This is a genomic window from Ralstonia flatus (assembly GCF_958439105.1).
GTDB classification, from domain to species: domain Bacteria; phylum Pseudomonadota; class Gammaproteobacteria; order Burkholderiales; family Burkholderiaceae; genus Ralstonia; species Ralstonia flatus.
Map to the genome: position 1 here is coordinate 227,368 of NZ_CAUDLI010000008.1, position 54,182 is coordinate 281,549.

Below are 54,182 nucleotides of genomic sequence, written 5' to 3' on the forward strand. Positions count from 1 at the left end.
GCCATGCCGAGGGTGGCAGCAATCGTGGTGAGTAGCGTTGCCAAGCGCGTCATAAAACCTCCGTGTGATATCGCAGTGGTGAGCGCCATCGATCAGACGTTCGATCGTCGCAGCAGTGTATCGACACAGGCTTGCGGGCGCCTCATCCCGGGATGTTGCCGCCGCGCAAAGGGCTTCACGACGGCCGCAGAAAACACTTGCCGCCATCAACAACACTTTGTTACTCTGCGCCCCGTCATAGCTACGGAGTCAATCTCCATGGACAGTTGTTCTAGTCGATCTTCGATCGCACATTGAACGGCTAGACAGTCTCGGCGCACCGTTTTCGCGCCTTCCCGCTGCCTAGTCGTGTTACACGGCGGGTGGTGGCTCTTGCGCAGGTTCTCTGCGTAAGCCCCTTCCTGAATTTGATTGTTGTTGTCCGGTACGGCCACGTAGCCGCGCATGTTCGTGCGTGTCGCTAGGGGAGGTCCGTGTCCGGTCGTGCCTACGTTCGTCACAGAAGCGAACGAGGGGGGCCTCATGCTGTTTGTTTTCATCATCAAATCCGTGCGGATGGCAGTTCGCACACTCGTCTCGCTGCTGCGTGCCGGCGCATGCCGCCGTCCGCACATCCTTGCTGCCATGGCGTTGCTATGGATGTCTGCTCAGGCTGCCGACGCTGCAGAAGCGCCAACATCGGCGCCGGCCGAATCGACCCCGCTTATCGCTGGGGGCGAGCTCGGCGATCGCTTTGGCTTTCATGGTCAATCGACGTGGGTCTGGCAGGCTAAACCTGCGTTCAAGTCGCCGTACAGCGGTGACAACAGTCTGACGGCAGACCGGGCGACCAGTTACTCCTTCAGTACCACGCTTGATCTGGGCATGCGGCTCTGGAAGGGTGCGGAGGTCCACTTCAACCCCGAAGTCGTGATGGGCAAGGCATTCTCCGATTTGCACGGGCTGGGCGGCCCCACCAACGGGGAACTGGCCAAGGTCACGGGCACCGATCCGACGCTATACCGCGCTCGGGTGTTCCTGCGCCAGACGTGGGGCCTGGGTGGCGACACGGAAAAGGTCGATGCCGACTTCAACCAGTTCGCCGACGTGGTCGACAAGCGCCGCGTGGTACTGACCGTAGGCAACTTGCCCGTGCTCGACGTGTTCGATGCGGTGGAGTATGCGCACGATCCGCGCACGCAGTTCCTGAACTGGTCGTTCATGACGCATCCGTCGTTCGACTATGCGGCGGATGCTCGCGGCTACAGCTGGGGGCTTGCGCTGGAGTACATCGATAGCGAGCTCGGCTGGGCCGTGCGCGCGGGCCGCTTCCTCCAGCCGGTGGAGTCCAACGGCTTGCCGCTCGACACGCGTTTTCTCAAGCATTACGGCGACATGCTCGAACTGGAAAAGAGCTACACGCTATTCGGTCAGGAGGGCAAAGTGCGCCTGCTCGGATGGCGAAACTTTGCCCGTATGGGCCGCTTTGGCGATGCCATTGCGCTTGGCCAAGCCGCCGCAGGCCAGCCCGATTTGAGTCTGGTCCGGCGTGAGCACGCCAAGGTCGGCGTGGGTTTGTCGTTCGAGCAAAAGGTGGGCGAAAACGTAGGCCTCTTCACCCGATTGAATTGGTCGGACGATAAGACGGAGACCTATGCTTTTACCGAGGCGGGGCGCAACGTGTCGTTTGGTGGCCTGCTAAAGGGTACGTCATGGGGGCGTCCGGACGATGTGCTGGGAGCGGCCTTTTCGCTCAACATGCTGGGCCCGGATCATCGCGCCTATCTGGCCGCAGGCGGCAACGGCGCATTCCTGGGCGATGGCGCTTTGAATTACGGCCATGAACGCATACTCGAAGTGTTTTACAGCTTTCAACCAGTCAAGGGCATCATGCTCAGCCCTGATTTTCAGTTGATCCAGAACCCTGGCTACAACCGGGACCGCGGGCCCGCCAAGTTCTTCGGCGTACGCGTCCACGCCGAGTTCTAACCGTAGGAGGACCCATATGGACAGTCCGAGTCGACCTTACCCGACGTCTTCATCCCACTAGGCGAGTCCGCCGCACGGTTGTTCCCTGCTGCTGACTTGCCTCCCTGGCAAGGCAGCGGTGTCTGCATCGCTCCTTGATCGTTTCGATTCTGCCGCCGCGTGTGTGCAACGCGTGCGGCCATTGCTGCGTGCCACGCGGATGCGCACGCGGCGAGGAGTGTTTCATGCGCAAATTCAATGTTCCCGCCCGCCGTTTTTCGGCGATCGCACTGCCGTTCAGCTCGGTATTCGTGCAGCCGCGCGCTGCTGCACCGGAGCGCGCCGACGCCGTGCCCGTGACCTCCAACCGCCGGGCCGGTGACGGCGGTCAGCCGCTTTCCAACCATGGCTACGCCGCAGCGGCTGTGCGCCTGTCGCGCACGTACTGGTAATCCGACAACACCCCACCCAACGGAGGTCGACATGACCCAATTCGCTTCGGGCATCGACGCACCACCTCGTCATGCCGCGCTCGACGACGCCCATGTGGGCGACATTCGCGGCGCGCTCGGCACCATCGCGCATCACGATACGGGCGCCCGTCACAACTGGCGTGCGCGTCTGCGGACGCTGCTCGCCATCCTCGGGCCCGGGCTGATCGTGATGGTCGGCGACAACGACGCAGGCGCCTTCGGCACCTACACGCAAGCCGGGCAGAATTACGGCACCACGCTGCTGTGGACGCTGCTGTTGCTCATCCCCGTGCTGTACGTCAACCAGGAGATGGTGCTGCGCCTGGGCGCCGTCACGCGCGTTGGCCATGCGCGATTGATCTTCGCGCGCTTCGGCAGGTTCTGGGGCAGCTTCTCCGTCATCGACCTGTTCCTGGTGAACGCGCTGACGCTCGTGACGGAGTTCATCGGCATCAGCCTCGCGCTGGAATACCTCGGGATCCCGCGGCACTGGGGCGTGTGCGCCGCCGCAGCGCTGGTCATGCTGGCGGCATCCACCGGCGACTTCCGCCGCTTCGAGCGCTTTGCGCTGGTGCTCGTGGCCGGCAGTCTCACGCTGATCCCCGTGTTTTTGATGGTGCATCCGCCGATGGGGCAGGTGGCGCGCGACTTCTTCGTGCCGGCGCTGCCCGCAGGCGCGCCGCTGGCCGAGGTGATGCTGCTGATCATTGCCATCGTGGGGACGACGGTGGCGCCGTGGCAGTTGTTCTTCCAGCAAAGCTACGTGATCGACAAGCGCATCACGGCGCGCTTCATCCGCTACGAGCGTGCGGACCTTTGGCTCGGCATCGTCCTCGTGATTGCGGGCGCGGTGGCGATGATCGCCTTCAGCGCCCAGGCGTTTCACGGCACGCCGGAGTTCGGCAACTACACCGACGCGCTTGGCACGGCGCAGGGCCTTGAGCGCCACTCGGGCCGCTGGGCCGGTGTGCTGTTTGCGATTGCGCTGCTGGATGCCAGCATCATCGGCGCCTGTGCGGTGTCGCTGTCGACTGCGTATGCGATTGGCGATGTATTCGCTGTGCGGCATTCGCTGCATCGCAAGCCGACGGAGGCCAAAGGCTTCTACGCGGTCTACTTCGGCCTGACGTTGTTGGCCGCGGGGCTGGTGCTGACGCCCGGCGTGCCGCTCGGTCTGTTGACCAATGCGGTGCAATCGTTGGCCGGCGTGCTGCTGCCAAGTGCGACAGTGTTCCTGCTGCTGTTGTGCAATGACAAGGCGGTGCTCGGCCCGTGGACGAACGGCCGCGCGATGAACATTTTCACGGGCGGTGTAGTGGCTGTGCTTGTGATGTTGTCCGTCATCCTCACGGCCGCCGTGCTCTTCCCGGGCATCGGCGAATTCGAGATCGGCGCCATCCTGCTCGGCGGGTCGCTGATCGCGGTGGTGATGTCGCTGGTGCTATGGCGCATCGACCGGCGCACGCATCGGCCGCACCATCCGCAGCGTGTGAGCGTGCTGGATCGCGATCACTGGACGATGCCGCCGCTCGATCATCTGACGCCCGCCCGCTGGACACCGCTCAAACGCACCTGGATGTTTGTGCTGCGCGGTTATCTCGTGGTGGCGGCCGGGCTTGTGCTGGTGAGGATTGTCGGGCTGCTGGCCCAATGACGCTGTAAGGGAAAGTGGAAGCGGGCCACCTCGGTGACTCGTCTCCATCCCACGCTAGCGCGCACATTTGGGGGCAACGTCGGCTGCGCGCCACTGTGGCTGATTGTCGCAGTGCAACAACAGGCACTTTCGATTTGCTTACCCGCAAAGGCACGTAAACCCTAGCCCTACGGCTCGGGCGTCACTTGTCAATCGACGTCGCTTTCTATTTGCCTGAGCAGATAGCGCGATCCGAAGCGCCGTCTGGCGGTAAGATCGCGCCCGCATTCCACTTCCAACCGCGCTCCCCCAACGGGCGCATGACGTAGTGCCTGCTCCGACCTTTCACGCCCCCGATCTGTCGTCCGCCGCTTTGTGCGACGCGGCGGAGTTCGACCTCGCCCATGCCCGGCATGAGCGAAGTCCGCCTCGCCAACTGAGGGCGTTGGGTTCAGCTTCTCCCTGACCGGCGCCTGATGTGATCGAAGATCCGCTGCCGCACCTCAGCTGTACTCGGGGCGCCGGTAGTTCGGTCTTCCCTCATTTCCCGCGTTTATCCCCTTGTGGCCGCTGTCTGGGCTGCTGGGCTCCCGTGATGTCCGGAAGCATCGCCGGCGCAATTGTGCAAGACATGAAGAACACACTCGTTCCACATATGAAGCGGCTCCTCGCCGCAAGCCTCCCGCTCCTGCTGGCGGGCTGCAACCTGACGGTCCTGGACCCGAAGGGGATGATTGCGGCTGAAGAAAAGACGCTGATCCTGGTGGCGACCGGCCTGATGCTGCTGGTGGTCATTCCCGTGATCGTGCTGACGCTGGTGTTTGCGTGGAAGTACCGCGCGTCCAACACCAAGGCCCGCTACGAGCCGGACTGGTCGCACTCCAACGCCATCGAAGCCGTGGTGTGGCTGATCCCGTGCCTGATCATCATCGTGCTGGGCGTGATCACCTACAAGTCCACGCACGCGCTCGATCCGTACAAGCCGATCGAATCGGATGTGAAGCCCATCACGGTCGAGGCCGTCTCGCTCGATTGGAAGTGGCTGTTCATCTATCCGGAACTGAAGATCGCGACGGTCAACCAGCTCGCATTCCCGGCCAACACTCCGATCAACTTCAAGATCACGTCCGACACGGTGATGAACGCGTTCTTCATCCCGCAGCTCGGCAGCCAGGTGTACGCCATGGCCGGCATGCAGACCAAGCTGCACCTGATCGCCAACGAGACCGGCGTGTTTGACGGCATGTCGTCGAACTACAGCGGCTCGGGCTTCACGGGCATGAAGTTCAAGGCCACGGCCATGACGAACGAAGAGTTCGACGCCTGGGTCAAGCAGGTCCGCGCCTCGTCGCAGAACCTGACCAAGGAAGGCTACGCCGAGCTGTCCAAGCCGAGCGAGAAGGTGCCGCCGGCGGCGTATGCATCGGTCGACCCGTCGCTGTATCACAGCATCCTGCACAAATACATGGGTGACTCGGACAAGGTCCTGACGCTCGATGAGGCGCTCGAAGGCGCCAACTGCACGACGGCCACGGCTGAGGCGGCAACGCGTCCGCTGCCGGTGCAGTCCGCCCTGCCTGCGCCCAAGAGCGCGGCCAAGAATTCCTAGGAGTTGACGATGTTTGGCAAGTTGAGTCTGGAGGCCATTCCGCTGCACGAGCCCATCGTGGTCGTGACGGTGTCGGCCATTCTGCTGGGTGGCGCGGGCCTGTTCGGCCTGATCACCTATCTCAAGAAGTGGACCTACCTCTGGAATGAGTGGATCACCTCGGTCGATCACAAGAAGATCGGCGTGATGTACTGCATTCTGGCCATCGTGATGCTGCTGCGCGGCTTTGCCGACGCCATCATGATGCGCTCGCAACTGGCGGTTGCCTCGGGCGGCGGTGCCGGCTATCTGCCGCCTGAGCACTACGACCAGATCTTTACCGCGCACGGCGTGATCATGATTTTCTTCATGGCCATGCCGCTGATGACGGGCCTGATCAACCTGATCGTGCCGCTGCAGATTGGTGCGCGCGACGTGGCATTCCCGTTCCTGAACACGCTGTCGTTCTGGCTGGCGGCTGCAGGTGTGGTGCTGATCAACGTGTCGCTGGGCGTGGGCGAATTCGCTCGCACCGGCTGGCTGGCGTACCCGCCGCTGTCGGAGCTGGCCTACAGCCCGGGCGTGGGGGTCGATTACTACATCTGGGCTTTGCAGATATCGGGCCTCGGGACATTGCTGACCGGCGTGAACTTCGTCGCGACCATCTTCAAGATGCGCGCGCCGGGCATGACGCTGATGCGCATGCCGATCTTCACCTGGACTGCCCTGTGCGCCAACATCCTGATCGTGGCTGCGTTCCCGGTGCTGACCGTGGCGCTGGCGCTGCTGGGTGCTGATCGCTACCTGGACATGCACTTCTTCACGAACGATGGCGGTGGTAACGCCATGCTGTACGTGAACCTGATCTGGATCTGGGGCCACCCCGAGGTGTACATCCTGATCCTGCCGGCGTTCGGCATGTTCTCGGAAATCGTCTCGACGTTCTCGCGCAAGAAGCTGTTCGGCTACACGTCGATGGTGTGGGCGACCGCCGGTATTACCGTGCTGTCGTTCCTGGTGTGGCTGCACCACTTCTTCACCATGGGCTCGGGTGCGAACGTCAACGCGTTCTTCGGTATCGCGACGATGATCATCTCGATCCCGACGGGCGTGAAGATCTTCAACTGGCTGTTCACGATGTACCGCGGCCGCGTCGAGCTGAACTCGATGATGCTGTGGACGATCGGCTTCATGATCACCTTCGTGATCGGCGGGATGACCGGCGTGCTGCTGGCTGTGCCGGGCGCCGACTTCCTGCTGCACAACAGCCTGTTCCTGATCGCTCACTTCCACAACACCATCATCGGTGGCGTGGTGTTCGGTTACCTGGCTGGTATCACCTACTGGTTCCCGAAGGCCTTCGGCTTCAAGCTGGACGAGAAGTGGGGCAAGCGCGCCTTCTGGTGCTGGTTCGTGGGCTTCTACACCGCCTTCATGCCACTGTACGTGCTCGGCTTCATGGGCATGACGCGTCGTCTGAACCATACCGACAACCCGGCATGGCAGCCGTGGCTGATCGTCGCCGTGATCGGCGCCGCGATCATCGCCTGCGGTATCGCTTCGCAGCTCATCCAGATCTTCGTGAGCATCCGGAACCGTCATGCGCTGGCCGATCTGACTGGTGATCCGTGGGGCGGCCGTACGCTGGAGTGGGCGACGTCTTCGCCGCCGGCGCACTACAACTTCGCCCGCGTGCCGGTCATCCGTGACATCGACGCCTTTGCCGACATGAAGGCGCGCGGCGAGGTGCTGACGCAGGTTGCACCGAGCTACGAGAAGATCCACATGCCGAAGAACACCGGCGCCGGCTTCTTCATCGGCATGTTCTCGATCGTGATGGGCTTCGCGCTGATCTGGCACATCTGGTGGATGGCCGTGCTCGGCCTGGTCGGCATGATCGGCAGCTTCATCCTCCGCAGCAACAACGACGACATCGATTACTACGTGCCCGCTCACGAGGTTCACGAGACCGAGTCGGCCTACTTCCAACGTATCGGTTCGCAGGCTTAAACCATGGCTTCCAATGTTCTAGACGGTCACGCCGCGCACGGTCACGCGCACGGCCACGACCACGACCACGCGCATGACCATGCGCACCACCACGATGCCGCAGACACCAAGGTCTTCGGCTTCTGGGTGTACCTGATGAGCGACTTGATCATCTTCGCGTCGCTGTTTGCCACGTTCTGCGTCCTGCGCGGTGCGACGGCCGGCGGCCCGACGGGCAAGGAGCTTTTTGATCTGTCGTACGTGGCGATCGAAACCGGCATTCTGCTGGTGTCGTCCATCACCTACGGCATGGTGATGATCAGCCTGCAGAACGGCCGCAAAGATCAAGTGATGCTGTGGCTCGGCATCACCCTGCTGCTGGGCGCCGCGTTCGTCGGCATGGAAATCAACGAATTCCATCACCTGATCGCAGAAGGTGCGGGCCCGAGCCGCAGCGCATTCCTGTCGTCGTTCTTCCTGCTGGTCGGCACGCATGGCCTGCACGTGGCGAGCGGCATGCTGTGGATCATCGTCCTGATGTGGCAGATCAGCCGCAAAGGCCTGACCCCGACGCAATCGACCCGCCTGTCGTGCCTGAGCCTGTTCTGGCACTTCTTGGACGTGGTGTGGATCGGCGTATTTACCGTCGTGTATCTGCTGGGAGCGATGTAAATGGAACAGACCAACGCAACGACCGCCATCGCCCACGACGATGTGCACGGTCATTCGGCTGGCGGCGCCGGTCATGCCACCGTCAAGGGCTACCTGATCGGCTTCGTGCTGGCGGTGATCCTCACGGCCATCCCGTTCAAGATGGTGATGGACGGCGGCTACTCGCACCAGACGGTGCTGGTGACGGTGATGGCCCTGGCGGTTGTCCAGATCGTCGTGCACCTGATCTATTTCCTGCACCTGGACGGCTCGTCCGCCCAGCGCTGGAACGTGATGGCTTTCCTGTTCACGCTGCTGATCCTGGCGATTGTCGTTGTCGGCTCGCTGTGGGTCATGCATAACATGAACGCCAACATGATGACGATGTAACGAGGCCCAGCCTCCGCAGCATCGGAAGGGCGCCCCATGCGGGCGCCTTTTTTATTGCGCGAAGCGGATGGTGTGCGCAGCGCAATGCGCGGCGGCAAAGGCCAGCAATTGCGCGCCTTCCTCCTCCAATGCCCTCATGTCCGGTTTGGCCGGCTTGGCAAAAGGTGACAGCGTGAGCGTGGCTTGCTCGCGCGCCATCTCCAGCTTCCAGGTGCCGGCGACAAAGCCGTCAATCAGCAGCGTCGGCGGCAGGATGCCGTTCTTCGTGTAGATCGCCTTGCGATGGCTATCGTCGAGAATGCGGGCACGGTCTGCATGTGCCAGCAGCGCGCAGTCGAGTTCCGGGAGAAAACGTACCGGCGCTGGCGTGTCGGCATCGGGCCGCGGGGCGCGCGGCAGGTCGAACAGCTCGACGCCGTGCTCGTCGACGAAGGTCTTCAGTTGGGGGCGTAATGTCTCGAACGCCGCCGACAACCGGGTGAGCCCCGACCACGCCTGCATATCGGCCACCGAGGCCGGGCCGTAGCCGGCGAGGTAGCGCAGCACCAAGGCCTCGGCCGTGGCGGCGGGTTCGACGGCCTCGCCCAGCCAGCCGGCGGCGGTGGTCAGCGTCGCTTGCCCAGAGCCACGCCACAGGCCGCGTGGCGGTACCTGCACGAGCGGTTCCAGCAACGGGATGGCACGCGCGAGCGCGGTCGCATCATGCCTGGGCCACAGCGGTTGCAGGCGTTCACCTAACTGCACGGCGGTCAGCGGGCCATCCGCCAACGCGGCCCGGCCCGCCGCGCGCAATGCTGCGGGGTCGATATCGGCGATGCTCTTGCCCGCGTTGCTGAAGGCCATGCGCTGCATCTGCGGCTCCAGCAGCGGGCGCAGCGCCTGGCAGTCGCGTGCGCTGGCCAGATGCAGCGTGCAGCGGATCATCGTGCCGCGCACGGCTTGGCGGCTGGTCAACAGCTTGTCGAGCGCCTCGGTGCGAAACCCCTCGAGCCGTGACCACAAACCGTAGTGCGGCGCCTGGGGAATTTGCGATTGCATCGCCACCAGCCGCTCGATCGCCGCCAACGGTGTCATGCGACGGCGACGCAGAAGCAACTGGCGGTCGAGTAGCGCGCGGTTCAGCGCGCGGCGGGTCAGCAACGGGGCGAGGGGCGATGAGCGAGGCATGCCGTTATCTTGAGCCGGATCGCGCCGATTGTGCCGCAAACGCCGCGCCGCCTATCCGCGATTCGCGCCCGGTGCGGGCTGTCCCTTTGCTACACTCCGCGGGTTCCCAATTTCATGCGTTTCCCCCCGCTTCTACGCCATGTCACAGTACGTTTTCACCATGAACCGCGTGGGCAAGATCGTTCCGCCCAAGCGCCAGATCCTCAAGGACATCTCGCTGTCGTTTTTCCCGGGCGCCAAGATCGGTGTGCTCGGCCTGAACGGCTCGGGCAAGTCGACCGTGCTGAAGATCATGGCCGGCCTCGACAAGGACATTGAAGGCGAAGCCACGCCGATGCCCAACCTGAACATCGGTTACCTGCCGCAGGAGCCGCAGCTCGATCCCGCCAAGACCGTGCGTGAAGAGGTCGAGAGCGGCCTGGGCGAAGTGATGGATGCGCAAAAGCAGCTCGAAGCCATCTATGCGGCATACGCCGAGGAAGGTGCCGACTTCGACAAGCTCGCCGAAGAACAGGCGCGCCTGGAAGCCATCATCGCCGCCGGCTCCGGTGACAACGTCGAACTGCAGCTGGAAATTGCCGCCGACGCACTGCGCCTGCCGCCGTGGGACGCCAAGATCGAGCACCTCTCGGGCGGTGAAAAGCGCCGCGTTGCGCTGTGCAAGCTGCTGCTCTCTCGCCCCGACATGCTGCTGCTGGACGAGCCGACCAACCACCTCGATGCGGAATCGGTGGACTGGCTCGAACAGTTCCTTACGCGCTTCCCGGGCACCGTGGTGGCCGTGACCCACGACCGTTACTTCCTCGACAACGCCGCGGAGTGGATTCTCGAACTCGACCGCGGCCATGGCATCCCCTGGAAGGGCAATTACAGCTCCTGGCTCGATCAGAAAGAGACGCGCCTGAAGCAGGAAGAGTCGAGCGAATCGGCGCGCCAGAAGGCGCTGAAGAAAGAACTGGAATGGGTGCGCCAGAACCCGAAGGGCCGCCAGGCCAAGTCCAAGGCGCGTCTGGCCCGCTTTGACGAGCTGAACAGCCAGGAATATCAAAAGCGCAACGAAACGCAGGAAATCTTCATCCCGGCCGGCGAGCGTCTGGGCAATGAAGTGATCGAGTTTCAGAACGTCAGCAAGAGCTATGGCGACCGCTTGCTGATCGACAACCTGAGCTTCACGATTCCGCCGGGCGCGATCGTCGGCATCATTGGCCCGAACGGCGCCGGCAAGTCGACGCTGTTCCGCATGATCACGGGCAAGGAGCAGCCGGATTCGGGCACCATCAAGATCGGCCCGACGGTCAAGCTGGCATACGTTGACCAAAGCCGCGATGCGCTTTCCGCAGACAAGACCGTCTTCGAAGAGATCTCGAACGGCTCGGACATCCTCACGGTGGGCCGCTATGAAACGCCGTCGCGGGCCTACATCGGCCGCTTCAACTTCAAGGGTGGCGATCAGCAGAAGCACGTCGGCACGCTGTCGGGCGGTGAGCGCGGGCGCCTGCATCTGGCCAAGACGCTCATCTCGGGCGGCAACGTGCTGCTGCTCGATGAGCCGTCGAACGACCTCGACGTCGAAACGCTGCGTGCGCTGGAAGATGCGCTGCTCGAGTTTGCCGGCTGCGTGATGGTGATCTCGCACGATCGCTGGTTCCTCGACCGCATCGCCACGCACATCATCGCGTTCGAAGGCGATTCGCACGTCGAATTCTTCCCGGGCAACTACCAGGAATACGAAGCCGACAAGAAGAAGCGTCTGGGCGAAGAAGGCGCCAAGCCCAAGCGCATCCGCTACAAGCCCGTTACGCGTTAAGCAGGCGCATCGGGCACAGGCGCGTCGAGGTTGGTGTCAAACTCGACGCGCTTGTGCGAGCCGTCATAGAACGGCTTGTTCAACGCGTGCCCGCAGCGGCACAGCCATGCCCTGGCCTTCTTTTACGGCCAACTCGCGCCCGCTCTGGGTGGCGATCCGGAAGCTTCCCTTGAGGTGATACGGCCCGTCGTTGCGGACCGTGACGACAACGTCCTCGGCCCCGATGCGTCCTCAGAAGAGGATGCCCTGCATGCGATACGCGAAGTGGGCGGGTTTGGCGTCGCGCATCAAGGCCATGAACTGATCCATGTCCATATGCACCACGTTTTCGTGGTCGCCGGCTTCGAAGTAGACGTCGCCGTGGGCCATCAGGCTGCTGTCGATGTAGGTCGGCATGCCGTACGCCATGCCCACGGGCGGCACGGCGCCGGCATCGCAGTCCCGGAAGACTTCGCGCAACTCCGACTCATCGGCCAGCGTGAGATCCAGGCGGCCCGATTCCTTTTGCAACTCCGCCAGATGCAGGTGATATGTCGATGGCAACACGGCCGCGACATAGCCGAGCTTGTCTTCGAGCAACAGCGTCTTGGCGAGACGGTCGCCGGGGACGTGCGCTGCCCGGGCCGTTTCGGTGCTGGTATGGGTATGCGGATGACGAATCACCTCGTAGAGGCAACCTTTGCTGCGCAGGCAGCCGTCGAGTGTGCTGGAGATCGACATGGCGTCCTCCCATGTGCTGTGCGGCCGGCAGCGGGATTGCAAGGGCCGCAACGTCAGCATAGGTCGCTTTGCAGATTGCGCAGGCATTCGAGCGCGCAAAAGCAACGGGCCGCTCAGTGAGCGGCCCGTGTGCCAATCAGCATCTAATCGCGCCAGGCGTTAGCGGTCCCAGCCGCGGTGCCAGCCGTGATCGTGGCGCCATTCGCGCTCACGCCACTCATGACGGCGCCATTCACGCTCACGCCAGTCGTCACGGTCGCGGTAATAGCCACCATAAACAACCGGGGCAGGTGCATAGACCGGGGCCGGGCGATACACCACCGGCGGCGGTGCATAAACCGGTGCCGGGGCCACATACACTGGCGCGGCAGGTACGCCGATCGCCACGCCGACGTCCACATGCGCCAGCGCCGCCGTCGAGGCGCACAGCGCGGCGCCACCCAAAACGAATGCGAGCAGTGTGCGTTTCATGATGCTTCTCCTTACGGTTGCGAGGCCGGGGCTGCGGTGCCGTCGACTTCGTGTATCAAGTTCGTGATGCCATTCTATGAACCGCTGGGCGCTTCAGGTGATACGCAAATCCTACGGATGTAACGGGAAGTAAAACGCCCCACCGGCAAGACGCTGGTGGGGCGCGGTATTTCCGTCAGGCGGCGTTGTTCAGCTTTCTGCAGCCGCCCACGCCGCACGCTGTTCCGGGGACGACCACACCGCCAGGTGCAGCGCCGACAGCGAGAACGGATCCGACAGCAACACCAGCTTCTGCTTGCCCGTGAGCTTGTCCGGGCCGACTTCCAGCACATGACGCACATGGGCTTCGCGCACTGCCACGAGGCGCTTATCTTGGGGAAAGCGCGTCGTACCAATGGCGCACATCAGCGCGTTGGTGACGGGATCGACGACGGCTTGGCGGAAGTCCGGCATCGGCGGGGCATTGCGCAGATGCTTGCGCGTAGCGCGCAGTTCGCGCGGCGGGCGTACTTCCTCGGGGATCATGAACAGGCGCAGCCGCCGCATGCGGCGGCCCAGGCTCACGCGGCTGGAGAACACCGACAGCGGGATCGACACGATCAGCGCCCCCACAACCGGCGACAGCCACCACAGGAAGCTCGGGTTCAGCCAATACACGATCGCAGCCCAGACGATGCCGATGACGGTGTGCAGGCCGTGGCGTCGGACGGCGTCGCCCCAGTGCGTCTGTGCGTCTTCGCGCGGGGGCGATTTCCAGTGCACCTTCCAGCCGAGGAACGCCGCCGTCACAAAGCGCGTGTGGAACAGCATGCGTACCGGCGCGGCCAGCACCGAGAATGCCGCTTCAATGGCCATCGACAACGCCAGGTGGACCGCCCCGCCAAAGCGCTTCGGCCCCTGAGCCCACAGCACAAGCACGCTGAGGATCTTCGGCAGGAACAGCACGGTGGCCGTGGCGGAAAACAGCGCGGCGGCCTTTTCCGGATGCCACTCCGGCCAGATCGGGAAGAGCTGGCGGGGCTGCGTGAAGTATTCCGGGGCGATCAGTGTGTGCTTGGCCAGCAGGGCCGTCGACAAGAGCAGGAACAGGAACCACAGCGGCGCCGAGAGATATGCCATCACCCCGGTGATGAAGACCGCGCGGTGCACACGGTGGAAGCCCGGCGCGCCGAACAGGCGGAAGTTCATCAGGTTGCCGTGGCACCAGCGGCGGTCGCGGCCCAGCTCGTCGAGCAAGTTGGGCGGCATCTCTTCGTAGCTGCCGTCGAGGTCGTAGGCGATCCACACGGCCCAGCCGGCGCGGCGCATCAGCGCGGCTTCGACAAAATCGTGCGACATGATCTCGCCGGAAAGCGAGCCCTTGCCGGGAATCGGCGCCAGCGCGCAGTGCTTGATGAACGGGTCCAGCCGGATGATGGCGTTGTGGCCCCAGTAGTGCGATTCGCCGAGCTGCCAGTAGTGCAGGCCGGCGGTGAACAGCGGCCCGTACACACGCGTGGCGAACTGCTGGATACGCGCATACAGCGTGTCGCGGCCGGCCGCGCGCGGGGCGGTCTGGATGATGCCCGCGCTGGGCGCACCTTCCATCAACTGCACGAGGCGCGTCAGGCAATCGCCGCTCATCACGCTGTCGGCGTCGAGCACGATCATGTAGCGGTACCGGCCACCCCAGCGTCGGCAGAAATCGTCGATGTTGCCGCTCTTGCGCTTCACGCGGTGGCGGCGCCAGCGGTAGAAGATGCGGCCGAAACCGTCGAGCGCGCGGCAGATGTGCAGCCAGGCGTCGGCTTCGGCCGTGCGGATGTCCGGATCGCCGGAGTCCGACAGCACGAAGAAGTCGAAGTGCTCCAGATGCCCCGTGCGCTGCAACGATTCGTAGGTCGCGCGCAGCCCCGCGAAGACGCGCTGCACATCTTCGTTGCAGATCGGCATGACGATGGCCGTGCGCGCATCGTCCGGAATCGTGGCGTCGGGCGTGGCGCGGCGTGAGATGACGAAGCGGTCGCCGTGGAAGGCCAGCAGCAGGAAGCCCGTAATGGCCGTCCAGAAGCCCGCCGACACCCAGCAGAACAGCACCGCAAACAGCACGATGATGATGGCTTCGAGCCAGTCTGCGCCGTGGTACGGCAGCACCGTGCTCATTGCCCAGGTGGCGGCGACGGTCTGCGCGATCATCAGCGCCAGCAGCGTCAGCCGGCGGCGTGCGCCGACGAAGCGCCAGATGCCTTTCGGGTCCGGCGAGTCGGGCGCTTCATACGGCACCGGCTTCTTGCCGCCGTGCATCCAGCGGTCGACGGCGTTGCGTGCGCGCCAGATCGGGCCGAGTACCCACGGCCACGGCACCATCGAGCGGCGCGCGGGGGTCGGGCCGGTATCCAGGTGGATGCGGCCCTGGCTGTCGTGCTCAACGGGTGGAGCAGGTTGGGCGGAGGGCTCGGTCGATGCGGCATCGGCGCGCGTGGCGCCATAGGCGGCATCCAGGCGCGAGCCTACGGAGGCGTAGGCCGGTGCGTCGGCGTCGAGCGAGGTCGTCTGGGCCGGATCGAGCCGGGCCAGCGCGCGATGCAGCTTGGCAAGCGCCGCTGCATCGTCGTCATCGGTTGCGATGCCGGCGTTGCGCAGCAGCGCGGCACGCGCGTCGGCAGCCAGCGGCAGCGCCTCAAGGTAATGGTCGGCCACAGACTGCGCTGTGGCAGGGCTGGTGGAGGGGGCAGTGCCGGCAGCACCGCCAGTCTGGGCTGTCGTCACGTTCAGCCCGGAGGTAACAGGTAGCTCCACGTCTCGGAGAGTCCGGTGCCGCCGCTGCGCAGGTAGCCGCGCAGTTCAACGGGTTTATCGTCGTCGACCCGCTTGAGGCGCACGGTCACGCGCCAGCCGCCGGTCGCGGTGTTGGGTTGGCCGAAGATCGACTCGATCTTACCGTTGGCATCTGCCGAAAAAACCGGCTCAACCGGAGCGTTCGGCGCGAGCTTGGCCAGCGCCGGGCCTTCAAAGTCGACCACGAAGGCGATCGTATCGTCGGGCTTGCGCTCGTCGGGGCGCTTGGTCGTCCAGCCGTGCGAGCGGCGCGTCTGCGCGACCCATGCCAGCGCCGGCTTCTTGTCGGCGTCCTTCTGCCACAGCAGGCGGTATTCCAGATTGAACGGCTGCTGCGGCTTGGGCGGGTTCTCGGGCACCCAGTAGGCGACCACGTTGTCGTTGGTCTCGTCGGGCGTCGGAATTTGCACAAGCTCCACGCGGCCGGCGCCCCATTTGCCGACGGGCTCGACCCACGCGCTCGGGCGCAGCTCGTAGCGGTCGCCGATTTCCTGGTAGCTGGAGAACGCGCGGTCACGCTGCATCAGGCCGAAGCCGCCGGGGTTGGTCGTCCCGAACGAGCTGACCAGCAGGCGCTTGGGGTTCGTCAGCGGACGCCAGATCCATTCGCCCGTGCCGGAAAGCACCGACAGGCCGTCGGAGTCGTGCACCTCGGGGCGGAAATCCAGCGCAGGCGCCGGTTGGTTCTCGCCAAAGAAGAACATGCTGGTGAGCGGCGCGATGGCCAGCTTGCTCACGTTCTCGCGCATGTACAGCTGCGCCTTGACTTCGACTGCCGTGTCGCTGCCCGGCTTGATGACGAAGCGGTAGGCGCCCGTCGCGCGGCGCGAATTGAGCAGCGCGTAGATCGTCAAGTCCTTGGCGTTGGCGGCGGGGCGTTCGATCCAGAAATCGGTGAAGCGGGGGAATTCCTCGCCCGAATTGAGCGCGGTGTCGATGGCCAGCCCGCGCGCGGAGAGGCCGTAGACCTGCCCCTTGCCGATGCCGCGGAAGTAGGACGCGCCCAGGAACACGATGACCTCGTCCTTGTACTTGGGCGTGTTCATCGGATAGTGCACGCGGAAACCGGCAAAGCCGAGCTTCTGCAACTGCTTCGGGTCGAGCTTGACCGGGCCGTAGTCGAACAGGCGGGGGTCGAAACGGATTTCGCGCACACCGGCGGGCGACACCTCGTTGATCTTCACGGGCTGGTCGTAGTACGAACCCTCGTGGAAGAAGCCGAGTTCGAACGGCAGCTTGTCGCGGCGCCAGTACGCCTGGTCGGACTTGAAGCGGATTTCGCGGTACTGGTCGTAGCGCAGCTCGCGCAATTCGCGCGGCAGCGTGTCGGCGGGCGCCTGATACGGCTTTGCGGCCAGTTGCTTGGCGCGCGCGGCCACATCGTTGAAGCCAAAGGCCAGCGCGGCATGCGCCGAAGCCAACGCCAACAGGCCGACGGCCAGTCGCGCACAGCCGGCTAGCGAACGGGTGCGTGCCGCACGAGCGGCCCCCGGCGTGCGGGAGGAAACAGCGGAGGGAATGTTCAAAATGAGATCGCGTCTATGCGGCGGGCCGAGGAACGTGACGCTTCGGTCCTGCCGGTCATTCGTCTGTGCCGCCGAGATTTTACCCGCCGGACCTTTACGAGATCAAAACCGGCAACATTTTGATAATGTTTCCGGCCCGCATCCGGCAGGTATCCGTGTCAAATGGCGTGTAACCAGGCGGTTTCGAGCGCCTCAGCCATTCGGTTGAGGGGAACGCAGGCCGCCTGCCGGCAGTCAGACCCGCTTTCCCGTGCGCCGGGATCCCCGCGTGGCACACTTCCGGCTCTTTTCTCAATGCTCACTGGAGTTCGCATGACCTGCTGGACGCGACGCGCCACTGCAACTGCTGCGCTTGCCATCTCGACCGCGTTGCTCGCGCCCGTGGCGTTTGCCGCACCCGCAGCCAAGGCGGCCCCCAAGGCCGCAGCACCCGCCAAGGCGGTGCGCGACCCTGGCGGCGTGGCGGTGCTGCTCGATGCCTTTCCGCTCGGCAAGCCGCTGCGCAAGCTGCCGTCATGCGAAGACGTACGCGCCAATGGCGGCAAGGACGTCGCCGAATACTGCTCCGACGCTCTGGAATCGCATGGCCGCACCCGATCGCTCGGGATACCGCAGGCATGGCGCCCGGAGCTGATGGATGGCCCGCAGGCCGTGGTGCTGATCGACCAGGACGGCAACATCGCCGGCATGTTCGTGCCCACGCGCGGCGTGGAGACCGAGCAGCGCGTCTTCCAGGCCCTGTCCGACCGATACGGCAAGCCCGCGCAGGAAGGCAAGGCGCCGCTCAAGCTGAAGTCCGGCAAGACGGTCGATTCGCTGCGCGCGCGCTGGGCGGCCCATCAGACGGTCATCACGATGTATGCGATTCCGGAAGAGCCGCAGAACGGCACCGTGGAATTCCTCTGGGCGCCGCGCGCGGGGGCCGTCATGGACCAAATGCGTGCCGAAGTCGATCCGAACGCATCCAAACCGGCTGCGACATCCGGTGTGTCGGCTTCGGCTCCCGCCGCGGCAGCGCAGCCACCCGCCGGCAAACCAACGCCTAAGCAGTGAACTTACGGACACGCGTTCGTAGTGTTCGGTTACACGGCTTACACCCGCATGACGCCGGCGTCGCCCGCACCGGCTTATAACGTCCACATGGCCTCACTCGCGGGGCCGAAGGACGCTAATCATGAAAATCGTGGCTCTGGCCTTGTTGGCCGCGACGCTTGGGGGTTGTGCCGTGTATCCGGCACCAGTGGCTGTGGCGCCTGCGCCGGTCTATGCGGCACCGGCTTATCCCGCCTACTACGGCGGCTATTGGGGTGGACCGTCGGTGTACTTCAATTACCACCACCGTTGATTGGCGGTCGGCTGATCGGCGCTTAGTCCGCTGAACGCAAGCCCGGCCAGCCGGGCGCCAACGTCTGCGGCAGGCCCAGCAGGTCCAATACGCGCCCGATGGTGTGGTCGACCAGGTCGTCGATCGTCTTGGGGCGCTGGTAAAAGCCCGGCACGGGCGGGAACACGATTCCGCCCATCTCCGTGACCGCCGTCATGTTGCGCAGATGCGCCAGATTCAACGGCGTTTCGCGCACCATCAGGATGAGGCGGCGGCGCTCCTTGAGCGTGACATCGGCCGCGCGGGCAATGAGGTTGTCCGACAGGCCGTGCGCGACGGCCGCCAGCGTCTTCATCGAGCAAGGTGCCACCACCATCGCTTCGGCAGCAAAGGAACCGCTTGCGATGGTGGCGCCGATATCGCGCACGTTATGCACGACGTGCGCCAGCGCTTCCACTTCTTCGCGCGCCATGTGCAGCTCGTGCTGCACGTTCATCAGCCCTGCGGGCGACATCAGCAGGTGCGATTCCACGCCCGCTGATTCACGCAGGCCCTGCAGAACCTGCAGCAGCCGCACCCCGTAAATCGCGCCCGAAGCGCCCGTGATCGCCACGATGATGCGGCGCACGGGTGGCGTTTGGGCGGTGGCGTTCGGGGTCTGGGTCACGCTGAAACGAGAACGCAGCTCAGGCAGCCAGCAGCGGTTGCAGTTCGCCGCTCTGGTACATCTCCATCATGATGTCCGAGCCGCCGATGAACTCGCCCTTGATATACAGCTGCGGAATGGTCGGCCAGTTGGCGTAGTCCTTGATGCCCTGGCGGATTTCGTCGTCTTCCAGCACGTTGACGGTGTGCGGACGGTCCACGCCGCAGGCCTTCAGGATCTGGATGGCGCGGCCCGAAAAGCCGCACATCGGGAATTGCGCGGTGCCCTTCATGAAGAGGACGACGGGGTGGCCTTTGACGATCTGGTCGATCTTTTCGTGCGTGGTGCTCATGGGGAGACTCGATTGGGTGAGGGGCGGCAGCTGGGTTGCGGAGCTGCCATCCACATTGGAAAACCCGTCTATTTTAGCGAGGAACGCGCCCCGGCGTTTTGCCCCAGCCATTGCCCGCCGCTGCAGCGGTCGTGGCCGGCCAGATCCTGTGCGGTAAAGACGTTGGCGAAGCCGGCGCCGTTCAGTAGCGCACGCACCGGCTCGCCCTGGTCGTAGCCGTGCTCGAGCAGCAGCCAGCCCTCGGCGTTCAGCCGCGCAGGCGCTCCGGCGACGATGCTGCGCAGGTGGCGCAGGCCGTCATCGTGGTCGGTGAGGGCGCTGGCGGGTTCGAAACGCAGGTCGCCCTGATCGAGATGCGCGTCAGTGGCAGCGATATACGGCGGATTGCTGGCGATCAGGTCGAAGGCGGGAGGCGCATCGGCATCGGCCAGCGCGCCATACCAGTCACCCAGCGCAGTCCGGACGTTGCTGGCGCCGAGCGCCTTGGCGTTGTCGATCGCCACGGCCAGTGCATCGGCGGAGGCATCGGTGGCCCATACGCGCGCGTCGCACCGCGCCAGCGCAATCGTGATGGCGATGATGCCGCTGCCCGTGCCCATGTCCAGCACCGCCGGCGCATCGCGTTCTTCCAGGCGGTCCAGCGCTTGTTCGACCAGCAATTCGGTGTCGGGGCGGGGGATCAGCACGGCGGGCGTCACCTTGAAGGCGCGCCCAAAGAATTCACGTTCACCCAGCAGATACGCCATCGGCTCGCCGGCCAGGCGCCGCGCCGCAAGTTCGCTGATGCGCGCACGCGCGGCCACGTCGATGGCGCAGGTGTCTTGCGTGATGAGTTGCACGCGCGACAGGCCCGTCACGTGCGAGACCAGCATGCGTGCTTCCAGTGCGGGCAGGCCGGCACGGGCCAGCGCTGTCAGCGCATCGGCCACGCGAGCAAGGGTTTCGGGCGGAATGACGGGGGAAGACGACACGGCAACAGACCAGCAGCGAAGATCGGGCGCACAAAATAACACGGGCCCGGCCGATGTGGCGCGGGCCCGCGAGCGGGTCGGTGACGTGGAGCCGTGCTTACTGCTTGGTCGCGTCCTTGACCTTGTTGGCGGCTTCCTTGGTGGCGTCAGCCGTCTTGTCTGCCGCAACCTTCGCCGCGTCGGCCGTCTTGTCGGCCGCGGTCTTGGCGGCCTCCTTGGCCTGCGCCAGCGCGCCCGAAGCGGAGACCTGCGCGTCAGAAGCCGCTTGCGACAGTTCCACCTTGGCGGCGTCCGCGGCCTTGGTCACGGCGGTGCCGGCGTTGTCGAGCGCCTGTTTGGCGGCGTCCTTCGATTGTTCCATCGCGCTCTTGGCGGCCTGGTCGGTGGCGTCGTCTTTCTTGCCGCAGGCGGCCAGGCCGAGTGCGAGGGTGGTAGCGACGGTAATGGCCAGCAGTTGGGTACGCATTGCGATTCTCCTAATCGTGATGTTGCCGCGCTTGTTGGTGAGTGCGCCGGATGCGACCGGCGATGCACTCGGCGTGATCGAGATCGATTATAGGAACGCGAGGCCGGCCTGCCATCGCGCAAAGCTGTATCAAACGCAAGTGAATGTTACGGAGAGGGCGCTTTTTAACGATTGGGCGCTCAGGCGTCTTCACCCAGGGCCGCAAGCTGCTCGGCTTGGTGCTCCGCCGCCAAGGCCCCGACGAGTTCATCGATGTCGCCGTCCATGATCGCGTCGATCTTGTACAGCGTCAGGTTGATGCGGTGATCGGTCACGCGGCCTTGCGGGAAGTTGTACGTGCGGATGCGATCGGAGCGGTCGCCCGAGCCGATCAGGCTCTTGCGCGCGCTGGCCTCCTTGGCTTGCGCCTCGCGCTCCTGGCGATCCTTCAGGCGCGCGGCCAGGACTTGCATGGCGCGGTCCTTGTTGCGGTGCTGGCTGCGGTCGTCCTGGCACTCCACCACCAGGCCGGTCGGCAGGTGCGTGATGCGCACGGCCGAATCCGTCTTGTTGATGTGCTGGCCGCCCGCGCCCGACGCGCGGAACGTATCGATGCGCAGATCGGCCGGATTGATCTGGATGTCGGCCAGCGCGTCGGCCTCCGGCATGATCGCCACGGTGCAGGCCGACGTGTGGATGCGTCCCTGCGCCTCCGTGGCCGGCACGCGCTGCACGCGGTGGCCGCCCGATTCGAACTTCAGGCGCGAGTACGCACCTTCGCCTACCAGCCGCGCAATCACTTCCTTGTAGCCGCCCAGGTCCGACGGCGATTCGCTCACGATCTCCACCTGCCAGCGCTGCCGTTCGGCGTAACGCGTGTACATGCGCAGGAGGTCGCCGGCAAAGAGCGCGGATTCGTCGCCGCCTGTGCCGGCACGGATTTCCACGAAGATGTTGCGATGGTCGTTCGGGTCTTTGGGCAGCAGCAGGCGTTGCAGCTCCCCTTCGAGCGATTCCATCCGCTCGCGCGCCGCGCGGAGTTCCTCCTCCGCAAACGCCTTCATGTCCGGATCGGCCGCCAGCTCCTGCGCGGTGGCGATGTCTTCCTCGGCCTGCTTCCACGCGGCAAATTGCGCGACCACGGGCTCCAGCTCGGCGTGTTCGCGCGTGAGCTTGCGGTATTGGTCGAGGTTCGCGGTGGCGTCTTCACGCGCAAGCAGCGCGTTGATTTCGACGATGCGCTCGGCCAGTTGGTCGAGCTTGGACAGCATGCTGGGCTTCATTCGGGCAGTCGCGGAGGGAAACGCTGGAAGCGAAGGCGGCGCATGATACCGCGCCAGACGTTGCGCGCCCGTCGTGAAAACATGCGGCGCGCGTGCGATGCGCTGGCCGCTAGCGCTCGGAGTGGCTGGACTGGCGGAACAGCGCCGGCAGCAGGTCGATGAGTTGTTCGCGGCCTTCGCCCTGCGCGTGGTTGAGCGCATGCGTGGGGCCGTGGAGGAATTTCTTGGTCAGCGCCTGCGACAGCGCTTCGAGCACCTGCGCCGGATCGTCGCCACGCGCGAGCATGCGCTGAGCGCGTTCCAGTTCACCCTGGCGCAGCGTTTCAGCCTGCGCGTGCAGATCGCGGATGATGGGCACCACGCTGCGCGCATCGAGCCAGTGCATGAAGTTCAGCACGCGCGTTTCGATAATGGCCTCGGCCTGGGCCACGGCAGCCTGCCGCAGCGCGTTGCCTTCGCGCACGATGGCGCCCAGGTCGTCCACGGTGTAGAGGAACACGTCGGACAGGCGTGCGACTTCAGGTTCGATGTCGCGCGGCACGGCCAGGTCGACCATGAACATCGGGCGGTGGCGGCGCTGCTTGATGGCACGCTCCACGGCGCCCAGGCCGATGATGGGCAGCGTGCTGGCGGTGCACGAGACGACGATGTCGAACTCGGCAAGCTTGGTCGGCAGTTCAGCCAGACGCACGGCGCGGGCATTCAGGCCCTGGTTCGACAGCGATTCGGCCAGCTTCTCACCGCGTTCCAGCGTGCGGTTGGCGATCACCACCTCGCGCGGCGTCTGCGCGGCGAAGTGCGTGGCGCACAGCTCGATCATCTCGCCGGCGCCGATGAACAGGACGCGCTGATCCGCAATCGATTCGAAGATGCGTTGCGCCAGGCGCACGGCGGCGGCGGCCATCGACACGGAATGCGCGCCGATCTCCGTCGTGCCGCGCACTTCCTTGGCCACGGCAAAGGTGCGCTGGAACAGCTGATTCAGGTACGTGCCCAGGGCGCCCGCCTCGGTGGCGGTGCGCACAGCGTCTTTCATCTGGCCGAGGATCTGCGTCTCGCCGAGCACCATCGAGTCGAGCCCGCTGGCCACGCGAAACGCGTGACGTACCGCCAGCGACTGGCCGAGCGAATACACATGGGGCGCGAGTTCGCCGGCGTCGATGTTGTGGTGCTGCGCCAGCCAGCGAATCGCATGCTCGTGCGCGGTCTGCTCGGGCAGGTTGCCGTCGGTCGCGCAGTAGATTTCGGTGCGATTGCAGGTGGACAGAATGGCGGCTTCGGCCGTGCTGCGGAGGTGCGGCAGATGCTGGCGCAGCGTGCCCAGTGCGGGCTTGAGCTGCTCGAGCGGAAACGCCACCTTCTCGCGCAGGGAAAGCGGCGCAGTGTGGTGGTTGATTCCGAGCGTCAGCAACTGCATGTGGGGCGGCCGGTTAAGGAACGGCACGAATTTTGAGCACTCTGGATTATAACGCCCGGCCCCCCGATGAGCAGGAGGCAGGTCAAATCTGGTGATATGTGTGGACGAATGTCGATTATTCGTCACGTAACAGGCAGTGCGTCCATGCGGCCTTCTCCATGGCCTTCTGCCCCGTCCTGCGCTAAGGTACGCGTCCAGTTGAATCGCTCAAGGGCAAGACGGAGAACAGGCATGGGGTGGATCGGGCCGCTGTGGATCGGGCTGGCGGTGGGCGTGGCGGCGCGTTGGCTGCATCCCACAGGCAAACGCTTGGGTTGGCTCCCTGCGCTGGTGACGGGTGGGATTGGCGCGTCGCTCGGCTACTACAGCGGCCAATTCGCGCACCTGTATGCGGATGGCCAGATCATGGCGTGGACGGCCGCCGTGGTGGGCGCCATGCTGCTGCCTGCGGCATGGGGCCTGGTGCGCCGCTAGGGCAACTGCCACTGCGGCATTCTGGCGCGGCTCAGCTTGCGTCCACGCCGGCGGTTCGCGCATCGCGCGCGGCCAGATAGCCCGCCAGGAGCGTCTCCAGCCGCTTGAAATCCACTGGTTTGGTCAGGTGATCCGTAAAGCCCGCGTCACGGCAACGGGCGATATCGTCTTCCATGCCGTAGCCGGTGATTGCGATCGACGGGGCGGCTTGCCTCTCGGCGAATACGCGCACCACGTCCAGGCCGCTGCCGTCCGGCAGACCAATATCGCTGATCAGCAGATCGAACGCGCCAGACTCCGCGGCTTGCATGGCCGTGCGCGCGCCATTGGCAACGGTGACGCTGTGGCCAAGGATCTCCAGCATCTGCGACATGGCTTCGGCCGTATCGGTGTTGTCCTCTACCAGCAGCACATGGAGGCCGCGCGTCGGCTGCTTGCGCGGCATGGGCGGGGAAGGGGGTGTCTCGGGTTGCGCCATCTCGGTTGCCAGCGGCAGGGTGAGCGTGAACGTGGCGCCCTCGTGGCGGCCGGCGCTCTCGGCAATCAATGAACCTTCGTGCTTCTGCACCAGCGCATAGGCAATCGCCAGGCCCAGGCCGAGCCCGCCGAAACGCTGCGTGATCGATGCATCGGCCTGTTCGAACGCCGAGAAGATGCGCGGCAGCGCTTCGGGTTCGATGCCGATGCCGTTGTCCTTCACGGACACAGCAACGGCAGAGGGCGACGGGTTCCAGACCCGCACCTCGATGGCGCCGCCTTCGGGCGTGAACTTGACCGCGTTGCGCACGAGGTTCCAGATCACTTGCTGGATGCGCGCCCCGTCGGCATACAGTCGGCTGCGGCCCGCCTCGAAGCGCGTCTTGAGCGACAGCCGCTTGGCCTGCATGTCGTTGCGCGACATCTCCAGCGTGCTTTCCAGCAGCGGATACAGGTCGACCAGCGCAAAGCTCACCGCCAGCTTGCCGCGCGCAATGCCGGTGATGTCGAGCAGGTCGTCGATCAGGCGCGCTTCCAGCTCGGCATTGCGGCGCACGACTTCGAGCTGCGCGACCACATACGCCGGCAGATCCTGACGCATTTCCAGCAGATGCACGGCGGTCAGGATGGGCGTGAGCGGCGTGCGCAACTCGTGCGACAGCACGGCAAGGAAGTGGTCCTTGGCGTGATTGGCGGTCTCGGCTTCTTCCTTCGCGCGGCGCAGGGCGTCGGCCGCGATGCGCTCTTCGGTGGAGTCGCGGATGATCTTCGAGAAGCCGACCAGTTGCCCCGTCTCGTTGTGGATGGCCGTGACCACGCTCGATGCGTAGAACGGCGTGCCGTCCTTGCGCAGCATCCAGCGGTCGTCGGTGAGGCTGCCTTCGCGGCGCACGCGTTCGAGCTTGCGCTGGAATTCGCCCGCCTCGCGCGCGGCCTGCGGATACAGAATCTCCGCCGATTTGCCGAGGATGTCTTCACGCGCATAACCAAGAATGCTGCGCGACGCCGCGTTCCACGTGCGCACGATGCCCTGCGGGTCGAGCGAGAGCACCGCGTGCTCCTTGAGCGCGTTGATCAGCAGGCGGAAGTGCGTTTCCGCTTCGCGCAGCGCGGCTTCGGCGGCGATGCGCTGACGGCGTTCGGCCGCTTCGGCCAGCGCCCGCAGCAGCACCACGGGCAGGCGCTGCAAGCGCTGCTTGATGACGTAATCGGTGGCGCCGCGCTTGAGCATGTCGACCGCGTGCTCCTCGCCCAGCGCACCCGATACGAAGATGAACGGCGTTTGCGGCGCCATGCGGCGCGCGATGTCGAGCGCCTCCGCCCCCGTGAACTGCGGGAGCATGTAATCGGCCAGGATGGCGTCGAAGGTGCGCGCGCTGAGTTGGGCGATGAAGTCCGTCTCGTTGTCGACCAGCGTCGTGTCGGCTGGCAGGTTGGCGGTTTCGAGCCGTGCGCGGGTGAGTTCCGCGTCGAGCGGATTGTCTTCGACCAGCAGCAATTGCAGATTGGGCATGGGGGCGGATGCTCCGGATGGGCGGTTAGCTCGCCGGCAGCAACGTGCGGCGTGCCCGCGTGGAGCCGGGCGGCGGTTCGTTGAGCACTGCCCAGAATACGCCCAGGTCGGCAATCGCGTCGACAAACGCCCGGAACTCCACCGGCTTGACCACGTAGGCGTTGACGCCGAGTTCGTAGCTGCGCAGCAGGTCCGTTTCTTCGCGCGACGAGGTCAGCATGACCACCGGCAGGCTCTTGAGCGCGGGCGTTGCGCGGATCTCCGCCAGCACTTCCAGCCCGTCGACCTTCGGCAGCTTCAGGTCGAGCAACACCACGGCCGGATTACCGGGCACGCGCTGCGCGTAGAGATTGCGCGCGTGCAGGTAATCCAATGCTTCGGCGCCGTCCCGGGTGACGACCACATCGTTGGCGAGCTGGCTGCGCTCCAGCGCCAGCAGCGTCAGCTCGAGGTCGTTCGGATTGTCTTCGACGAGCAGGATGGGTTTGAGCATGGTGACAATGAACGTAGAAAGAACGATCAGGCATCGCGGGTCGCGGGCGAGCGGAGGCCGGCTCCGGATGCCGCCAGCGGGTCGGGCGAGCGCGGCAGCGCAAAGTAGAACGTCGCGCCGCGATCAAGCTCGCCCTCGGCCCAGGTGCGGCCGCCATGGCGATCGATGATGCGCCGCACATTGGCCAGGCCGATGCCGGTGCCCTCGAACTCGTCCATGCGATGCAGCCGCTGGAATACACCGAACAGCTTGGCCACGTACTCCATGGAGAAGCCGACGCCGTTGTCGGCAATGCGCACGATGGTTTCGGTGTCGGTCTGTTCGGCGTCGATATGGATGCGCGCCGGATCACGGTCACGCGTGTATTTGACGGCGTTGGAAAGCAGGTTGCGCATCGCCAGTTGCAGGAACGCCGGGTCGGCGCGCACCACCGGCAACGCGGCGATATTCCATTCGATATGGCGGCGGCCCTGGTCCACCGTCAGGTCGCGCACCACGCCGCGTACGAGCTGTGCGAGGTCGACATCGGTCAGGTGCAGCGCGCCGCGGCCCATCTGCGAGAAGGTGAGCAGATCGTCGACCAGCTTGCCCGCAAAGCGCGACGACTCCGAGATCGTCTGCAGAAAGTGCCGCCCGCGCTCGGAGACGTGTTGGCCCTCCATCTCGTCGAGCAGTTCGGCGTAGCCGGCGATATGGCGCAGCGGCGCGCGCAAGTCGTGCGATACGGAATACGAAAACGCTTCGAGTTCGTGGTTGGCGCGGCGCAGCTCGCTGGTCAACTCCGCGGCTTCTTCGGCGCGGCGCAGCACGATGTTCAACACGGCGTAGCGGAACTCCGCGGCGGTTTCCACCTCGCTGGTGCGCCACGGGCGCGAAGTGTGCGCGATGTGCTGCTGCCAGTGGCGTGTGCGGCCCAGCATGTTGCGGCTGTCGTGGTCGACGGCTGCGTCCGGCGCGTCGCCCGCCCAGCGCACGGTCTGCGGCGTTTCGGGGCGGAACCACAGCACGTAGTGGCGATGCAGCTGCGAAACCTGCACAGCCAGCACGCCGCTGGCCTGCGGCAGCAGCGCGGCGCCGTCCGGATAAGTGCTGGCCAGCCGGTCGGTGTGGAAGACCTCGCCGGGGCGTTCCTTGGCAAGCCATTCGGTCAGCCGCAGGATGCTGGCCTCGTCCGGCGCCGCGCCGATGCGCACACACTCGCCCTGACGCACGATGGCCGCGCCGCTGGCTGACGCAAAGCCCAGCAGATCGGCGGGGTGCTCGAGCAGGCCTTCGTGGAAATGGTCCCGGTCGGCCATCGCCGCCAGCAGGCGTACCAGGATGCGTCGCAGTTCCAGGCGGTGCGCGATCTCTGCGCGGTCTTCCTTGGCTTCGATCTGCAGCGACAGAATCTGCGCCAGGTGTTCGCACGCCGCGCGCACTTCGAACGACAGCGAACACGGCGTGGCATGGTGACAGACGATCAATCCCCAGAGATCGCCGCGCACGGTCAGCGCCAGCGTGAGCGAGGCCCGTGCGCCCATGCCGCGCATGGTTTCGCGCTGTGCTTCGGACGCGGCGCGCAGGGCTGCGTAGGCCAGATCGGTCGCCCGTCCGCTGGACGGATGCAGCGGCGGCACCAGACCGACGGGCGTGTCGTCGACGTCCGCCACCAGACGCAACGGGTTGTGGCTATACAGACTGCGCAATTCCGGCGTCATGCCGGCGCCACGCAGGTGTGTGCCGGCCAAGGTGTCGTAGGCGGCGTCACGCGCTTCGGCGAGTGCCTGGAGGGAGCCATCGCTGTCGATCCGGTAGATCGTGACGCGGCCAAAATCCGTGAGGCGGCGAACCTCGCGCGCGGCCACGTCCGTCAGCGCATCGACCGTGTTGACGGCCTGCAGGCTGGCGACGAACGTGCGCACCAGCGGGTACATCGACGCAAACGCGCCGTCAGCCGCATGCACGGCGGGCTCCAGCTCCAGGATCAGCGTGCCCTTGTGCCGGTGCACCACCGCGTCGAGCGCGTGCCCGTGCGGCGTCTGCAGCGTGCCGATATAGAGCGGATGGCCGTCGATGCTGTGCGTAGCCAGGGCGCGCTCCAGCACCTCACGGCCTGCGCTGCCGGTCACACGTTCGACGGGCCCTTCCAGCGCGGAGGCCAGCGGTATCCCCAGCGCAGTCTCCAGGTTTTCGCTGACCTGATGGATGCACAGATCGGGTTCGGACAAGCACAGCAACACACCGCGCGACTGGATGGCAGCGTTGCTGCCGATGCCGGGCGAGGCGTCGATGTCGTCAACTGCAGACAAGGGCGGGGGCGATTGCGAACTCATGGCGTTGGGCGAGTGCGCCGTCCCAAGTGCCTCGGCTGAACGTGCCAAGCGGGAGCGGCGGGCTGCCCCGGGCGTCGGGCCTGCCGGGGTTCAGCGTATCCGCCGTGGGCTACGCAACCGGCGTGCCAGAGACGCGAAAATGGCGCAGTCACGCCCGTTGGCGACCATCAAAGTCGCCTGGCCGATTTCGCCCGCGTGTAAAAAAGTGATGCTGGGCCGCCTCAACCTTACAACCGCGGGGCCACATTTTCAGGCGCGCGGCCATGAAAAAAGCCCCGCAGGCGACGCGGGGCTTTTCGGGACCCAGTGCGGGGTCAGACGTTGAACAGGAAGTGCAGCACATCGCCGTCCTTGACGATGTATTCCTTGCCTTCGGCGCGCATCTTGCCGGCTTCCTTGGCACCTTGTTCGCCCTTGTATTGGATGAAATCCTCGTACGAAATGGTTTGGGCGCGGATGAAGCCGCGTTCGAAGTCGGTGTGGATGGCGGCCGCGGCGCGCGGGGCCGTGTCGCCGATGTGGATCGTCCAGGCGCGCACTTCCTTCACGCCGGCGGTGAAGTAGGTTTGCAGGCCGAGCAGCTTGAAGGCCGCGCGGATCACGCGGTTCAGGCCCGGCTCTTCCATGCCGATGTCGGCCAGGAATTCAGCCTTGTCGGCGTCATCGAGATCGGCGATTTCGGCTTCGATGGCGGCGCACACGGCCACCACCGGCGAATTCGTCTGCGCAGCGTAGTTGCGCACGGCGTCCAGGTGCGGGTTGTTTTCGAAACCGTCTTCGCGCACGTTGGCCACGTACATGGTCGGCTTGGCGGTGATCAGGCACAGCGGCTTGAGCGTCGCCCACTCGTCTTCGGTCAGGTTCAGGCCACGCACGGGCTTGGCTTCGTCCAGCACCTTCTGTGCTTTTTCCAGCACGGCGACCAGCTTGGCGGCTTCCTTGTCGTTGCCCGACTTGGCGGCCTTGGTGTAGCGCTGCAGCGCCTTTTCCACCGTACCCAGGTCAGCGAGGGCCAGTTCGGTGTTGATGACTTCGATGTCGGCGATCGGGTCGACCTTGCCGGCGACGTGGATCACGTTGTCATCTTCGAAACAGCGCACCACGTGCGTGATGGCATCCGTCTCGCGGATGTTGGCGAGGAACTGGTTGCCCAGGCCTTCACCCTTGGAGGCGCCCGCCACCAGGCCCGCAATGTCGACGAACTCGACCACCGCCGGCAACACGCGCTCGGGCTTGACGATGTCGGCCAGCGCCTGGAGGCGAGCGTCCGGCACTTCCACCACGCCGACGTTGGGCTCGATCGTGCAGAACGGGTAGTTCTCGGCGGCGATGCCGGCTTTGGTCAGGGCATTGAACAGGGTCGACTTACCGACGTTCGGCAGACCGACGATGCCGCATTGGAGGCTCATGGTGAAAAAGGCTCTGAATCAAGGGGTTGCGTGACGCGGGAGGAGGCGGCAGCACAGTGGAATCCGGGCTGTGCGCGTCGTTCACGGAAAGGCGTGATTGTAACCGCTCCGGGTGCGTTCTCGCCCCGGAATGAAAGCGCATTCGGTCGGGCAAGGCGCTCGGCGGCTCGCGGTGTGAGGGCGTTACGGCCCCGTTACGCGTTACGTTCCAGAAACGTAACAACTTCGCACCGAGCGGCTGTTTTTCAGGCCTGCGATGCCCGCCGACGGACCCGCTCCGTATCCTGCGAACCCAAGCCAGCAAAGGCTTTGGCGGCATTTCCGGGCGGGTGGGAGACGGCTCGGCGCCGGCCGGGCATGCCTATTGCACTGGCTTGCTCCAAACAACAACGTTTGACTCTGGAGCACAGCATGTCCTGGACCGTCGCCACCGCCGCCCGCCCGATCCATACGGTTTCCGACAGCGCCGGCCTGTTCGCGTGCTACGAGGCCATCGCGAGCCTGTCCGAAGACATGGTGGATGCTGCAGAACGCGGCGACTGGGACGAAGTGAGCTTGCTCGAGCGCGAATGCGCGGCCCACATGGAGCGCCTTGGCCACGGTCTGCGCCCGGCCTTGTCCCAGGAAGAGGTGCAGCGCAAGCGCGACCTGATGATGCGCATCCTGGCCAACGACGCCCGCGTGCGTGCGCTGGTCTGCCCGCGTCAGGATGAACTGATGCGCCTGGTCAGCGGCGAGCGCCGCGCCATCGGCGCACGTCAGGCCTACGCCGCTGTCTCGTACTACTGAGCGGCAGCCCGGTTCCGGGGCCGGACCCGATTCAGCGGTCGGCCCGCAATTCCCCCCACGACATCAGCACCCGCTGGATGCTCCGCGCATAGGCGTCGCGGTGGACGGGCGTCTCGGAGTGATAGGCGCCGATGGCCCGCCACGTGTTTCCATGGCGAACCATTTTTTGCTTGAGCAGCCAGGCCGCCACGAACACGTTGACGCAGGCGTCGGTCAGCGCATGGCGCGGCACGCCGTAGCGCGCCAGCGTGCCGAAGTGGATCGAGTTGATCTGCGCCTGGCCAATGTCGACCGAGCCATCGGCGTTGCGGTGGATGGCGCCCGGGTCGCCCTTCGATTCAAACCACACGATCGCGCGCAGCACCGTCGGGTTGACGCCCTGATAGGCACCGGCCTGTTCGAAGCAATCGCCTGACGCCGCGTGCGCCGCCACGCTGGAAGCCGCCAGCAAGAGTGCCGCGGCAAGGCGGCGCCAGTTCAACCAAAGAAGGCGGGCGAGGGGCATGGCAGCTCCGGCGGCAATCGTGGATTACTTCTGCAGGGCCACTTCAAGCTGACGCTCGATGCCGGCCAGATACGTGTGCGAGGCCTCCGACACCACCATGCGCGGCACGGGCTCGGTTGCCTTGCGCCACTGCGTGGTCACAACCTTGCGCTTGCCGCCGCGCGTGTGTGCCGCGGGCTGGGGCTCGATTTCGCCGCTACCGCCGCCGGGCGGCAGCATCGCCAGCGAGGGCAGGGGCGGATAGACGCGGTCGGGCGCCGCGGCCGTCGCCGGCATCAGTGCATCGGGCGGGGCGGCAAAAGCCGAGGCGGCCGGGGCGCTCAGCAGGCCGACGGTGAGCGGGAAGAGCAGATGGGTCATACGCATGACGTTCCTCTTAGTCCTGCGTGCGGATCGTCACGCTGTAGGGCTGGCTGGCGCTGACGGTCAGGTTTTCCAGGCGCACGTAGCTGGCGCGCTGGGCCGGCACGCCGTTCCACAGGGCCTGATTCAGATAGCGGAAATCCTGGGCCAGCGCGGCCACCTGGATCGTCGCCGGTCGTTTTTGCGCAGCGGCGAGCGCGCCCGCCTTGGTCAGCACGGCGGTCAGTTGCGGGTCATGCGCGCCCAAGGCATCCGGCGGGATGGCGAAGGTCATGACTTCGCCCGTGGGCGCGGTGCGGGCCACGGGGGCGGGCGTCTGGGCGGGCATTTGCGCACAGCCGGCCAGTGCCAGCAGCGCGGCCAGCATCAGCGATACGGCGGAGCGTTCGGAAAAAGTCCACATGGCGATGAGAAATGCGTGGATCGGACCCGCACTGTATCGGCGGGGCACGCCCATCAAAACGTCGAATTACCCCGCTTTTATCGTCCATCCTGGCGGATGACTTGAGTGCCTGCCCGAAGGTGTAAATGGCGTCACATCAAGGGTTTGCAGACAGGAGACGTGCTTGGCACATTTGCGGCGCAGGTGGCACATAGGCGCCCGAATGTGCGCAGGACGCATCAGCGATTCAAAGCGCCTTATTGACCTCTTTTTGGCTTGGTAGGCGTAAACACCGAGCCCGGAGGTAGCGGCGCTTGTATCCCGCGCGACACTTTTGCGCGCCCGCAAGGCCGCAACACCCCCCGCCGCTATAATCGGCCCACCATGAATACACCCGCGTTTTCCTCTTCCAAGGCGGCTTCCCGGGAGGCTGCGCCCTACCACTTGGCCGTGGTGGGCGGCGGCATCGTCGGGCGTGCCTGCGCCCTGCGGCTGGCGCAGATCGGCTTGCGCATCGCGCATATTGCACCGCTCGCGCCCGCCGCCGCGCCCGCCGGGCCGGACGCCTGGGACGCGCGTGTCTACGCGTTCTCGTCCAGCTCCCAGGCGCTGCTGGACCAGTTGCGCATCTGGCCGGCGCTCGACATGACGCGCGTGCAGCCGGTGCACGACATGCGCATCTTCGGCGACGACGCTGCCGCGCGCGGCGAGCACGCCCACCCCGACCTGCACTTTTCCGCCTACGCAGCCGGCACGCCGCAACTGGCGTGGATTGCCGAATCCTCTCTGGTCGAGCGCGCCCTGGAAACGGCGCTGCGCTTTGCCCACACGGTGCAGACGTTCCCGCATGCCGCCACCGGTTTCGAAATGGAAGCCGACGCCGTGCGGCTGACGCTGGCGGACGGGCAGACGATCCGCGCGGAATGCGTGATCGGCGCCGACGGCAAGCATTCGTGGGTGCGCGAGCAGGCCGGTATCCAGGCCGAAGCGAAGCCGTATCGTCAGCTTGGCGTGGTCGCCAACTTCCAGGCCGAACACTGGCATCAGGACACCGCGTGGCAATGGTTCCTCGGTGCCTCCGCCGAGCAGGCGGCCGCCACGGATGACGCCGCCCCGGTACGCGGCGAGATTCTCGCGATGCTGCCGCTGCCCGATCGGCGCGTGTCGATGGTGTGGTCTGCCAGCGAGGACCACGCCCGCGAATTGCTCGCGCTGTCGCCGGAGGCGCTGTGCCGCGCGGTGGAAGCCGCAGCGGGTGGCGCCATCGCCGCACGTTTCGGGCGCCTGTCGAACATCACGCCTGCGCAGGGTTTCCCTCTCGTGCTGCAACACGCCAGCCGGGCGGTCGCGCCGCGCGTGGCGCTGGTAGGCGATGCGGCCCATGTGATCCATCCGCTGGCCGGGCAGGGCATGAACCTCGGGCTGCGGGATGTGTCCGAAATCGGTCGCGTGATGGCGGAACGTGAAACCATGCGCGATCATGGCGATCTGAGGTTGCTGCGCCGTTACGAACGTGCCCGCCGCGAAGATCTGCTTTCGCTCACGGCCGCCACGGACGGTCTGCACAAACTGTTCGCCCTGCCGGGCGCGCTGCCCCGCACGGTACGCAACGCGGGGATGCGCATGGTGGGCATGACGCCATTTATCAAACGCTTGTTGATCAAGCACGCACTCGGCTGAGGCCATCTCAGCGGATTTGTGGTTTTTCGGGGTTCCAGGAGTCGTTATGTCGTTTCGTATTCGGGTGGCGGCCATCGCCTCTGCGGTGGCAGTGGCAGCCATTGGCGCGGGCTATGTATTGAGCGCCGGTGCCGCCGAGCCCGCCTTGGACAAGGTCAAGGCCACCGTGCAGAAGGCCCTGGGCCCGAACGTGGAGATCAAGAGCGTCACCAAGTCGCCGCTGGCCGGCCTGTACGAAATTAACCTTGGCAGCCAGGTCGTCTACAGCGACGCCACCGGCCGCTACGTGCTCAACGGCGACCTGCTCGACACGCAGACCGCCACCAACCTCACACAAGAGCGCCTGGCCGAGCTGAACCGCGTGAAGTGGTCCGACTTGCCGCTGGACCGCGCCGTGAAGTGGGTCAAGGGCAACGGCGCACGCAAGATCGCCGTGTTCTCCGATCCGAACTGCCCGTACTGCCACAAGCTGGAGCAGATGCTCACGCAAGTCGACAACGTCACCGTCTACACCTTCCTGTTCCCGATCCTGTCGGAAGACTCGAACACCAAGGCCAAGCAGATCTGGTGCTCGGCCGACCGCGCCAAGGCATGGCGTGACTGGATGACCGCCAAGACCGCCCCGGGCGGCGCCGGCACCTGCGATACGCCGCTCGAGGCCAACCTGAAGCTCGGCCAGCAGCTGAACGTGACCGGCACGCCTGCCATCATCTTCCCGGATGGCTCGCGGGCGCCGGGCCTGATCGATGCGGCCACGCTGGAGCGCAAGTTCGCCGCGCTCAAGAAGTCGTAATTCGCACGAAGGAAGCGCCGGTCGATCCGGCGCTTTTTCTTTGGGCGCTTGCATTCACCTCACCTTCGGAGACTTGGCATGTCGTTTCGCGCGCTGATGCTGGAAAAGCAGGATGGCGGGCCCCTGGCCCACATCGTCGACCTCGATGACGCAGCGTTGTCCACACCCGAAGCGCTGGCCAACGACGTGACCGCCGGCGACGTGCTGATCCGCGTGGACTGGTCGACCATCAATTACAAGGACGGCCTGGCCATCACCGGCAAAGGCCCGGTCGTGCGCAAGTGGCCGATGGTGGCCGGTATCGACGGCGCGGGCGTCGTGCTCGATTCGTCGCATCCGGATTGGCGGACCGGCGATGCGGTCGTGCTCAACGGCTGGGGCGTCGGCGAGACGCACTGGGGTTGTCTTGCCCAGCAGGCGCGGCTTTCCGGCGATTGGCTGGTCGCATTGCCGGCGGGGCTCGACGCGCGGCAGGCCATGGCGATCGGCACGGCGGGCTACACGGCGATGCTGTCCGTGCTGGCGCTGGAGCGTGCCGGCGTGAAACCCGGCGACGGCGAAGTCCTGGTGACGGGCGCCTCGGGCGGTGTGGGCTCGATCGCCATCGCGCTGCTCGGCAAGCTGGGCTATAGCGTGGTGGCGTCGACCGGCAAGACGAACGAGGCCGACTTCCTGCAGGCGCTGGGCGCGGCGGATGTCGTCGACCGCGCCGAGCTTGCCGCCCCGGGCAAGCCATTGCAGAAGGAACGTTGGGCAGCGGTGGTCGATTCGGTGGGCTCGCACACGCTGGTCAACGCCTGCGCACAGGTGCGCTATGGCGGCGTGGTCACGGCGTGCGGGCTGGCGCAGGGCATGGATTTTCCGGCCACGGTGGCGCCGTTCATCCTGCGTGGCGTGACGCTGTGCGGCATCGACAGCGTGATGGCCCCGCGCGCGCTGCGCCAGACCGCGTGGCAGCGTCTGGCCGCCGATCTGCTGCCCGATCGCCTCGCTGCCATCACGCGCGAAGTGACGCTGTCGGAGGCCATCGACGCCGCCCACGACATCATGGCCGGCAAGATGCGCGGGCGCGTCGTGGTCGACGTCAACCGATAGGCTGGCAGGCTGATTTGCGGACGATTTGCCATCGGCAGCGTGGGACGGCAACGCTACAATGTCCGCCATGAAGCCGATCCGCTACACCATCGCCCCCGCCGCGCCCGAGGCGCACGTTTTCACCGTCACCGTTACGGTTGACGCGCCCGATGCCCAGGGCCAGCGCTTTTCGCTGCCGGCGTGGATTCCGGGCAGCTACATGATCCGCGAGTTCGCGCGCAACATCGTGCGGATCGAGGCGTCGTCCGCCCACAGGCCGGTGCGCCTGACCAAGGTCGACAAGCACACGTGGTGGGCCGCACCGTGCACCGGGCCGCTGACGATTTCCTACGACGTCTATGCGTGGGACTTGTCGGTGCGTGCCGCGCATCTGGATGCCACGCACGGCTTCTTCAACGGTACGTCGGTGTTCCTGCGTGTGGAAGGCGCGGATGACCAGCGTTGCCTGGTCGACATCCAGCCGCCGGCCGGAGACGCCTACCGCGGCTGGCGTGTCGCCACCGCGCTGCGCGAAGCGAGCGGCCGCGTCCAGGGCAAGGCCGGCGCCAAGCGCTACGGTTTTGGCTGGTACGAAGCGGCCAATTACGATGAGCTGATCGACCATCCTGTCGAGATGGGCACGTTCGAGCTGGTGTCGTTCGAAGCCTGCGGCGCACAGCACGACGCCGTCTTTACCGGCCGTGTGCCGAACCTCGATCTGGAACGCATCGCCCGCGATTTCAAGCGCATCTGCGAAGCGCAGATCCGCCTGTTCGAGCCGCAGACCGCTACGGCGCCGTTCCTCGACAGCAACCGCCGCTACGTCTTCATGACGATGGTCACCACCGACGGCTATGGCGGCCTGGAACACCGCGCCAGCACCGCATTGATGTGTGCGCGCGCCGATCTGCCCGTCACTGGCCGCGATGAAACCACCGAGGGCTATCGCACCTTCCTGGGCCTCGTCAGCCACGAGTATTTCCACACCTGGAACGTCAAGCGCATCAAGCCGGCCACCTTCGTGCCGTACGCGCTCGACCGCGAGGTGCACACGCCGCTGCTGTGGCTGTTTGAAGGGTTCACGAGCTACTACGACGACCTGATGCTGGTGCGCTCGGGCCTGATCTCCGAAGCGCAGTATCTGGAGATGCTCGGCAAGACGTGGAACGGCGTGCTGCGCGGCAGCGGCCGCCTCAAGCAGAGCGTGGCCGAAAGCTCGTTCGATGCCTGGACGAAGTACTACCGCCAGGATGAGAACGCGCCCAACGCCATCGTCAGCTACTACACCAAGGGCTCGCTGGTGGCGCTGGCGCTGGACCTGACGATCCGCACCCAGACCCACGGCGAACGTTCGCTCGACGACGTGATGCGTGCCCTGTGGGTAACGTACGGCCGCGACTTCTACGCCGCCGGCCACGCGCAGCGCGGTGTGACCGAAGCCGGGCTCATCACCCTGATGGAAGAGACCACCGGTGTGCGCCTGCGCACGCTGGTCCGCCAGTTGACCGAGGGGCGTGACGACCCGCCGCTGCCGGCGCTGTTCAAGGCGATGGGCGTGAGCGCCACGCGCAAGGCGGCAGACCCCGCGCTTGCACTGGGCGTCAAGACCGGCACCGAGAACGGCTACGTCAAGCTGCAGCAGGTGTTTGACGGCAGCCCGGCGCAGCAAGGCGGTCTGTCTGCCGGCGACCTCGTCGTCGCGCTGGACGGCCTGCGTGTGCCGACCGGCCAGCTCGACAAGATGCTCGCGCGCCACCGCGCCGGCGACACCGTCCCCGTGCACGTGTTCCGCCGCGACGAACTGATGCAGCTCGACGTCACGCTGGCTGCGGATGCCACGCCGCAGTTCACGCTGGCGCTCGCGTCCGAGCCCTCGCCGTTGCGCTCGGCATGGCTGGGCAAACGGGCAGCGGCGCGCAGCACGCGTGCGGCACGCGGCAAGTCAGCCTGACGCCGTAGCCCGATGGACTACGTCCACGATCCACGCACGTTCCTCTACAGTCATTACGTCTCGCGCGGCATCCGTACTGCCACCGGCGTGATCGGCCTGACGCTGCTCGCGCTGCTCGTGATGGACCTGCAGGGCGCGATGGTGGTGTCGATCGGCGCGCTGTGCACGAGCCTCATGGATTTGCCCAGCCCGCTGCGGCACAAGTTCAACGAGATGATGGCGTGCGTGCTGCTGACGACGGCCGTCACGTTTCTCGTGGCGGTGGCAACGCCGTACGCGATCCTGCCGGCAGTGATCGTGGTGGTGAGCTTCCTGGCGGGGCTCATGGTGGCGTACGGCAACAAGACGATGCCGCTGCAGTTTGCGGCGCTCTTCGTCATGACGCTCACGTTCACCGAGGAATTCGCCTTCCGCGAAGCCGTGGAGCACACGCTGCAGTTCTTCCTCGGCGCCATCGGCTACATGGCGTTTGCGATGGCGGTGGCGTGGGGCCAGCGCCGCCGCATCAAAGAGCAGGTGTTGGCCGAATGCCTCTACGAACTGGCCGTCTACGTGGAACGCAAGGCCGGCTTCTACGACGCCTCCAAGGATTTCGACGAGCAGTTCAATGCGCTCGTGCGCCAGCAGATTTCGGTGGCCGACAAGCAGCAGGTGGCGCGCGATTTCGTCTTCCGCGACAACCGCACCGCCAGCGATGGCCGTCTCGTGCAGATCCACATGCGGATGCTCGACATCTACGAGTATTTGCTGTCGTCCAATACCGACTACCCGCTGCTGCGCCAGTGGCTGGCCGACGCCGAGGTGATGCGTCTGCTGCGCGACGTGATTGAACGCATGCGCATGGACATCGAAGGCGTGGCCTATGCCGTCGGCCGTGACCGGCCGTCGCCCACGCCGCTGTCGTACGACCGCGAAGTGGCCGCCATTGAAGACGCGTTGCACGAACTGCAGCAGAACCATCACGGCGTGCCGATGGAGGCGATTGCCGCGCTCGAAGAGTCGGTGGCGACGGTGCGGGGCGCGATCCGCCTCATGGCGCAGCTGCACGCTGCCACCGCCACGCCGGTCGAGCTGTCGCAGGTGCTGCTGCGCCCCGACATGACGCCGTTTCTCACGCGCCAGAAATACGAGTTGCGGCTGGTGCTGGAAGAGCTGACGTGGCGCTCGCCCGTGCTGCGCTTTGCGCTGCGCATTTCCATGGCCGTGGCGGCGGGGCTGTGGATTGCCGACCATCTGCCGTATAGCTCGCACGGCTACTGGGTCTTGCTGACCATCGTCGTGATCCTTAAGCCGACGTTCAGCATGACGCGCCAGCGCAACTTCGACCGGGTGCTCGGCACGCTGATCGGCTGCGTGATCGCAGCGGTGATCCTGCGCTTCACCCATTCGACGTGGATCCTGATGGGCGTGCTGTACCTGTCGACGGCCGCCAGCGCCGCGTTCGTGACCGTGCGCTACCGCTACACGGCCATTGCGGCGTGCGTGCAGGTGCTCATCCAGATCAACCTGCTGTTGCCCGGCAGCAAGGGCGCCATTGGCGAACGCCTGGTCGACACGCTGATCGGCGCGGCCATCGCCACCGCGTTCAGCTACGTCCTGCCGAGCTGGGAATACCGCAACCTGCCCAAGCTGGTGGACGACGTGCTGCGCACCAACCGCCGCTTTATCGAAGCCGCGCGCGACTTGCTGCTCGGCACGCTCAAGGACGACTTCGCCTATCGCGTGCAGCGCAAGCAGTTCATGGAATCGCTGACCGGGCTCATCGCTGCCTTTGCGCGCATGCTCGACGAGCCCAAGAGCCGGCACCGCGCCGTCGACAACCTGAACCGCTTCATCGTGCAGAACTACCTCGTGGCGGCGCACGTCGCGGCGGTGCGCATTCTTGTGCGGCAACGCGCGCAGGAACTGGACGAGGCCGATACGCGGGCGCTGGTCGAGCAAACGGCAGAAGCCGCGCTCGAAAGCCTGACGCGCGCCAAGGAGCGCTTCGACCAGGCCGTCCATGAAGGCGGCTGGGGCGTGCGCCCGCGCGACACGCAGGAGCTGGGCGCGGCCGACTTCGCCGATCAGTCGGCACGCTCGCGCATGGTCGACGCTGCGGCCGAATCGGAATCGCTGTCGGCGATGCACCTGCTGGAGCGCCGCCTGCAGGCGCTGCGGGCCGATACATCGAAGATCGCTTTGCGCTGCGGCGCGCTCGGGCGTGCGCTGCGTATGTCGAAGGACTAGCGCGGCCGGGCTGAGCCTCGAACCGTCGACGACGGGGCTCAAAGAGCCGAAGTCCAGCGACAGACAGTCGAAATCCAGCGTTTAAGCGTCAAAGGTCAGCCTCAGAGGGCCGAAGTCGAGGCTCGGAGCGCCGTCGATGGGTCTTGAAGACTCAAACGCGTGTCGAAAAAAGTCGAATTTGAGCCTCAGAGAGTCGCGCGCGACCCTCAGACAGTCGAAGACGACCTTCGGAGCGTCAACGTTGGGCCTCGGAGAGCCGAAGAGTCGGACCTCAGAGAGCCGAAGTCGGGACTTAGAGAGTGGAGATCGGGTCTCGGAGAGTCAAAGCTGGGCCTGCGAGAGTCAAGCTTGAGTCATGGAGCGCCGAACTCGGCCCTCAGACAGTCAAAGCCGACGCTCGGTGGCTTGTCGATGGGGCTGCGTGGCCGGCGCGGTTCAGGCGGCCTGCGGTTTCAGCCAGTCGATGGTCGGCTGGTGCTGCGCCGCCAGCCAATCATTGGCCGTCTTGAAATGCCCGCACCCCAGGAACCCGCGATGCGCGGACAGCGGCGACGGGTGCGGCGCCTCCAGCACCAGGTGCCCGTCTGACAGCAGCGCCCGTTTGGCCTGTGCGTGGCTGCCCCACAGCATGAACACGCGCTTGTGGCCGACGCGCGCGAGCTGCTCCAGCAGGCAATCGGTGATGCGTTCCCAGCCACGCTTGGCGTGGCTTGCCGCCTGGCCTTGCTCGACGGTGAGCACCGTGTTCAGCAGCAGCACGCCTTGCTGTGCCCAGCCTTCCAGGTTGCCGGAGGTGCTCGGGAGCTTGCAGCCGAATTCCGCTTCGATTTCCTTGTAGATATTGCGCAGGCTCGGTGGCACGCGCACACCGGCCGGCACCGAGAACGCCAAGCCGTGCGCCTGCGGAATCTCGCGGCCATCGACGGTGCCCGTGCCGTGATACGGATCCTGGCCGAGGATGACGACGCGCACATCGTCCACCGAGGTCAGGTGCAGGGCACGGAAAACGTCCGTCGGAAAGATCGGCTTGCCCGCGGCGCGCTCGCCATCGACGAAGGCGCATAGCTCCGGCCAATTGGTCTGCGCGATACACGGCGTGAGGATTGCCTTCCAGTCGGCGGGCAGGGCATCGAACTGCTGGGCCAGCGGGGTGAAACCGACGGCAGTGGTGTCTGCTGCCGGTTCGTCGAAAAGAGCGGCTTGCGCCGGATTGGCGCGTCGCGTCACGGCTGCCCTCCCGTGGCTTTCGCGCGCAGTTGGTAGCCGCGTTGTGCCTTGCTGATATCGAGCGGTGTGAGGCCGGTCACGGCGGCGCGCAGCTTCTGCGTCCAGGCGTGCAGGCGTTCGGCAACTGCGTCTTCGGTGAGCGTGCTGCCCGCGGCGGGCTTCCACTCCAGTTCCAGCTCGTCGATCGGCTCGCGTGCCTGGGTGCCGGGGATGAGGATGGCCCCGGCGTCCAGCGCGATCTCGATCTCACCGCCATCCGCTGCGACATGCCACAGGCGGCGCGTGAAGTCGGTGCGGAACAGCGGGGCCAGCGCAGCCGCATGCGGGCGGACATAGTCGGCGGCTTCGGCGGCGTTGTTGGCAGCGAAGGCATCGACGGACAGTGCGTCGTTCTGCAGCGGCACCTCCCATTCGTGGCGGGCGCTCAGACCGGACGTACTCACGGCTGCGGTCTTCAGCGTTTGCAGCCATTGGCTGCCCTGACGGCGCACGCGCAATGCGGCACGGCTGCGTGCCAGCGCTTGGTCGGGTGTGTCGTAGTAGACGTTCGCCAATTCCACCGAGCCGGCCGCCTGCGCATTGGCGTCCAGCCAGCTGACCAGTGCGTCGTGCGTGCCGGCCGAAACGGCCAGCTTCAGTTCAATCTCGCGGGCCATGGTGTGGCGCTCAGGCGAACAGGCGGGCCAGTTCGGCGCCCGGGTCGTCTGCACGCATGAAGGCTTCGCCGACGAGGAACGCGTTGACGGCGGCGGCGCGCATCTTGCGCACGTCGTCCGGCGTGAGGATGCCGGATTCCGTGACGACGATGCGGTCGTCCGGCATGTGCTTGAGCAGGCCGAGCGTGTTGTCGAGCGACGTCTCGAACGTGCGCAGGTTGCGGTTGTTCACGCCCACCAGCGGCGTTTGCAGACGCAACGCGCGATCCAGCTCGTGGCCGTCGTGCACTTCCACCAGCACGTCCATGCCAAGTTCCAGCGCGCACGCTTCGAGTTCTTCCATCAGGCCCTGGTCCAGCGCGGCCACGATCAGCAGGATGCAGTCCGCGCCCCATGAGCGCGCTTCGTACACCTGGTACAGATCCACCATGAAATCCTTGCGCAGCACCGGCAGCGTGCAGGCGGCGCGCGCCTCGCGCAGGTAGTCGGCGTGGCCCTGGAAGAACTGCTCGTCGGTCAGCACTGACAGGCACGCGGCGCCGTGTTCCGCATAGCTGCGGGCGATCTCGGCCGGCTTGAAGTTCGGGCGCAGCACGCCCTTGGACGGCGACGCCTTTTTCACTTCGGCGATGACCGCCGCGTTGCCGGCGGCGATCTTGTCGCGCATCGCGTTGGCAAAGCCGCGGGCGGCGAGCGTGCTGTCGGTGCGGTTGGCTTCGGCTTCGGCGCGCACGCTGGGCAGGTCGCGGTGCTTGCGGGCGGCGGCCACTTCTTCGGCCTTCACGGCCAGGATTTTCTGCAGGATGTCGGACATATCAGGCTTTGAACTGGTTGGTGACGCGCACGAGTTCATCAAGCTTGGCGCGCGCGGCGCCCGAGGCGATGGCTTCGCGGGCCAGCTTCATGCCGTCGCCGATCGAGCCGGCGATGTTGGCTGCGTACAGCGCAGCACCCGCGTTGAGCGAGACGATCTCGCGCGGCGTGCCGGGCTTGTTCTCGAGCGCTTCGATCAGCATGGCTTTGGACTCGTCGGCGTCGGCCACCTTCAGGCTGCGGTTGGAGACCATCTGCAGCCCGAAGTCTTCCGGATGGATTTCGTATTCGGTGACGACGCCGTCCTTGAGTTCCCCGACCAGCGTGGCGGCGCCGAGTGACACCTCGTCCATGCCGTCCTTGCCGTAGACGACCACCGCGTGCTTGGCGCCCAGGCGCTGCATGACGCGCACCTGAATGCCGACCAGGTCCGGATGGAACACGCCCATCAGGATGTTCGGCGCGCCGGCCGGGTTGGTCAGCGGCCCGAGGATGTTGAAGATCGTGCGCACGCCCAGTTCCTTGCGGATCGGGGCGACGTTCTTCATGGCCGGGTGGTGGTTGGGCGCGAACATGAAGCCGATGCCGACCGTCTCGATCGATTCGGCCACCTGCTCGGGCGTGAGCATGATGTTCACGCCCAGCGCCTCCAGCACATCGGCGCTGCCCGACTTGGAGCTGACGCCGCGTCCGCCGTGCTTGGCGATGCGCGCGCCGGCCGCCGCCGCCACGAACATCGAGGCGGTGGAGATGTTGAACGTGTTGGCGCCGTCGCCGCCCGTGCCGACGATGTCGACAAAGTGGTCGGACACCTCAGCGGGCACGTCGACCTTGGTGGCGAATTCGCGCATGACGGTGGCAGCGGCCGCGATTTCGCCGATGGTCTCTTTTTTGACGCGCAGCCCCATGGTGATGGCAGCGGCCATCACGGGCGACATCTCGCCGCGCATGATCAGCCGCATCAGGTGCAGCATTTCGTCGTGGAAGATTTCCCGATGTTCGATACAGCGGACGAGCGCTTCTTGCGGAGTGATGGACATGGTCGTTCCGTATTCAGTTGGGCGCTGCCGGAGCCGCAGCCGGGGTGACCGGCTGTGCGGCGTCGCGCAAGGCGCCGATGCGCTCGCGCGAGAGATCGGCCTCGCATGCGGCTTCAGCCAGGTCGGCATCGGGGGCATTGCGGGCCAGGCGGCGGGACAGGTCGCATTCGGCCTGTCGATAGAGTTGGTGTGCGCGCACGGTGCGGTCGAACGCCATGGCGGCGCCGCGGTCCGTGGCTTTGTTGGCAGCCATGCGGGCGCGCAGCGCGGTGCGGCGTGTCGATTCGGCCGACGCCAGTTCGGTCTGTGCCGCCTTGCGTGCGGTCTGCACGCATTGGGCGACGTTGCCGGCCTCGGGCTGGGCGGCCCGGCAGGCCTCCAGCGTGCCGGCCATCGCCGGCAGGCTTGCCATCATCGCCAGCGCCATCGCGCACGCGCGGCGCATCAGAAGCGTTCCTTCAGGAAGTTGCCGAGCAGCGCGTGGCCGTGTTCCGACAGGATCGATTCCGGGTGGAACTGCACCCCTTCCACCGGCAGCGTCTTGTGGCGCACGCCCATGATTTCGCCGTCTTCGGTCCAGGCGGTAATTTCCAGGCAATCCGGCAGCGTTTCGCGCTCAATGGCAAGCGAGTGATAGCGCGTCACCTTGAAATGCCGCGGCAGGTTGGCGAATACGCCCACGCCGGTGTTTTCAATGGTGCTGACCTTGCCGTGCATCACCTTCTGCGCGCGGATCACGCGGCCGCCAAACGCATCGGCAATCGCCTGGTGTCCGAGGCACACGCCCAGGATGGGCACGCGCCCCGCAAAGTGCTTGAGCGCCGGAACCAGGATGCCGGCTTCCGTCGGCGTGCAAGGGCCGGGCGACAGGCAGATGCGCTCCGGGTTCAGCTTTTCGATCTCTTCGATCGTGATCTCGTCGTTGCGCACCGTTTGCACATCCTGGCCGAGTTCGCCGAAGTACTGGACGATGTTGTAGGTAAAGGAGTCGTAGTTATCGAGCATCAAAAGCATGGTGGTCTCCTTAACCTCAGAAATCGGCGTCGAGGCCGTCTTGCACTTGCTCGGCCGCACGCAGCACGGCGCGCGCCTTGTGTTCGGTCTCCCTCCATTCGGCATCCGGGTCCGAATCGGCCACCACGCCGGCGGCGGCCTGCACGTAGAGATTGCCGTCCTTGATGATGCCGGTGCGGATGGCGATCGCCAGATCCATCTCGCCCGAGAACGAGAGATAGCCCACCGCGCCGCCGTAGATGCCGCGTTTGACCGGCTCCAGCTCGTCGATGATTTCCATCGCGCGCACTTTGGGCGCGCCCGACAGCGTGCCGGCCGGGAAGGTCGCGCGCAGCACGTCCATGTTCGTCATGCCGGGTTTCAGGCGGCCCTCGACGGAGCTGACGATGTGCTGCACGTGCGAATACTTCTCGATGACCATTTGATCCGTCACCTTGACCGAGCCGATCTCGGCAATGCGGCCGATGTCGTTGCGCGCCAGGTCGATCAGCATGACGTGCTCGGCGATTTCCTTCGGGTCGTTGAGCAGCTCGGTGGCGAGTTCTGCGTCGCGCTCGGGCGTGTTGCCGCGCGGGCGCGTGCCGGCCAGCGGGCGGATCGTCACGATGCGGGCGGATTCGTCGGCGCCGTTGCCGTTGGTGGATGCCGGGATGCGGCGCTCTTCCTGGCGCACCAGGATTTCCGGCGACGCGCCGACGATCTGCATGTCGCCGAAGTTGTAGAAGTACATGTACGGCGACGGGTTCAGCGAACGCAGCGCGCGGTACAGCGACAGCGGCGCATCGCGGAACGGCTTGACCAGGCGCTGGCCGATCTGCACCTGCATCATGTCGCCGGCAGCGATGTATTCCTTGGCCTTGAGCACGGCGGTGATGTAGTCCGCCTTGTCGAACTCGCGGATGGTGTCGGTGCGCACCGACGGCGATGTCACCGGCACATCCACCGGCTGGTGCAGTTTGGTGCGCAGGGCGCGCAGGCGCTGCTTGGCGTGCGAATACGCCTCGGGCTTCGACGGGTCGGCGTAGACGATCAGGTAGAGCTTGCCGGACAGGTTGTCGATCACGGCCAGCTCTTCGCAGAGCATGAGCTGGATGTCGGGCAGCTGCAGATCGTCGGGCGGGGCGGTTTCAGCCAGGCGGGGCTCGATGAAGCGCACGGCGTCGTAGCCGAAATAGCCGGCCAGGCCGCCGCAGAAGCGCGGCAGGCCCGGGCGCAGCGCAACCTTCTGGCGGCGCTCGAAGGCCGCGATGAAGTCCAGCGGATTGCCTTCGTTCGTCTCCACCACCTTGCCGTCGGTGACGACTTCCGTGCGATTGCCCTTTACACGCAGCAGCGTGCGCGCATGCAGGCCGATGAAGGAGTAGCGCCCGAAGCGCTCGCCGCCCACCACCGATTCCAGCAGGAACGTGTGCGTGCCGCGGTCGTGCGATTGCGCCAGCTTCAGATACAGCGACAGCGGCGTCTCCAGGTCGGCCAGTGCCTCGGCAATCAGCGGAATGCGGTTGTAGCCCTGGTCGGCCAGCGATTTGAATTCGAGTTCGGTCATGAGCGGTCAGGTCGATTCGCCGGGCGGGCAGGTGCTCGCCCGCCGGCATGCGTTCGGTCCACGGCAAACGCAAGAGCGTCGATGATGCCGTCGGAACGTTAGCAGAACATCAGGGATGGGAACGCGCGAACGTCGTAAAAGCGACCGTGCGATCCCGCAAGGGTCGTCCGCAGCCGATAGCGGGCAGGCGGAAGACCGGCGGGCGGTCAGCGTTTGGGGCAGGAGACGCGAGGGTGGCTTGGGCGGCGCGCTCATGACGCGCCAGAATGCCGAAACCGGGGAAGAACGATCAGCAGCCGTGCAAACGCTTACGCCCGGACGAGGGCGTGCCAGGGCCGCCAGGGCCAGGCCCCCCGGTCACCACCAGCGTCGACGCGTTTGCGATTCAGGAACATGGATCGTCAGTTGGAAGCGGCAGAGACTGTGTTGTGTGGCTCTGCATAGGGCCGGATCAACTCGGCTGCCGCAAAAAGTGTGTCGACTATAGCATCGGCTCCGGCGTCCTGTATAGGCTGGCCGTGGTTGTAGCCATACGGCACCGCAAGCACGCGCATGCCGGCCGCGCGGGCCGCCCGGGCGTCGTTTTCCGAGTCGCCGATGGCCACGATTTCAGCCGGCGTCAGGCCAAACGCCTCGGCCACGCGCAGCATCGGATAGGGGTCGGGTTTGCGGTACGGGAACGCATCTCCGGGGTACACCAGGTCGAAGCTGGCATCCAGCCCCAGTTGCGCGAGCAGCGGCTGCGTGAAATCGTGTGGCTTGTTGGTCACGCATGCAAGCGCCAGACCAAGGTCGCGCAACGCGGCCAGCCCTTCGCGCACGCCGTCGTAGACATTTACGTACTGGCCGTTGATGGCGATGTACGCGCGCTGATAGGCCTCGAGAGCCTCCGCAAACCGGCTGTTGGCCTGGGCAGGCGGCAGGCGCGCGTCGAGCACGCGCCGGACGAGGTTTTCCGACCCCTTGCCGACATAGCCCACCACTTCCTCGGTCGGCATGTCCGGCGTGGCGCCCAGCGCTTCGAGCATGGCGTTGATGGCGGCGTGGAAGTCGCCGGCCGTGTCGACCATCGTCCCGTCCAGATCGATGATGACGCCTCGGACGGCCCCGGCCGGCAGCGTGCCCGTCATGCCGTAACGCCGCCCAGGGCCTGGCGCAGCGCGCCAACGGTGCCGCGGTAGCCGCCATCCGCGTCCGGCTTGCCGAACACGGCCGAACCCGCGACGAAGGTGTCCGCGCCGGCCTTGGCAATCTCGGCGATGTTGTCGGCCTTCACGCCGCCGTCGATTTCCAGCAGGATCTTGCGGCCGGTCTTGTCCTGGTATGCGTCGAGCTTCTGGCGCACCGCGCGCAGCTTGTTCAGCGCTTCGGGAATGAACGATTGGCCGCCAAAGCCCGGGTTGACCGACATGATCAGCACCATGTCCAGGCGATCCATCACGTGGTCCAGATAGTGCAGCGGCGTGGCCGGGTTGAAGACGAGGCCGGCCTTGCAGCCGTTGTCGCGGATCAGCGCCAGCGAGCGGTCGATGTGCTCGGAAGCTTCCGGGTGAAAGGTGATCAGGTCGGCGCCGGCCTTGGCGAAGTCCGGAATGATGCGATCGACCGGGCTGACCATCAGGTGCACGTCGATCGGCACCGGCTTGCCATCCTTTTGTGCGTGCGGCCGAATCGCCTCGCAGACCAGCGGGCCGACGGTCAGGTTCGGCACGTAATGGTTGTCCATCACATCGAAGTGGATCCAGTCGGCGCCCGATTCGAGCACGCGGCGCACTTCTTCGCCCAGTCGGGCAAAGTCGGCGGACAGGATGGACGGGGCGATGCGGAAACCGGACGGATCGATGGCAACGGACATGATGGGAGACGGATAAGGCGCGCGCAGGGCGCAAAGGAGGTCGCTATTTTAGCCGGATCGGCCGTCTGCTCGTGCCTTGCCGGTGCCACGGCCATGCCGCACAATGGGCGCCATTCTTATTGTGGATCGTCATGCCGAGCTACGAACTCACCGTCCAGGTCCGGACGCGCTACCTGCCGGAGCAATCCGAGCCGGAGCAGGGCAGCTACGCCTTCGCCTACACCATCACCATTCGCAATACGGGCGACGTGCCGAGCCAGCTCATCTCACGCCACTGGGTGATTACCGACGCCGAAGAGCAGGTGCAGGAAGTGAACGGCCTCGGCGTGGTCGGGCATCAGCCGCTGCTGCCGCCGGGTGAATCCTTCGAGTACACGAGCTGGGCGACCATCAAGACGCCTGTGGGTACGATGCGCGGCGAGTATTTCTGCGTGGCCGAAGACGGCCACCGTTTCGAGGCGCCCATCCCCGAATTTGCGCTGGTGATGCCGCGCATGCTGCACTGATCGGGAATCAGGGCGCGTCGGAATTGGCGGCTTGAGAATCTTTTGGCGCTGCGTCGGTCGATTGCGAAGGCTTGGCAGCGTCGCCGTGGCGCGACGGGTGCTCCGGCGGCGCACGCAGTGGGCGTGGATGCTTCTTGGCGCCCGACATCGTCCAGACCACGATGAAGATCAGCAGGAACAGCGCCACGCCGGCCTCCAGGCCGAACAGCATCATCGGATGGTTTTCAAAGAATTGGCTCATGGTCGACGGCGGGAAGCTCGGGTGCGAGGCATTGTAGCCAAGCCCGCGGCCGCACCGGACAGGATGAAACACGCATGACAGCAGCAACCTTGGACGCATTGACACCAGCCCGCAACGCTCTGCGCCGCCGATGGGCTGCCCGGTTTGGTTCCTTTGCCGCAGCCCTGGTCGCCGCAATGCTGGCAGCCTGCACGAGCGGGCCGCCGCCGCGCGTCGAAACGCCGCAAGCGCCCACAGGCACGCTCGGCGGGCATCTGGCCCCCGCTACCTGGGCCGATGTGTCGGGCTGGACGGCCGATGACCTTGCCTCCGCCTGGCCCGCCCTGCAATCGAACTGCCAGGCGATGAAGCGCCGCGCCGATTGGTCGCGTGTCTGCACCGCCGGCCTGATGGTCGATGCCGGCGACCCGATTGCCATGCGCGTGTTCTTTGAAGACAACTTCACGCCGTATCGCGTGGTGAAGGACGACGGTACCGACAGCGGCCTCATCACCGGTTACTACGAACCGCTGCTGCGCGGCTCGCGCACCCGCCACGGTGTCTATCAGACGCCGCTGTACCGCATGCCCGCCGCCTGGCGCGGCAAGACGCTGCCGGCGCGCGCGCAGTTGATCCGCAGTCCGGCGCTGCAGGGTCAGGAAATTGTCTGGGTGGATGATCCGGTCGAAGCCGCGTTCCTGCAGATTCAGGGTTCGGGCCAGGTCCAGCTGGAAGAGGGCGGCATCATGCGCCTGGGCGTGGGCGGCACGAACAACCAGCCGTTCCGTTCATTTGCGCGCTGGCTGCTCGACATGGGCGAAATTACGCCGGTGCAGGCCACCATGCAGGGCATCAAGGCCTGGGCGCGTGCCAATCCGAGCCGCGTGGAAGAGATGCTCAACATCAACCCGCGCTACGTGTTCTTTGCCGAGACGCCCGGCAACACGGGCGGCCCGATCGGCAAGCTGGGCGTGCCGCTCACGGACGAACGCTCGATCGCAGTCGATCCGACGTACATTCCGCTGGGCTCGCCGGTGTTCCTGTCGACGACCAAACCGCTGTCGACCGATCCAATTCAAAAGCTGGTTTTTGCGCAGGATGTGGGTTCGGCCATTCGCGGTGCCGTGCGTGCCGACTATTACTTCGGCCATGGCGATGCCGCCGGTGACTTGGCCGGGCGCATGAAGCAGGCGGGCCGCCTGTGGGTGCTCGTGCCGAAGGGCGGCAGCGTCGGCGTCGCCACCCGCTAAAGAGGCGAGGCGGGCTAAGCGCGCCGCAAGTCCACCACGCGGCGCGCCTTGCCGACCGAGCGCTCGATCCCGCCGCTCGCCAGAATCTCGATCGCGGCGGTCACGCCGATCAACGACTTGATGTCGTGCGCCAGTTGGCTGCTTGCCGAGTTGGCCGCGTCCGCCGATGCGCCGAGCGCCGCCTCGATCCGTACCGTCAGCGTATCCAATGGCCCTTCCTTGCCCAGCACGCACTGGTAGTGCGGCGACAGCGCCGCGTGCTTCAGGATCAATTCCTCGATCTGCGACGGAAACACGTTCACACCGCGCACGATCATCATGTCGTCGCAGCGCCCGGTGATTTTTTCCATGCGCCGGAAGCCCGGTCGCGCCGTGCCCGGCAACAGGCGTGTCAGATCGCGCGTGCGATAGCGCACCACCGGCATCGCTTCCTTGGTCAGCGACGTGAAGACCAGTTCGCCGAATTCGCCGTCGGGCAGCACCTCGCCGGTGTCCGGATCAATGATCTCCGGATAGAAGTGGTCTTCCCAGATGGTCGGGCCGTCCTTGGTTTCGGCGCATTCGCTGGCAACGCCCGGCCCCATCACCTCCGACAGGCCGTAGATATCAACCGCTGAAAGCCCCATGCGCGCTTCGATGGCGCTGCGCATTTCTGGGGTCCAAGGCTCGGCGCCGAAGATGCCGATCTGCAGGCTCGACGCGGCCGGGTCCATGCCCTGGCGTTCGAACTCGTCGGCAATCGCCAGCATGTAGCTGGGCGTGACCATGATGATCTGCGGCTGAAAATCGCAGATGAGCTGCACTTGCCGCTCGGTTTGTCCGCCGCCAAACGGGATGGCCGTCAGCCCCGCACGCTCCACGCCGTAATGCGCGCCCAGGCCCCCGGTGAACAGGCCGTAGCCGTAGCTCACGTGGACCTTGTCGCCGCGCCGGGCGCCCGCCGCCCGGATCGAGCGCGCCACCAAGCCGGCCCATGTATCGATGTCCGCCAGCGTGTAGCCGACAACCGTGGGTTTGCCGGTCGTGCCCGACGACGCGTGGATGCGCGCGATCCGGTCCTGCGGCACCGCAAACATGCCGAACGGATAGTTGTCGCGCAGATCAATCTTGGTCGTGAACGGAAACTTCGCCAGATCGGCAAGCGACTGCAAATCCGACGGATGCACGCCCGCGGCGTCGAACTTGGCCCGGTAGGCGGGCACGTTCTCATACGCATGCGCGAGGCTGCGCCTCAGGCGTTCAAGCTGCAGAGCCTGGATGGCGTCACGGCTGGCCGTCTCGATCGGATCGAGCGGCAGGTCGGTCGAGCTGGGGCGCATGTGGTCTCCTCGGGGCGCCGTCGAGCGAACCTGCTCACGATCCTACTGCGCGTCCCGATCTTGGCCCTGCGATGCTCACCGTACCCGTGTACGGTTGCGCTTCTCGGGCCAACCTCGGGCCGCTCGCTACGGATCGTGAACAGGTTCTGAGGCGTCCTCTAATGGTGATGCGGTTTTGTGGAGGGCTTTATAAGACGTCTAGCTAGGGTTCTGGGCTGCCAGGGATCGGAATGACGTGGCCGCGAATCTGTGCAGACTTGCCGCGAAACATGGCGACCACCTCGCCGGCCTGGTTTGTCACGCGTACGTCGTAGATGCCGTGGCGGCCGGATAACACCTGCTCGGTTGCCTCGGCCGTGAGGGTTTCGCCGCCGTGCGCCGGGCGCAGGAATTCGACGCTGCACCCAGCCGCCACCGTGTTGTGGTTATGGCTGTTGCAGGCAAACGCGAAGGCCGAATCGGCCAGCGTGAAGATCAATCCGCCATGACAGGTGCGATGCCCGTTGAGGAATTCAGGCCGCACCGCCATGGAAAGCCGAGCAAAGCCGGGCGCGACCGCCTCCACGCGCATGCCGAGCCAGCGCGTGCAGGCATCGGCGTCGAACATGCTTTTGCAGGCCGCTTCAGCCAGTGCCTGCGCATCGTGGAGGGTCGTTTCCGTCACGCTGATGTCCTTATTCGCCGGTGAAATGGGCCACGCGCTTGTTCAGAAAGGCGTCCACGCCTTCTGCATAGTCGCGCGAATTGCCGAGTTCGCGCTGCAGGTCGCGCTCCAGGTCCAGTTGGGCGTCCAGCGACTGTGTGGGCGCCGCGTGCATGGCGCGCTTGATGGCGGCCAGAGCACGGGTCGGCTGCTTGGCCAGATGGTCGGCCATGCAATTCACTTCGGTCATCAGAATCTTGGCGTCGTGATAAACGCCCCAGATCAGGCCCCAGGCGAGCGCCGTCTTGGCGTCGAGCTTTTCCCCCAACATCGCCAGCCCCATCGCCCGCGCCACGCCGATGCGCTGCGGCAGGAACCACGTTCCTCCCGAATCCGGCAGCAGCCCGATCTTTACAAAGGCCTGGAGGAAGCACGCATTCTCGGCGGCCATCACGATGTCGCACGCCAGCGCGAGGTTTGCGCCGGCGCCGGCAGCCACGCCGTTCACCGCGGCAATCACCGGCAGGGGCATGGCGCGCAGACGGCGTACCAGCGGGTTGAATTGTTCGTCGATGAGCTGGCCCAGGTCGGTCATCTGCCCGGGCGTGACATTGAGTTCGGAGAGATCCTGCCCCGCGCAGAAACCGCGTCCCGCTCCGGTCAGGATCAAGGCGCGGGCGCGCTGGCGCTCCACCTTGTCCAGCGCTTCGCGCAGTTCCCGGTGCATGCCGGCCGTGAAGCTGTTGAGCTGATCGGGCCGGTTCAGCGTGATGGTGGCCACGTGTTCATGCCAGTCAAGCAGAATGGTCGGGCTGGTCATCTTGTCTCCTCCTCGGTCATCGGTTCATTGATTAACCGACCGGTTGGTCGGCTAATATTACATCCATTCCAACTGGAGCTTCCATGTCCTACGAAAACATTCTGGTCGAAACGCGCGGTCGCGTCGGTCTTATTACGCTCAATCGTCCGAAGGCGCTCAATGCGCTCAACGATGCGCTCATGGACGAACTTGGCGCCGCGCTGCTCGCCTTCGATGCCGATGCCAACATTGGCGCCATCGTCATTACCGGCAGCGAAAAGGCGTTCGCCGCCGGCGCGGATATCGGCGCCATGGCCGATTACGACTTCGCCACCGTCTATAAGAACGAATACATCACGCGCAACTGGGAAACCATTCGCCGGATCCGCAAGCCGGTGATCGCGGCAGTGGCCGGCTACGCGCTCGGCGGCGGCTGCGAACTGGCCATGATGTGCGACATCATCCTCGCCGCCGATACCGCCAAGTTCGGCCAGCCGGAAATCAAGCTCGGCACCATGCCCGGCGCAGGTGGCACGCAGCGCCTGCCGCGCGCAGTCTCCAAGGCCAAGGCGATGGATCTCTGCTTGACGGCCCGCATGATGGGTGCCGAGGAAGCCGAGCGCGCCGGACTGGTCTCGCGTGTCATTCCCGCCGACAAGCTGCTGGACGAAGCCATCCAGGCCGCAGAAACCATTGCCGGCTTCTCGCTGCCCACGGTCATGATGATCAAAGAGTCGATCAACGCGGCCTACGAGACCTCGCTCAGCGAAGGCGTCCATCTGGAGCGCCGTCTGTTCCACGCCACGTTCGCCACGGAAGACCAGAAGGAAGGCATGCGCGCGTTCGTCGAAAAGCGTGCCGCTACGTTCAAGCACCAATAAGGACAGTCCGGCGGGTGACTTCGGGAATACCCGAGTAACGAAATCGGGTATCTCGGGGCGCGTTTTGCGAGGCCTTTGCGGCCGCAATCCCATGCGTAGCCTGGGCTGGCGGCTATTCTTCACGAACGTGTCATCAGCCTGTCACGACAAAGGTGTTGCCAAGCTCCGGGAACCCGCCTATAGTTCGCCCCTCGCTGCAAAACACAGCGCCGAAACGCAAGTCGCGGTGGTGGAGTTGAGTGGTGGAGAAGCAGGTGTGGGGCGGGTTTGCGGTCGATTGGGTGGTTGGCGATTGGCGGTGAATCGAGTGGTAGTTGGCAGCGAGTTGACGGATAAAAATTCTTCGACG

52 protein-coding genes and 1 pseudogene are annotated in these 54,182 nt (G+C 65.5%); 20 read left to right on the forward strand and 33 right to left on the reverse strand.

Annotated features, from left to right (window positions below; translation table 11 throughout):
- Nucleotides 1–522 precede the first annotated feature (522 nt).
- The 7 genes from R2676_RS18815 (at nucleotide 523) to R2676_RS18845 (ending at nucleotide 8,671) form a co-directional block, all read left to right on the forward strand.
- The gene (locus R2676_RS18815) at nucleotides 523–1,968 is read left to right on the forward strand and encodes a carbohydrate porin (RefSeq protein ID WP_206274041.1); all 1,446 of its coding nucleotides are present in this window, start codon (nucleotides 523–525) and stop codon (nucleotides 1,966–1,968) included.
- Between the two features lie 224 nt (nucleotides 1,969–2,192).
- Entirely contained in the window at nucleotides 2,193–2,399 is a 207-nt protein-coding gene (locus R2676_RS18820; RefSeq protein ID WP_206274040.1) for a hypothetical protein, read from the forward strand.
- A 31-nt stretch (nucleotides 2,400–2,430) separates the two neighbouring features.
- Nucleotides 2,431–4,074 carry an Nramp family divalent metal transporter gene (locus R2676_RS18825; RefSeq protein WP_206274039.1) on the forward strand — a complete coding sequence of 548 codons (1,644 nt, stop codon included), beginning with the start codon at nucleotides 2,431–2,433 and terminating at the stop codon, nucleotides 4,072–4,074.
- A gap of 634 nt (nucleotides 4,075–4,708) precedes the next feature.
- Nucleotides 4,709–5,662: a ubiquinol oxidase subunit II gene (gene cyoA / locus R2676_RS18830; RefSeq protein ID WP_102067474.1), complete on the forward strand. Its 954-nt coding sequence runs from the start codon at nucleotides 4,709–4,711 to the stop codon at nucleotides 5,660–5,662.
- A 9-nt stretch (nucleotides 5,663–5,671) separates the two neighbouring features.
- On the forward strand, nucleotides 5,672–7,651 hold the full coding sequence (gene cyoB / locus R2676_RS18835) for a cytochrome o ubiquinol oxidase subunit I (RefSeq protein WP_027680204.1): 1,980 nt from the start codon (nucleotides 5,672–5,674) through the stop codon (nucleotides 7,649–7,651).
- Nucleotides 7,652–7,654: 3 nt separating this feature from the next.
- Nucleotides 7,655–8,302: a cytochrome o ubiquinol oxidase subunit III gene (cyoC, locus tag R2676_RS18840; protein WP_206274038.1), complete on the forward strand. Its 648-nt coding sequence runs from the start codon at nucleotides 7,655–7,657 to the stop codon at nucleotides 8,300–8,302.
- On the forward strand, nucleotides 8,303–8,671 hold the full coding sequence (locus R2676_RS18845; protein WP_206274037.1) for a cytochrome o ubiquinol oxidase subunit IV: 369 nt from the start codon (nucleotides 8,303–8,305) through the stop codon (nucleotides 8,669–8,671).
- Nucleotides 8,672–8,722: 51 nt separating this feature from the next.
- On the opposite strand, the gene R2676_RS18850 is transcribed toward R2676_RS18845, so the two are convergent.
- Nucleotides 8,723–9,838 carry a winged helix DNA-binding domain-containing protein gene (locus tag R2676_RS18850; RefSeq protein WP_206274036.1) on the reverse strand — a complete coding sequence of 372 codons (1,116 nt, stop codon included), beginning with the start codon at nucleotides 9,836–9,838 and terminating at the stop codon, nucleotides 8,723–8,725.
- A 139-nt stretch (nucleotides 9,839–9,977) separates the two neighbouring features.
- Between R2676_RS18850 and ettA the strand changes: the two genes are divergently transcribed.
- Nucleotides 9,978–11,645, forward strand: coding sequence for an energy-dependent translational throttle protein EttA (gene ettA, locus R2676_RS18855; RefSeq protein ID WP_009241971.1), 1,668 nt, complete (start codon nucleotides 9,978–9,980; stop codon nucleotides 11,643–11,645).
- Here ettA and R2676_RS18860 read toward each other — a convergent pair.
- From R2676_RS18860 to R2676_RS18880, 5 genes and pseudogenes are all read right to left on the reverse strand, one after another.
- Nucleotides 11,642–11,870: pseudogene (locus R2676_RS18860) on the reverse strand (CDGSH iron-sulfur domain-containing protein). The gene ettA and the pseudogene R2676_RS18860 sit on opposite strands and share 4 nt — an antisense overlap.
- Nucleotides 11,871–11,876: 6 nt before the next feature.
- Nucleotides 11,877–12,365, reverse strand: coding sequence for an aminoacyl-tRNA deacylase (locus R2676_RS18865; protein WP_102067478.1), 489 nt, complete (start codon nucleotides 12,363–12,365; stop codon nucleotides 11,877–11,879).
- Nucleotides 12,366–12,524: 159 nt separating this feature from the next.
- Complete coding sequence (locus R2676_RS18870) at nucleotides 12,525–12,836, reverse strand: hypothetical protein (protein WP_206274034.1); 312 nt, start codon at nucleotides 12,834–12,836, stop codon at nucleotides 12,525–12,527.
- 189 nt (nucleotides 12,837–13,025) lie between these two features.
- Nucleotides 13,026–15,614: a glucans biosynthesis glucosyltransferase MdoH gene (mdoH, locus tag R2676_RS18875; RefSeq protein ID WP_206274033.1), complete on the reverse strand. Its 2,589-nt coding sequence runs from the start codon at nucleotides 15,612–15,614 to the stop codon at nucleotides 13,026–13,028.
- On the reverse strand, nucleotides 15,587–17,173 hold the full coding sequence (locus tag R2676_RS18880; RefSeq protein ID WP_316857424.1) for a glucan biosynthesis protein G: 1,587 nt from the start codon (nucleotides 17,171–17,173) through the stop codon (nucleotides 15,587–15,589). Before R2676_RS18880 ends, mdoH begins: the two co-directional genes overlap by 28 nt.
- 318 nt (nucleotides 17,174–17,491) lie before the next feature.
- On the opposite strand from R2676_RS18880, the gene R2676_RS18885 reads away from it, so the two are divergent.
- Both R2676_RS18885 and R2676_RS18890 read left to right on the forward strand, forming a co-directional pair.
- Nucleotides 17,492–18,232, forward strand: a complete 741-nt coding sequence (locus tag R2676_RS18885) for a hypothetical protein (RefSeq protein ID WP_206274032.1) — start codon at nucleotides 17,492–17,494, stop codon at nucleotides 18,230–18,232.
- Between the two features lie 121 nt (nucleotides 18,233–18,353).
- On the forward strand, nucleotides 18,354–18,524 hold the full coding sequence (locus tag R2676_RS18890; protein WP_004634685.1) for a hypothetical protein: 171 nt from the start codon (nucleotides 18,354–18,356) through the stop codon (nucleotides 18,522–18,524).
- Between the two features lie 22 nt (nucleotides 18,525–18,546).
- Here the strand turns inward: R2676_RS18890 and R2676_RS18895 are convergent, their stop codons facing one another.
- The 6 genes from R2676_RS18895 to hemA form a co-directional block, all read right to left on the reverse strand.
- On the reverse strand, nucleotides 18,547–19,170 hold the full coding sequence (locus tag R2676_RS18895; RefSeq protein ID WP_316857371.1) for a UbiX family flavin prenyltransferase: 624 nt from the start codon (nucleotides 19,168–19,170) through the stop codon (nucleotides 18,547–18,549).
- Nucleotides 19,171–19,189: 19 nt separating this feature from the next.
- A complete protein-coding gene (gene grxD / locus R2676_RS18900; protein ID WP_009241977.1) occupies nucleotides 19,190–19,501 on the reverse strand; it encodes a Grx4 family monothiol glutaredoxin in 312 nt (103 codons plus the stop codon).
- A gap of 68 nt (nucleotides 19,502–19,569) precedes the next feature.
- Nucleotides 19,570–20,472 carry a peptide chain release factor N(5)-glutamine methyltransferase gene (prmC, locus tag R2676_RS18905; RefSeq protein ID WP_206274031.1) on the reverse strand — a complete coding sequence of 301 codons (903 nt, stop codon included), beginning with the start codon at nucleotides 20,470–20,472 and terminating at the stop codon, nucleotides 19,570–19,572.
- Nucleotides 20,473–20,569: 97 nt separating this feature from the next.
- On the reverse strand, nucleotides 20,570–20,938 hold the full coding sequence (locus tag R2676_RS18910) for a hypothetical protein (RefSeq protein ID WP_009241979.1): 369 nt from the start codon (nucleotides 20,936–20,938) through the stop codon (nucleotides 20,570–20,572).
- 179 nt (nucleotides 20,939–21,117) lie between these two features.
- Nucleotides 21,118–22,200, reverse strand: coding sequence for a peptide chain release factor 1 (gene prfA, locus R2676_RS18915; RefSeq protein WP_206274030.1), 1,083 nt, complete (start codon nucleotides 22,198–22,200; stop codon nucleotides 21,118–21,120).
- A 109-nt stretch (nucleotides 22,201–22,309) separates the two neighbouring features.
- Nucleotides 22,310–23,617, reverse strand: coding sequence for a glutamyl-tRNA reductase (gene hemA / locus R2676_RS18920; protein ID WP_206274029.1), 1,308 nt, complete (start codon nucleotides 23,615–23,617; stop codon nucleotides 22,310–22,312).
- 231 nt (nucleotides 23,618–23,848) lie between these two features.
- Here hemA and R2676_RS18925 point away from each other — a divergent pair, with 231 nt between their 5' ends.
- Nucleotides 23,849–24,091 carry a GlsB/YeaQ/YmgE family stress response membrane protein gene (locus tag R2676_RS18925; RefSeq protein ID WP_206274028.1) on the forward strand — a complete coding sequence of 81 codons (243 nt, stop codon included), beginning with the start codon at nucleotides 23,849–23,851 and terminating at the stop codon, nucleotides 24,089–24,091.
- A 31-nt stretch (nucleotides 24,092–24,122) separates the two neighbouring features.
- On the opposite strand, the gene R2676_RS18930 is transcribed toward R2676_RS18925, so the two are convergent.
- The 4 genes from R2676_RS18930 to ychF all read right to left on the reverse strand — a co-directional run bounded on the left by R2676_RS18930 (nucleotide 24,123) and on the right by ychF (nucleotide 30,298).
- Nucleotides 24,123–26,081 (reverse strand): hybrid sensor histidine kinase/response regulator, encoded by a 1,959-nt coding sequence (locus tag R2676_RS18930; protein ID WP_206274027.1) that lies wholly within the window; start codon nucleotides 26,079–26,081, stop codon nucleotides 24,123–24,125.
- 25 nt (nucleotides 26,082–26,106) lie between these two features.
- Nucleotides 26,107–26,574, reverse strand: coding sequence for a response regulator (locus R2676_RS18935; RefSeq protein WP_024972795.1), 468 nt, complete (start codon nucleotides 26,572–26,574; stop codon nucleotides 26,107–26,109).
- 26 nt (nucleotides 26,575–26,600) lie between these two features.
- Nucleotides 26,601–28,889 (reverse strand): ATP-binding protein, encoded by a 2,289-nt coding sequence (locus R2676_RS18940; RefSeq protein WP_206274146.1) that lies wholly within the window; start codon nucleotides 28,887–28,889, stop codon nucleotides 26,601–26,603.
- A 314-nt stretch (nucleotides 28,890–29,203) separates the two neighbouring features.
- A complete protein-coding gene (gene ychF / locus R2676_RS18945; protein ID WP_206274026.1) occupies nucleotides 29,204–30,298 on the reverse strand; it encodes a redox-regulated ATPase YchF in 1,095 nt (364 codons plus the stop codon).
- A gap of 411 nt (nucleotides 30,299–30,709) precedes the next feature.
- Between ychF and R2676_RS18950 the strand changes: the two genes are divergently transcribed.
- Complete coding sequence (locus R2676_RS18950; protein ID WP_027680187.1) at nucleotides 30,710–31,087, forward strand: flagellar protein FliT; 378 nt, start codon at nucleotides 30,710–30,712, stop codon at nucleotides 31,085–31,087.
- A 31-nt stretch (nucleotides 31,088–31,118) separates the two neighbouring features.
- Here the strand turns inward: R2676_RS18950 and R2676_RS18955 are convergent, their stop codons facing one another.
- From R2676_RS18955 to R2676_RS18965, 3 genes are read right to left on the reverse strand one after another with little or no spacing between them, the layout of a single operon-like run.
- Entirely contained in the window at nucleotides 31,119–31,592 is a 474-nt protein-coding gene (locus R2676_RS18955) for a lytic transglycosylase domain-containing protein (RefSeq protein WP_206274025.1), read from the reverse strand.
- 24 nt (nucleotides 31,593–31,616) lie between these two features.
- On the reverse strand, nucleotides 31,617–31,958 hold the full coding sequence (locus tag R2676_RS18960; RefSeq protein WP_206274024.1) for a hypothetical protein: 342 nt from the start codon (nucleotides 31,956–31,958) through the stop codon (nucleotides 31,617–31,619).
- Between the two features lie 10 nt (nucleotides 31,959–31,968).
- Nucleotides 31,969–32,358 carry a hypothetical protein gene (locus R2676_RS18965; RefSeq protein WP_206274023.1) on the reverse strand — a complete coding sequence of 130 codons (390 nt, stop codon included), beginning with the start codon at nucleotides 32,356–32,358 and terminating at the stop codon, nucleotides 31,969–31,971.
- Between the two features lie 363 nt (nucleotides 32,359–32,721).
- Between R2676_RS18965 and R2676_RS18970 the strand changes: the two genes are divergently transcribed.
- The 5 genes from R2676_RS18970 (at nucleotide 32,722) to R2676_RS18990 (ending at nucleotide 40,064) form a co-directional block, all read left to right on the forward strand.
- Nucleotides 32,722–34,017 (forward strand): UbiH/UbiF family hydroxylase, encoded by a 1,296-nt coding sequence (locus tag R2676_RS18970; protein ID WP_206274022.1) that lies wholly within the window; start codon nucleotides 32,722–32,724, stop codon nucleotides 34,015–34,017.
- 46 nt (nucleotides 34,018–34,063) lie between these two features.
- Nucleotides 34,064–34,810, forward strand: a complete 747-nt coding sequence (locus tag R2676_RS18975; RefSeq protein WP_009241994.1) for a DsbC family protein — start codon at nucleotides 34,064–34,066, stop codon at nucleotides 34,808–34,810.
- Nucleotides 34,811–34,888: 78 nt separating this feature from the next.
- On the forward strand, nucleotides 34,889–35,905 hold the full coding sequence (gene acuI / locus R2676_RS18980) for an acrylyl-CoA reductase (NADPH) (RefSeq protein WP_206274021.1): 1,017 nt from the start codon (nucleotides 34,889–34,891) through the stop codon (nucleotides 35,903–35,905).
- Between the two features lie 67 nt (nucleotides 35,906–35,972).
- A complete protein-coding gene (locus R2676_RS18985; protein WP_206274145.1) occupies nucleotides 35,973–37,835 on the forward strand; it encodes a M61 family metallopeptidase in 1,863 nt (620 codons plus the stop codon).
- Nucleotides 37,836–37,847: 12 nt separating this feature from the next.
- Entirely contained in the window at nucleotides 37,848–40,064 is a 2,217-nt protein-coding gene (locus R2676_RS18990) for an FUSC family protein (RefSeq protein WP_206274020.1), read from the forward strand.
- 435 nt (nucleotides 40,065–40,499) lie between these two features.
- On the opposite strand, the gene R2676_RS18995 is transcribed toward R2676_RS18990, so the two are convergent.
- From R2676_RS18995 to rpe, 9 genes are all read right to left on the reverse strand, one after another.
- Complete coding sequence (locus R2676_RS18995; protein ID WP_116576397.1) at nucleotides 40,500–41,291, reverse strand: uracil-DNA glycosylase; 792 nt, start codon at nucleotides 41,289–41,291, stop codon at nucleotides 40,500–40,502.
- On the reverse strand, nucleotides 41,288–41,947 hold the full coding sequence (locus tag R2676_RS19000) for a CYTH domain-containing protein (RefSeq protein WP_206274019.1): 660 nt from the start codon (nucleotides 41,945–41,947) through the stop codon (nucleotides 41,288–41,290). The genes R2676_RS18995 and R2676_RS19000 overlap by 4 nt, the downstream gene beginning before the upstream one ends.
- Before the next feature lie 10 nt (nucleotides 41,948–41,957).
- Nucleotides 41,958–42,761 carry an indole-3-glycerol phosphate synthase TrpC gene (gene trpC, locus R2676_RS19005; RefSeq protein WP_206274018.1) on the reverse strand — a complete coding sequence of 268 codons (804 nt, stop codon included), beginning with the start codon at nucleotides 42,759–42,761 and terminating at the stop codon, nucleotides 41,958–41,960.
- Between the two features lies 1 nt (nucleotide 42,762).
- Entirely contained in the window at nucleotides 42,763–43,800 is a 1,038-nt protein-coding gene (gene trpD / locus R2676_RS19010; RefSeq protein WP_027680176.1) for an anthranilate phosphoribosyltransferase, read from the reverse strand.
- Between the two features lie 13 nt (nucleotides 43,801–43,813).
- Nucleotides 43,814–44,248 (reverse strand): lysozyme inhibitor LprI family protein, encoded by a 435-nt coding sequence (locus tag R2676_RS19015; protein WP_206274144.1) that lies wholly within the window; start codon nucleotides 44,246–44,248, stop codon nucleotides 43,814–43,816.
- Complete coding sequence (locus tag R2676_RS19020; RefSeq protein WP_206274017.1) at nucleotides 44,245–44,814, reverse strand: aminodeoxychorismate/anthranilate synthase component II; 570 nt, start codon at nucleotides 44,812–44,814, stop codon at nucleotides 44,245–44,247. The genes R2676_RS19015 and R2676_RS19020 overlap by 4 nt, the downstream gene beginning before the upstream one ends.
- A gap of 16 nt (nucleotides 44,815–44,830) precedes the next feature.
- Nucleotides 44,831–46,360 (reverse strand): anthranilate synthase component I, encoded by a 1,530-nt coding sequence (gene trpE / locus R2676_RS19025; protein ID WP_063392006.1) that lies wholly within the window; start codon nucleotides 46,358–46,360, stop codon nucleotides 44,831–44,833.
- Between the two features lie 401 nt (nucleotides 46,361–46,761).
- Complete coding sequence (locus R2676_RS19030; RefSeq protein ID WP_206274016.1) at nucleotides 46,762–47,490, reverse strand: phosphoglycolate phosphatase; 729 nt, start codon at nucleotides 47,488–47,490, stop codon at nucleotides 46,762–46,764.
- Nucleotides 47,487–48,215 carry a ribulose-phosphate 3-epimerase gene (gene rpe / locus R2676_RS19035; RefSeq protein WP_206274015.1) on the reverse strand — a complete coding sequence of 243 codons (729 nt, stop codon included), beginning with the start codon at nucleotides 48,213–48,215 and terminating at the stop codon, nucleotides 47,487–47,489. The genes R2676_RS19030 and rpe overlap by 4 nt, the downstream gene beginning before the upstream one ends.
- Before the next feature lie 131 nt (nucleotides 48,216–48,346).
- Here rpe and apaG point away from each other — a divergent pair, with 131 nt between their 5' ends.
- Nucleotides 48,347–48,721: a Co2+/Mg2+ efflux protein ApaG gene (gene apaG / locus R2676_RS19040; RefSeq protein WP_012436492.1), complete on the forward strand. Its 375-nt coding sequence runs from the start codon at nucleotides 48,347–48,349 to the stop codon at nucleotides 48,719–48,721.
- 7 nt (nucleotides 48,722–48,728) lie between these two features.
- Here the strand turns inward: apaG and R2676_RS19045 are convergent, their stop codons facing one another.
- The gene (locus R2676_RS19045) at nucleotides 48,729–48,962 is read right to left on the reverse strand and encodes a hypothetical protein (protein WP_206274014.1); all 234 of its coding nucleotides are present in this window, start codon (nucleotides 48,960–48,962) and stop codon (nucleotides 48,729–48,731) included.
- Between the two features lie 74 nt (nucleotides 48,963–49,036).
- On the opposite strand from R2676_RS19045, the gene mltA reads away from it, so the two are divergent.
- The gene (gene mltA, locus R2676_RS19050) at nucleotides 49,037–50,191 is read left to right on the forward strand and encodes a murein transglycosylase A (protein WP_206274013.1); all 1,155 of its coding nucleotides are present in this window, start codon (nucleotides 49,037–49,039) and stop codon (nucleotides 50,189–50,191) included.
- Nucleotides 50,192–50,205: 14 nt separating this feature from the next.
- On the opposite strand, the gene paaK is transcribed toward mltA, so the two are convergent.
- The 3 genes from paaK to paaG form a co-directional block, all read right to left on the reverse strand.
- Entirely contained in the window at nucleotides 50,206–51,510 is a 1,305-nt protein-coding gene (gene paaK, locus R2676_RS19055; RefSeq protein ID WP_206274012.1) for a phenylacetate--CoA ligase PaaK, read from the reverse strand.
- A gap of 202 nt (nucleotides 51,511–51,712) precedes the next feature.
- The gene (paaI, locus tag R2676_RS19060; RefSeq protein WP_316857423.1) at nucleotides 51,713–52,180 is read right to left on the reverse strand and encodes a hydroxyphenylacetyl-CoA thioesterase PaaI; all 468 of its coding nucleotides are present in this window, start codon (nucleotides 52,178–52,180) and stop codon (nucleotides 51,713–51,715) included.
- A 4-nt stretch (nucleotides 52,181–52,184) separates the two neighbouring features.
- Nucleotides 52,185–52,973 carry a 2-(1,2-epoxy-1,2-dihydrophenyl)acetyl-CoA isomerase PaaG gene (gene paaG, locus R2676_RS19065; protein ID WP_027680166.1) on the reverse strand — a complete coding sequence of 263 codons (789 nt, stop codon included), beginning with the start codon at nucleotides 52,971–52,973 and terminating at the stop codon, nucleotides 52,185–52,187.
- A gap of 83 nt (nucleotides 52,974–53,056) precedes the next feature.
- Here paaG and R2676_RS19070 point away from each other — a divergent pair, with 83 nt between their 5' ends.
- Entirely contained in the window at nucleotides 53,057–53,833 is a 777-nt protein-coding gene (locus tag R2676_RS19070; RefSeq protein WP_206274010.1) for an enoyl-CoA hydratase, read from the forward strand.
- A gap of 133 nt (nucleotides 53,834–53,966) precedes the next feature.
- On the opposite strand, the gene R2676_RS19075 is transcribed toward R2676_RS19070, so the two are convergent.
- The coding region (locus tag R2676_RS19075; protein WP_316857364.1) for a hypothetical protein at nucleotides 53,967–54,182 on the reverse strand (216 nt) is incomplete at its 5' end.

Bases quoted from the DNA above. Each gene is read 5' to 3' on its own strand.
- R2676_RS18815 (WP_206274041.1), top strand. From the start codon at position 523: ATGCTGTTTGTTTTCATCATCAAATCCGTGCGGATGGCAGTTCGCACA.
- R2676_RS18820 (WP_206274040.1), top strand. From the start codon at position 2,193: ATGCGCAAATTCAATGTTCCCGCCCGCCGTTTTTCGGCGATCGCACTG.
- R2676_RS18825 (WP_206274039.1), top strand. From the start codon at position 2,431: ATGACCCAATTCGCTTCGGGCATCGACGCACCACCTCGTCATGCCGCG.
- cyoA (WP_102067474.1), top strand. From the start codon at position 4,709: ATGAAGCGGCTCCTCGCCGCAAGCCTCCCGCTCCTGCTGGCGGGCTGC.
- cyoB (WP_027680204.1), top strand. From the start codon at position 5,672: ATGTTTGGCAAGTTGAGTCTGGAGGCCATTCCGCTGCACGAGCCCATC.
- cyoC (WP_206274038.1), top strand. From the start codon at position 7,655: ATGGCTTCCAATGTTCTAGACGGTCACGCCGCGCACGGTCACGCGCAC.
- R2676_RS18845 (WP_206274037.1), top strand. From the start codon at position 8,303: ATGGAACAGACCAACGCAACGACCGCCATCGCCCACGACGATGTGCAC.
- R2676_RS18850 (WP_206274036.1), bottom strand. From the start codon at position 9,838: ATGCCTCGCTCATCGCCCCTCGCCCCGTTGCTGACCCGCCGCGCGCTG.
- ettA (WP_009241971.1), top strand. From the start codon at position 9,978: ATGTCACAGTACGTTTTCACCATGAACCGCGTGGGCAAGATCGTTCCG.
- R2676_RS18865 (WP_102067478.1), bottom strand. From the start codon at position 12,365: ATGTCGATCTCCAGCACACTCGACGGCTGCCTGCGCAGCAAAGGTTGC.
- R2676_RS18870 (WP_206274034.1), bottom strand. From the start codon at position 12,836: ATGAAACGCACACTGCTCGCATTCGTTTTGGGTGGCGCCGCGCTGTGC.
- R2676_RS18885 (WP_206274032.1), top strand. From the start codon at position 17,492: ATGACCTGCTGGACGCGACGCGCCACTGCAACTGCTGCGCTTGCCATC.
- R2676_RS18890 (WP_004634685.1), top strand. From the start codon at position 18,354: ATGAAAATCGTGGCTCTGGCCTTGTTGGCCGCGACGCTTGGGGGTTGT.
- grxD (WP_009241977.1), bottom strand. From the start codon at position 19,501: ATGAGCACCACGCACGAAAAGATCGACCAGATCGTCAAAGGCCACCCC.
- R2676_RS18910 (WP_009241979.1), bottom strand. From the start codon at position 20,938: ATGCGTACCCAACTGCTGGCCATTACCGTCGCTACCACCCTCGCACTC.
- prfA (WP_206274030.1), bottom strand. From the start codon at position 22,200: ATGAAGCCCAGCATGCTGTCCAAGCTCGACCAACTGGCCGAGCGCATC.
- hemA (WP_206274029.1), bottom strand. From the start codon at position 23,617: ATGCAGTTGCTGACGCTCGGAATCAACCACCACACTGCGCCGCTTTCC.
- R2676_RS18925 (WP_206274028.1), top strand. From the start codon at position 23,849: ATGGGGTGGATCGGGCCGCTGTGGATCGGGCTGGCGGTGGGCGTGGCG.
- R2676_RS18930 (WP_206274027.1), bottom strand. From the start codon at position 26,081: ATGCCCAATCTGCAATTGCTGCTGGTCGAAGACAATCCGCTCGACGCG.
- R2676_RS18935 (WP_024972795.1), bottom strand. From the start codon at position 26,574: ATGCTCAAACCCATCCTGCTCGTCGAAGACAATCCGAACGACCTCGAG.
- R2676_RS18940 (WP_206274146.1), bottom strand. From the start codon at position 28,889: ATGAGTTCGCAATCGCCCCCGCCCTTGTCTGCAGTTGACGACATCGAC.
- ychF (WP_206274026.1), bottom strand. From the start codon at position 30,298: ATGAGCCTCCAATGCGGCATCGTCGGTCTGCCGAACGTCGGTAAGTCG.
- R2676_RS18950 (WP_027680187.1), top strand. From the start codon at position 30,710: ATGTCCTGGACCGTCGCCACCGCCGCCCGCCCGATCCATACGGTTTCC.
- R2676_RS18955 (WP_206274025.1), bottom strand. From the start codon at position 31,592: ATGCCCCTCGCCCGCCTTCTTTGGTTGAACTGGCGCCGCCTTGCCGCG.
- R2676_RS18960 (WP_206274024.1), bottom strand. From the start codon at position 31,958: ATGCGTATGACCCATCTGCTCTTCCCGCTCACCGTCGGCCTGCTGAGC.
- R2676_RS18965 (WP_206274023.1), bottom strand. From the start codon at position 32,358: ATGTGGACTTTTTCCGAACGCTCCGCCGTATCGCTGATGCTGGCCGCG.
- R2676_RS18970 (WP_206274022.1), top strand. From the start codon at position 32,722: ATGAATACACCCGCGTTTTCCTCTTCCAAGGCGGCTTCCCGGGAGGCT.
- R2676_RS18975 (WP_009241994.1), top strand. From the start codon at position 34,064: ATGTCGTTTCGTATTCGGGTGGCGGCCATCGCCTCTGCGGTGGCAGTG.
- acuI (WP_206274021.1), top strand. From the start codon at position 34,889: ATGTCGTTTCGCGCGCTGATGCTGGAAAAGCAGGATGGCGGGCCCCTG.
- R2676_RS18985 (WP_206274145.1), top strand. From the start codon at position 35,973: ATGAAGCCGATCCGCTACACCATCGCCCCCGCCGCGCCCGAGGCGCAC.
- R2676_RS18990 (WP_206274020.1), top strand. From the start codon at position 37,848: ATGGACTACGTCCACGATCCACGCACGTTCCTCTACAGTCATTACGTC.
- R2676_RS19000 (WP_206274019.1), bottom strand. From the start codon at position 41,947: ATGGCCCGCGAGATTGAACTGAAGCTGGCCGTTTCGGCCGGCACGCAC.
- trpC (WP_206274018.1), bottom strand. From the start codon at position 42,761: ATGTCCGACATCCTGCAGAAAATCCTGGCCGTGAAGGCCGAAGAAGTG.
- trpD (WP_027680176.1), bottom strand. From the start codon at position 43,800: ATGTCCATCACTCCGCAAGAAGCGCTCGTCCGCTGTATCGAACATCGG.
- R2676_RS19020 (WP_206274017.1), bottom strand. From the start codon at position 44,814: ATGCTTTTGATGCTCGATAACTACGACTCCTTTACCTACAACATCGTC.
- trpE (WP_063392006.1), bottom strand. From the start codon at position 46,360: ATGACCGAACTCGAATTCAAATCGCTGGCCGACCAGGGCTACAACCGC.
- R2676_RS19030 (WP_206274016.1), bottom strand. From the start codon at position 47,490: ATGACGGGCACGCTGCCGGCCGGGGCCGTCCGAGGCGTCATCATCGAT.
- rpe (WP_206274015.1), bottom strand. From the start codon at position 48,215: ATGTCCGTTGCCATCGATCCGTCCGGTTTCCGCATCGCCCCGTCCATC.
- apaG (WP_012436492.1), top strand. From the start codon at position 48,347: ATGCCGAGCTACGAACTCACCGTCCAGGTCCGGACGCGCTACCTGCCG.
- R2676_RS19045 (WP_206274014.1), bottom strand. From the start codon at position 48,962: ATGAGCCAATTCTTTGAAAACCATCCGATGATGCTGTTCGGCCTGGAG.
- mltA (WP_206274013.1), top strand. From the start codon at position 49,037: ATGACAGCAGCAACCTTGGACGCATTGACACCAGCCCGCAACGCTCTG.
- paaK (WP_206274012.1), bottom strand. From the start codon at position 51,510: ATGCGCCCCAGCTCGACCGACCTGCCGCTCGATCCGATCGAGACGGCC.
- paaG (WP_027680166.1), bottom strand. From the start codon at position 52,973: ATGACCAGCCCGACCATTCTGCTTGACTGGCATGAACACGTGGCCACC.
- R2676_RS19070 (WP_206274010.1), top strand. From the start codon at position 53,057: ATGTCCTACGAAAACATTCTGGTCGAAACGCGCGGTCGCGTCGGTCTT.